Raw genomic sequence first — 54,373 nt, 5'->3', positions numbered from 1 at the left:
CGTTCCTTCGTCGGCGCACGCGGCCTCGCTGCTATGAGCCGGCGCAGTCTTCATGAGCGCTGGCGCGGCCTGAGCGCTAGGCTTGTTCGAGTTCGTTGGTTTCGACTCGTCGCGCGGCAGGGCCTCGCGCTCCACTTCGGCGTATGCCTTCGCCTCGGCTGCCAGGTCTAGGTTGCTTTCGATCCATCGGTAGAAGGAAGCTCGCGAGCACGAGATCAGCGCGGTTCCCTTGAGGAATTCATAGGTGGCCTGGCGCGAGTAGCCGTCGAGGTGAAAGCGCAGCATCGTCGGCACGAACCGCGCCAGGTTCGACACCCTGTCGGGCGCGCGTCGCGCCTTGAACTCGTCTTCGAGCTTGCGCAGCTCTGCGTCGTTGGGAAACTTCATCGGTGCAACCTCCAGGTCTCGCTGCGTCTCGCGCCATCGCGCGGCTGCGACGACGCTTGCGACATCCACGAGGCGCGCAGTATGTCGCAAGAGCGAGGCACTGTTCTTGATGAATTTCACGAAGTCTCCTGAGATCTTTCGTGCGTTCACGCGATCTCAGTTCGACTCGTTGCGTTTCGCGGCGTCGCTTGCGTGCTCGCAGCGTCTCAGCCATTCTCATGAAATCCCCCGCAATCCCGGCGCAGCCGGATGTCGGCACCGTTCACGCGATCAGCGAGGCACGTTGGGTATGTTTACAGCGGCGACGCCTCTGCAAAATACCCGTGCCAAAGGCTCTGCCTTTGAAACCGATTCGGCTACGCCTCTGAGATCTCGCGTGCATACTCGCGCCGCAATTTGATTGGCGACCTTCGATTCGCCGCGAACAAGATGAGTGAGGAGTCCATGCACCTGCATTGCAACGCCGATCATGGCGCGGCTGCGGCGCGTCGAGACGCTGGCGCGTGAACTCGGAGCCGCCGAAGACGAAGGTTGCGTCGTTCCGACTCAGCGCAGAAGCGCATGCGAAGTTGACCGCGCGCGCCAGGGAAGCGGGAATTTCGGGCCGCGCGTGGTTCGAGCGGGCGATCCTCGACAACCAGACCGAGATCGTCGCCAGGCCGCAGCAGCACCCCGAGCTCAAGGCCTTGCTGTTCCAGGCGGCGAAGGCCGGCAACAACCTGAACCAGCTCGCTCATCGCTTCAACGCGTTGCGGCTGGAGGGCCGCATGTCGCAGCAGGACTGCGCGCGGGCGCTGGCGACGCTCGATGAGATCTACGGCGCGTTCAGAGAGGCGGTCGCCCGTGCTGATTCGCGTTAACGCTGCATCCGAGGGGATCAAGGCGTACCTCGAAACCGGGCGCAAGAAGGGCAGGGAGTTCGAGCGAGATCTGATCGACGAGAGGATCCCGCTCGCCGGTGACATCGAGTTGCTCGACGCCATCATCGACGCCATCGAGACGAAGCGGCATGGCGACGCGCGTTACCTCCACATCACGCTGGGCTTCGCCGAGCAGTTCACGTCGGCCGAGGCGTGCGGGCCGGGCCAGATCAACGCGCAGCGTCTGCACGAGATCGTGGAGGCGTACCGTGAGTTGCTGATGGCGGCCTACGACTCAAGCGAGTACATGCTTTATGCCGAGGCCCACATCCCGAAGGTCACGCATGAACTTAACGCGAGCTCCGGAGACTACGAGGCGAGGTTGCCGCACGTGCACATCGTCATCCCAACGCGGAACCTGGAGTCGGATCGCTATCTGAATCCGTTCGGCTACGGCGAAGCGACGCAGTGGGCTGCTCAGGCCATCCAGGAGCAGATCAACCAGCGCTTCGGCTTGCGCAGTCCGCTGGACTCACGGCGTGGATCGGAAGGCTTGCAGCACCCGCTGAGCCGGCACGTTGCGGGTTTTGATGGCCAGAGTCCCAAGCAGATCCGTGCCTACCTGGCTTCGCTCGTGGCGAGCCGGCAGGTGGACAGCTTCGACGGCCTCGTGGAGGCGGCGCGTGCCATCGGGGCAGTCACCGTGAGGCGGGGCAAAGACGACGACTACATCAACGTCAAGCCGGGATGGGCTGACAAAGGCATCAATCTCAAGGAGTTCGGCCGCGCGGTGTTTGCGGGCGCCGCCGAGGCGCTGCGCCAGGACGGGTCGGCTCGAGATTGGGACGCCGATGTCGCACGGTGGGTCGAGCAGGGCGCCTTCGAGGCGCGCTATGTCGCCTCGCCGCGCATGCGCAAGGCCTACAAGGCTATGACCCCCGAGGCGCGCGCGGCATTCATCGATACGCGGCGGGCCGAGACCCGAGCCCGGCTTGCCGCCTATGACACGCCGATCGAGAACCAACTTGTCGACGCCGCAGGGGCGGCCATCGTTCAAGCGGTCTCGCGCGTGGAGGAGGGCGGGACGCCGACTCCGCGCTCCGTTGGCCTGGCCAATCGGCTGGCCCGATTAATCAAGGACCTCAAACATGGAAGACCTCAACCGACTCACAAACCTGCTCGACGAAATCGCGGAGCAGCAGCTGCAGATCGCCCTGACCTTCGAGAACATTCTGTCCGAGATGGAAACACCGTCCGAAGACGGCTTGGTCAAGACGCTCGAGAAGCTGCTGGCGCCCCTGAAGGCCAGCTCGGACCAGATCAAGGACCATCTCGGAATCGAAGCGACGCAGAGCTGAAGGCTCGGGCCGACCCGCGACGGGTGCTCGACGCCGCCCAGCGCCGGTTCGGCATCGACCCGGCGGTGTACGGCATCGCCCCAGGCAAGGATGGCACCCCCCGGATCCTCCATGAGGGCCGGCAGTACAACCTGGGCGATTTTTTCACGAAGCACCTGCAGCGGCTCTGGGCCGAGGCGCGTGCGATCCTCGTGGAGTGTCAGCCACAGGATGCGGGCGCCGGCGACGCTTCTCAATCACATCATGACCCCTCCGACCCCGGAACAGATCTCGGCCGCGATAGCCAACGCGCGGGCCTGCTACGCCGCGCAGCAGCGGCTGTTGCGCGTGGCCGACAAGCTATTGCTGACCCTGCGACGATCGCAAGGTACTTCCGCCGCCGAAATCTTGGCGCAGCTCTTGAAGCCGCTTTGCGCGGACTACGCCAAGATCGCGCGCCAGACCAAGAACCGCTGAGCGCCGAGGAGCGCGTCGCCCGATCTGCCGCTGCGATCGCTCGCGCGAGGCTGCTGGCGCGCGATCCGCAGAGATTGCGTGGTGCGCTCCGTCGACGAGAGATCGGACAAGCGCTTGCGATCGCACTGCGCCGACTGACGGCGAACCCGCCGCGCCGGTCGCAGACCGTCATCCAGACCATCGCAGCGTCGATGCACCGCAAGGATGTCGCGCACGATCGGTTGAAGTCGGAGACGAACCCTGCGGTTGTCCTGGCCGCGGCGCAGCGCCTCTACGGGATCGACGTAGCGCAGTACACCATTGGGACCGGACGGGACGGGCTGCCGCGGATTCTGCATGGGGGCAAGCAGTACAACCTCGGGGACTTCTTCACCAAGCATCTGCGGCGCCCGTGGGCAGAGGCCGAGCAAGTGCTTCGTGACTGCTATCACGCGAGCTTGGCCGGCGCGTTGCCACCGCCTGACCAGGTGCTGTGGCGCCAGTTCAACCGATGGCGCAGCCGCGCCTTCGAAGAACTGGCTGCGAAGCGGGCGGAGGAGGGCGCCGGATTCCGCGCGCGCGTGCTGGCGGCGCGCGACCTGTACAAGCGGCGCAAGGCCGCCGCTCAGCCGCTGGCCGGGCGTCAGCGGGCGGCGGCCGTGGCTCGGGCCCGCGCGGAGCGCTTCGTCACTGAGCAGACGATTTCAGGGGATCGCTCGCAGACGAAGGCTGCGAGCCGGGTTCCGCCGCGCAACGCGCACTACCGGGAGTTTCTGCGATCGCTAGCCAGCGAGGGCGATACCTCGGCACTTGCCGAACTGCGCCGGATGGCGCCGCACGAGGCGGAACTCGACGCCAAGGTCACGGGAGCGGTAAGTCAGCCCGTGTTTCCACTGCCAAGCTACACGGTAGATGCGCGCGGTGCAGTGACCTACCGATCGGACGCCATGCCACTCGTGCGCGATTCGGCGCAGGGCGTCGCGGTGCTCAAGGCCGATGTCAAGGCCTACGACGCAGCGATCCGCGTTGCAATCGCACGCTACGGACGCTCGCTGACTTTTTCTGGCGACGACATCTTCGTGGCGCAGATGACCGCTGCGGCGCGCCGAACCGGGCTCGAGCTCACGCTTCGGGATGCATCGAAGCCCCAGGCCGTGCCGATGGTCCTGCGGCAGCGCGAACGCTTCGACCGATAGTCCTCGGGCGCTAGCCCATGTCCGGCGAGCGAGATTCGCGCAAAACTAGTTAACTCTGTAGATGGTCAATCCGGGGCAACGCTGATGCAATCGAGGATTCGCAGCAGAGAGCTTTTCCTTTAGGCGTCAGCCCGAGACCATGACCACGACAGCAGTACCCGTAGAAGCAACCGCAACAGCAACCACAGCAGCGACCGTCGCCGCATCCCCCGCGCCAATCCAGTCCATGCAGTTCACGCGTGCCCAGGTCACGGCTGCGGTCAGCGCGGCTGGCAACCACCCGAACGCCACGGATTCCGATATCCGCCGGCTCGTTACCCTGCAGTTCCACATGATCGCCCACCGGCTCGACACGATCGACACAGAAACGCTGGGCGACGACCCGACCGGCAAGCTCTTGGATTTCTTCGTGCCCAGAAGCTGAAGCGGTCGACGATCGATCGTCCTGATCTTTTTCGGCGCAGCGGCAGCAACGGAACAATTTTTTCCTCCGGGATCGAAGCGCCGCCGCATCATGCGGCGGCGAGCCAGTGTTGCTAACGCTGTGATAAAGGTTGCTATGCGGTAAGCTACAGGCTTCCTGTCGATGCATCCTTGGGCGGAGCGGAAGTCTCACCTCTTCATCGGCAGGAAGACCCTCAACTACTTGCCGCGCGATGAAAGCAATCCTGGCCGAGAAGCTGCTGACTCAAGAGGAGTTCGACGGTGCGACGACCTACCTGAGGATTCGAGTCGACTCCGGCCTCACTCTCGCGCTGGCGCATGGCTTCCACGTTCAGGGATTGCCGCTAAGGGCTATCGCGGAGCAGAACGACTGCACTCGGCAGAACGTGGTGCACGCACTCCAGCGCTTTGCGGTGGCGTACGAACGCTACATTGAGGTGCAGGCGCATCTCGCCAAGAGCGTGCCGGTGAAAAAGGGCAGACCATCATTGCCGCCTGCCGTCAAGACCAAGAAGCCCGCCGCCAAGAACGCCAGCAAGCCTCCGGCTCCCGTGAAGAAGAGCGCCTTGAAGCCTGCCGGCAAGAAGGTCGTGGCTCCTGCATCGAAGAAAGCCGCGGCAAAGAAGCCGGCTGCGCGCGCAAGGGCAGCTTCACGCTAACTGTGCGATCGCCAAGCGGCGCCGGGCGTCAGCTCGGACCGGCCGTCTGCGCAAATTCTTCCTGAGCAACCTTTCGAGGGTCCTCGTCCTTTCGCGTCTGATACAGGAGCGACGCCCATTTGGCGAGATGCTCTTGGCTCTCGACGATGCCACCGAGGATTTTCCATTCTTCGCAGAACGTCCACCTCCACATGAATCCTGGTGGAGTGCGGAACCCTTCAAAGGGAGAGGTCATCGTTACGGTCTAGGTCGAAGGGGTGAAGGACGGCGGCGCCCGAGCGCTGCGTCAGGTTCCCCGCGCTTCCAGATGGGCAGCGGTGTCGGCTGCCCCCATGCTCCGGGCGAGTTCCAGCGCGGTCAGCCCTTCCGAGCTTTTCGCGTTGATGTCGACGCCTTGCTCCAGCAACAGGTCCAGGATCTCGAGCCGGTTGAACATAGCCGCGAACATCAACGGCGTCTTGCCGCCCGGCGGCGCGAAGTCGGGCTTGGCGCCGTGGGATAGCAACAACTGGACGATCGGCAGGTAGCCTTTGAAGGTAGAGGCACCCAATGGCGTCTGCGCCATGTCGTTGAACCGGTCGGGCTCCGCGCTCGCTTCGAGCAACGCCTTCGTTGCCTCGACGTGGCCATGGTAGGCCGCCAGCATCAGCAGCGTATCGCCTTTGTGGTTGCTCATGTTGGGCGGCAGGCCCTTCTGTAGCAGGCGAGTCAGCGTCTGGGCGTCACCGTTGCGCGCGAGCTGGAAGACTTCCTGTGCGAACGCGATGAAATCTTCATTTGGTGTGGGGTCGGAAGCTGGGGCGTTCATCATTTTCTCTGGGAGCTGCAAATCGTGATTAGGGACGTGGTCGCGCCCTGTAGTGCTCTGACAGCGGGCATCGCACGAGGAACAAGCCAACGTTGAATCGTGCAGCATGCCGGACGGCCGCCCACCCGGGATTAGCGGAAGTCCGCATACGGCGTAGGCGGGCGCGCCCCGACGAACACCGAAGGCGTCCACCAGGTTGCGCGACCTCGCGACTGGCCCGCCTCGCTCGACTGGGAGCGGAAGCGCGTCGCCGCCCGTCACTGCTCCAACTCCGCCGATCAAATGGCACTGCGCGCAGCCACTACGATCCGGAGATGGATGCTTCGCAATCAAGAGAGCCAAACACGCCGGAAAGCTCCGCCTTGCGGATCTGGAACGACTTCATCGAGCGCCACCGCGTTGTGGATGAGGCTGTGCCGCTGTTCACAACGGACGAAAGCGGGGTGGTCGGCAGCAGATTCGTCGGCAGGCAGTCGCCGCGTCGAATCCTCCAGCGCTCAGACGCCATGAACGCGTTGATCCGGCGCGAGGTCGAGAAACTCGTCGAGGATTGATCGTCTCCGGCGCGACGCCTCGATGGCCTGATCTACATCGCGGGCATCAAGCGCGGCTCGACGGATCTGGTCCGCAACTCGGACCGCTTTCCGAGCACCAGCACGACCGTCGGACTAGGCAGGAGCTTCGCCTGGAACCAGTGGGCCCGCGTCAACGGTGTCGTGGACGACGAGTTCAAAGTGATTCGTTCGGAACGTGGACGGTTCACCGCGACGGCGCATGCGCTGCGCGGATCGGACAACGCACTCGATGGCCGGGCCTCCTCCGCCCGCCCACGCGGGCTTGTCATCCCGATCGAGGCGGCTTGAGAAGGGCCGGTGCCTCCTCAGTAGCCGGTGGCGACGGGGCGCACGCCGCCGACCAGCGCGGACCGTCGACGATGCGCCTGATTTCGCAGAGTTCATCCGTGGTCGCGGACCGCGACGCCATCGAGCCGCCACTCTCGTCGCGCTGGCCGCGCTGAGGTGGCGGTGCATGTCACTGGCTTCGCATCCTTCGGTGCTGCACGCTTCGCTTGCCAGTGAGCTCCGGGTGACGGGGTTGGCTTGCTTTTCCCTTCATCCTTGCACACCGTTCTCGCGGTCAAGGTCGGCGCTGCATATGCGTACGCATGCGCTTGCGGCCTGCCGGCCGTCTGCGAACCCTGACAGCTGCGCTGCGGCGTGCCGGTTCCGGTCTCGGGCAATCCCGCCCGAATCACCGGAAACAGCCATGTCGCACGATCTCCTCTCTTCTCTCCACGCATTCGCTTCGTCCGCAACGTCCTCGCTGCTCATTCAGGAAGTTGCAGGCCAGTATCGACCGGCCGCAGACCGGGAAATCCTGCAGGCGGCGCAGCGTCTGCTGGCAAGCCAGGTGCGGGGAACCTACGTGCTGGAATCGCCGGCAGTCGTGAAAGACTTTCTGCGCACCCGCATGGGAACACTGCCGCACGAGATCTTCGCCATCGTGCATCTCGATTCGCAGCATCGCGTGCTCGAGTACGTGGAGATGTTCCGAGGCACCGTCAACGAGGCCTCCGTGTATCCGCGCGAGGTTCTCAAGGACGTCCTTGGCAGGAACAGCGCAGCGGTGATGCTCGTTCACAACCACCCCTCGGGCAGCACGGTTCCCAGCCGCGCCGATGAGGCGCTCACTCAAAAGCTCAAGAGCGCCCTGGCACTCGTGGACGTGCGCGTAGTGGATCACTTCATCGTTGCCGGCGACAAGATTGCCAGCATGGCCGAGCTGGGCCTGATGTAAGCGAAGGGCCTTGCGGCCCTTCTTTGAGTTTCTAGTCTGCGCGCTCTGCGCGAGCCGAGGGGTCAGGGAGCCTGGCCTTCTCGCTTCACGAGCTCACGGTGGAACGGCGCGTTCACTTCTTCTTGGCCAGATAGTCCCTCACGGCGGCGGCTTCGTTGCCAGCCGCGGCCACGGCCTCGCGAAGCTGGGTCTCGGTCACACCGAGTGACTGGCACCAGTCTCGGACTTCGTAGTCCTCGCTAAGGCTGATGCGCGTCCGATCCTGTCCGCCGACCTTGGTCTTGTCGTCTGCCATGGCATCTCCTTTGGAATTGGGAGCGCTGAATCTGCGCCGCGATAGCCTCGGTAGGCGTAGGTGACTTTCAATCAACGGATGAGGCGTCCGGCTGACAGCGCTTCAAACGTCAATGAGCCAGGCGGGCCTGGGCGCGCCAGTCCCAGGGCGCGACCGGTCCCGGATCGGCCCACAGGCCTCGCCGACCTTTCCGAGCCTGCGCCTCGAGTGCGATCAGGCGTTGGTCGACAAGGTAGCGACGATAGGCCCAGGCCATCCCAGCCCCGACCATCGCGCGGTTGACGCTTCGGCCATCGACCACGACGGTGCCGATCGTGCGTCCGTAGCGATCCGTGCCGTCGTCCAGCACCCGAACAGTTTGGCCGAACACGTAGCCGCTCAGTGCCTGGCGGGCCCGCGTCCCGAACGGCTGCCTCTTCTCGGGTGCGTCGATCTCCGCGAGCCGCACGCGGCGCGGCTGCAGGTCGACGAGCACGTCGATGGTGTCGCCGTCGAGGACGCCGACGACCTTGCCGCTGAAATCGGCGTTCGCCACCAGGCTCACGGCGGCCAGCGCCGCTGCCACCAGCGCACGGACGTGCGCTGCATATCGCTTCATGTGTTCCTTCCCTTGCAAAGGCGACCGCGAAGGTAGCACAGCGTGATGGCATCAGCAGCGGCAGCGGGGCACCTGTTCACCGCGGCCAATACCGCGGGACTCGTCTCAAGCTTGCAGCGTTTCTGAAGTGTCGCGTCCTGCGGCGCGAGGTGGCGCTCGGCGCGCGCCGGCTTCTGTGGGCATGCGACGGGGCTGCTGGCGTGTTCCCGTATTCCTGGGTTCATCGCTTCTTGCCGGTGACTTTGCTCCGGTCATGTCCGGGGCCGGCGCCGGCGCTCGAGCGCCTGCATCGCGCCTGCAAGGGTCTGCTGCGCCAGGTCCTCACCCGTTCGGTGCTCGCCTTCGGCTGTGCGCCGCGTGCGGCTTCCGGGCCTGCCCTGGCTCCCCGGCCATGCCCTGCGCGGCAGCGCACCGGGCGACGAACTCAGGAAGTACGGCGGCAGCAACACCGGGGCTGTCGCATGGCCCTCAGAGCCAATTTTTGAAGGGCTCTGAATCTTGGAACCCGGTCAGTCGGATTGGAGAGATTTCATGGCTTTTGAAGCTGCGGTGGGTGTGGGGGAGGTGGGTGTCGTGGTCGGTGCGGTGGTGACGCCGGCTGTCGATCAAGTGGTGGACAAGGAGGTGGATGTTGCGGTGGACGTGGCCGGTGAGGCCGTGCCGGTCGAGAAGGGTGAGCGTCGGGTCATCGCTTTGAACCGTCTGTTCCTGTCGGCGCGCAACGTCCGCAAGAGGCGGGACCCGGCGACGATCCCGGCCCTGGCCGCGATGATCGAGGCGCAGGGGCTGTTGTATCCGTTGTGCGTCGTACGGGAGAAGCGCAAGGGGGTCAAAGGGGAGTCGTTCGGGGTGGTGGCGGGTGGCCGCCGACTCGCTGCGATGATGTGGCTGGTGGAGCAAGGGAGGCTGGCCAAGGACGCGCCGGTCGAATGCCTGTTCTTCGGGATGGAGCGGGCCACGGCCGTGAGCCTGGTGGAGAACGTGTCGCAGGAGCCGATGCATCCGGCTGACCAATTGGAGGCGTTCAAGAAGCATGTGGACGAGGGGATGACCGTCGGCCAGATCGCCGTCGCTTTCGGTGTCTCGGTTCTGACGGTCAAGCGTAGGTTGAAGCTTGCGAATCTTGCGCCGATGTTCATCGCGCTGTTCCGCGAGGACCGGATCGAGCAGGGCCAACTGCAGGCACTCGCGCTGAGCGACGATCAGTCCCAGCAGGTCGCGGTGTGGGAATCGTTGTCGCCGTACCAGCGCAGCCCCCACTACATCAAGCAGGCGCTGACCGCCGAGGAAATCCGGTCGGACCTGCCGTTGGTGCGGTTCGTGGGGATCGATGCCTACCGTGAAGCAGGAGGCACGGTCCGGGCCGACTTCTTTGCCGAGGGCAGCGAAAGCTTCCTTCAGGACGGGGTGCTGCTGAACCGGCTTGCCCAGGAAAAACTCGAATCGCATGCTGCCGCCAAGCGCGAGGCGGGGTGGAAGTGGACCGAGTGGCGCTTGAGCTTTCCGTACGCGGAGAAGTCCAGGTTCGCCCATCTTCACTGCGAAGCGGCCGAGCCGAGCAAAGCTGAGGCAGCCGCGATTGCGGCGGTGGAGGCCGAACTTGCGAGCCTGCGGTCCCGCATGGACGACCTCGACGCGCTGAACGAGTACGACGAGGACACCGGAGAGGACCGGGAGTGGACCGACGCGCAACGCGCCGAGTCCGAGTCGCTGGAGCATCGGTGGGATGAACTGGACGGCCAGCGCGACGCTCTGTTGGCCGCGCTGCGGGTCTGGACCCCGGAGCAGAAGGCCATGGCGGGGGTCGTGGTCTACATCGGGGACGGTGGGGCGTTGGTGGCTGCGGAGGGCTTGGTTCGCGCCGAGGATCGCAAGGAGATGGCTGCGGGTTCCAAGGAAGCGAGCGGGGCTGGTCCAGGCGCCCCCTCCTTCGAGTCCATGCCGAAGGAGCGCGCCGAGTTCAGTTCGACGCTGTGCCAGAACCTGACGGCTCATCGGACGGCTGCCGTGGCGGCTGCGCTCACGCAAAGCCCGAAGGTGGCCCTGGCTGCACTGCTGCACACGGTCATCGCCCAGGAGCGCGAGCCCTGGCAGCGGTCGCCGATCGGCGTGCGGTTCAACAGCAACGCCAGCGACATCGCCAGGTGCGCGGCCGAGTTCGACCAGGCCCCTGCCGCACACACCTTGGAACAGGCCGAGACCTGGGCCGACCATCTTCCTGGCGACGCCGCCCGGTTGTTCGATCGGTTGAAGTCGATGGATGTGCCGCAGTTGCTGGACCTGCTGGCCCGATGCGTGGCGCGCTCGTACAGCGTTCAGGGGCCTGCGCCCGAACGCTCCAACGGTCGCGGCTTTGATGCGGCCTTGGGCATCGAGCAGGCGCTGGGCCTGGATATGGGCGATTGGTGGTCCCCGACTTCCGGGCGTTACCTGGAGCATGTGTCGAAGGCCAAGATGATCGAGGCCGTGACGCAGGCTTGCGGCGCCGAGGCGGCTCGCCCCCTGGAAAAGATGAAGAAGGCCGAGGCCGTGAAGTCTGCCGAAGCGCTGTTGGAGGGCAAGCGGTGGCTGCCATCGACTCTGAGGCCTTACGCGGACCACGCTGAGGCTGAGGCGGCGGACAACGGCGCCCAAGATTGATCGATTGGACCCTGGCGCGCGGCGCTGCGGTCCAGCCCCTGACCAGAGCGCCTGGGGCCCGCTGAGCCTGCGGAGGGATGAGGAGGCTGGGAATGAGGTCGATCGCGTGGCGATCGGCTCCAGCGTCCAAGCTATATAGCATCTTATATAGCAACCTATAATGCAACTGTTGTCCGCTGGATGCGGAATGAACTTTGAAGGAGTGAAATGTCTACTGCTTTTGTGAATGAGGTCCGATTAATCGGAAACCTGGGCGCGTCGCCGGAGTACCGCTTGACTGGCACCGGGACGCCGGTCGCGTCGATGCAGGTGGCAACCACGTACCGCAGCGGTACTGACAAGGAACACACCGAGTGGCACCGTGTCGTGCTTTGGAAGAGCCTGGCAGAGCGGGCGAACAAGTTCCTGCGCAAGGGCTCGCCGGTCTACATCGCCGGCCGGCTCCAGACGCGGCAGTACACCGACAAGGATGGTGTCGAGCGGTGGACCACGGAAGTGGTCGCCGAGCAGATGCAGATGCTCGGCCCCAAGAAGCCCAACACCTTTGAAGGCGACGAAGGGGAGGGGGCTTCACCGGCATCAGATCAGCGCGAGCGCGAGTCGTCCCAGTCCTTTGCTCCTGAGGAGGACGACATCCCTTTCTGAGTAGCGCAGCAGCTGCCGAAGTGGGCTGGCTGGTCGATGAGCGTGATGAGTTGGCGCGGGCCACTCGGAAGGCCGTCGGCATGCTCAGCGGCGTTCAGTGGCTGCTGCGCTTCGCCCGACACGACCCGGCCGAGCCGCGCTTCAGTGACGAGGACGTGGCGAACATGATCGAACTCGTCCGAGGAGTTTTGGGAACGCCGGCGGCGCCTGACCAGCCTGCCACGGCTGCTGGCCAGATCGCTGCGAGTCCTTCCATTGAAGGCGCGCTCGTGGCCCCGTGACCAACTCCTGTCAGAGATCAAAGTGGAACCCATCTTTCGCAAGGAATTCGCACCGATCGACCGCGCGGAGGTGCAAGACCAAACCATCCGGGCGGTCGAATCGGATCCTGAACCCTTCATTGCTGCCTACCGGGCGGCGCCTTTCAATTTCGGCGGGCGCTATGTGTCCGCGGATGCATTCAAGGACACTTTCGACGACTTCAAGCGGTCGCAGGAGGCGCGCAACCGGTACAACGCGCCGGTACACAACGCGGCTGCGGTGCTTGCGTCTGAACAGTTCCGGCGCGCGCTGCGCGACGACAGCGATCCGCGCCGGGACACCGCCATCTTCCTGACGGGGATCCCGGGTGCCGGCAAGACCTCAGCCGTCATTGGCGCGGGGTTCCCCGCGAATGCGCGCGTGATCTTTGAGGGACAGCTGAACCGGCCCGAGCCGACGATCCAGAAAATACGGGCGGCATTGGACGCCGGATTGAAGCCGGCGATCGTCGCGGTCCACGTGACGCCGGAACTCGCGCTTCAGCGCACGTTCCAACGCTTCGACGAATACGGTCGAGGAGCGAGCATCCACGTCATGGCCGACATCCAGGGCGGCTTGCCAGCCGGCCTTCGAACCATCAATGAACGCTTCGGTGATGCTGTCGAACTGACCATCCTTGACAACCGATTCCCCGGGCAGCATAAGGCTCTGCACGGGTGGCACCATCTCACACAACTCGAACATGAAGGAAACCATGAGCGCATCGCACAACGCCTCCGAGCAGAACTCGAAAGACATCGCGAGGAAGGACGGATCTCCGATGCCTGCTACCGCCAGGCCAACGGCGACGCCCCCATCGCCCGTTCGATCGTCTTCGATCGAGGAATGGATCGAGACGGTGGTCGACAAGACCAACGAAATGGCGACCAACGAAGTCGCACGGCGGGAAGTCGCGAAGAAGCTGACCTAGCGAGGTCAGCGCGTCCTCCGCGAGCCCTCGCATTCGAGCGAATGGACCAGACCGAGGCACTCCGTCGGCATCCGGAGCTCAAGGGCGCCTACCGCGAACTGGTGCAGGCGCAGCAGCTGCTCGCCGCTCGTTCCAGTGAAGCGCGTGCAGTTCAACTTGCGCTGGCCAGGGAGTCCATCCAGCATCGGTTGGACGCAGGGAAGATCCCGCCCCTGTCACCGGCATTGCCGCTCCCGACGCCGATGTCGTTGAATCGGCAGCATCCGCAGCGTGACAGATAACGCAGCGCGCTGACACATGCATCGGTGCGCGATGCGTCAGCGCATTGGTCGCCTACGCGAGAAAATCATCGAGGCGCTTGCCAGATGCCAGCGCGGCCTTGAGCCATGCCGGCCGGGGACCGCGGCCAATCCACGCGTTTCCGGCGCCGTCGCGATATTGCTTGCTGGCCAAAGCCTTCGCTTTACCCTTTGACCGCGTCGCCCTGCGCGTCGCGCCGTTTGCAGGTCCTTTCGCCGATGCAAACTCATCGAGCGTCCGTCCACTCTGCAGAGCATTGCGCAACCAGAGAGGTCGTGGACCCCGCCCGGACCAGGAATTGCCGTTGCCGTCACTGAACTTGACAACGGTCGAAACGCTTGTATTTCGAGTAGCCTGACCAGTCGCTCGACTCGAGGGTCTGGTCGAAACCAATCCGAGTTGGTCTGCGGTCAAGCCGTAGTGTGCGATCGCGACTTTGATTCGTTCGACCACACCTGCAATTTCTTGACTGCGAAGCGCATCAGCCTGGCGTTGAAGCTTCTCGATCTGTTTCTGAATTTGAATGAGTGTCTGGGCCATTCGGAGTCCATGAAAAGCTGGGGACCAGTAGCTTAATCGCCAATCGTCCATACACGTGCCTTGTAAGGAATTGAGAGAGTTGCCGATTTAAGACTCTAGAAGCCAGATGCGACGTTAGGGAAAGAGGGGGCCGTAATTCGCCAAATAGTTGGGTCCGGCGCAGAATCGGGGTCTCCAACGCGACTGGTCGAAGCACCATGGCCTCACGTGTACGAAGCCGACCTCCAAACGATCCAGACAACGAACCTATGACACTGCTTCAGTTCAGCGAACTGCTGCACATGGAGGCGGTCAATGAATTGGTGATTGTCGAAGTGACGCCGGGGCGGTATCAACTGCATCCCAGGATTGCTTGGAGGAGCGGACTGAGCGTCATGTCAGATTCGCGCGGTGTTCCAATGGTCTTTCCCCGCTGGGAGACGCTCATCAGGTTTTTGAAGACACTCCAGCTTGGCCCGACGTTGATTTATATCAAGCTGCTTGGTTCACACGGGCGAGGCGTCGATGCCGATGTATGAAACGTTGGAACGCTCACTGAGCAGCAGTCAGAATCGTGGCTGTGCTCTCGAGCGTTGTCATGGCTTCGCAAGCTTCTGCGCAAGCCCTGCAAGCCTCGGCGCATTCCTGGCAGTGCCGCATGGCATGCCTCGAGCAGATGTCCGCGCAGGTTTTACAAACCTCGGCGCAGAGGTGGCATATCGGGCTGGCCAGTACGCTGTCGCGGGCCATCAAGCCGCTCGCGAACTGACACATGGCTGCGCAGTCGATGTCGAGCGCGATGCATTCAGCCATGGCCTTCACGTCGCGCTCCCGCAAGCACGACGCAGCACAGTGGTTGCATGCCACTACACAGGCGTTGCAGGCTGCGATGCATTTGGCGAAATCACGGCCCGCCGGGGCGGGCCTGAGCATCAGTTCTGGCCTGGTTGCTTGGCCGGCTGTTGACCTTGACCGGGTTGTTGTCCCTGTCCCGGCTTGTTGCTCGGGTTTTGCTGGTCTTGCTGGCCAGGCGATTGCTGGCCGGGCGGCTGCTGGGTGGGATTGGGTTGCTGAGCGGTCATGTTGTCTCCTGGATCGCGCGAGGCGACAGTGCCTCAAGCGCAAACTAGCTCTCTGTGAGCCCAAACACGTAGGCAATGCCGTCGGCCGAGCGTAGGAACATAGCCGGGTTGACAAGCGCGGTGGTGGCGTCGATCCACAGGCTCCGATAGGACCCCAAGGCGCCCCAGCGGCTTGGTGCGAGCAGTCTGATCGCGTGAGCGCAAATTCCGCGTTGTTTCCGTGTCAGTCACTTGATCGAGATGCGGTCGCAGGCCCTAAGCACTCGACGCATCGAGACGCTGATCAAACGCCCTCGTGGGTCACTGGGGCATGCCGATCGCGTGACGCTACACAACTTCGATGTGCGCCGGCAGTACGCGCTCGTAGCGCTTCATTTCTGCCGGCTCGACGCCCATCCATTGCGCCACTTGTTCCGGCAATGTGCCGCGGCGCAGTTGGCGCAGGGCGAAGGAATGACGTAATCGGAACGAGCCGCCCGCACGTGAATCCATACCCGCATCCTCAAGCACCTGGCGCGCGTTCATGTACTGAGAATCCGCGCGCCACGGTTTTCCAGTCCGCGTCGACGGGAACAAGAAGGCGCCGGCGACACGCGCGTCCTGACGCACCTGAAGCCAGTACTGAAGCAGTTCAGCCGCCCACGGCGCGATCGGCGTCTCGCGTGGCTGCGACGTTCCGTTGCCGGGGACCTGAAGCTTCCAAGGGCGTCCGCGCACGCGGCTGCCGAGCGTGATGGGCGAGTCCACCGTCAGTGCGCGGACGTCCCCAGGCGTCAGGCCCGCGCCGAGCTGCAGACCGACTGAAGCGCGGTTGCGCACTTCCTGCCAACTCATGGCTGCCAATGCCGCACTAATCCGCCCCGCCCGCGGTCGAGCCGCCGACACATGCACGATCAACTGCCGAGCTTCGGCAGCAGTGAGGTAGTCGGGCAGGGGGTCTTGGCGCTCCGCCTCGGCGAACCGCACTTCCGGATGCATGGCTATCCAATCTGAGGCAGCCGTGTTCGGCTCCACGTCCGTCCGCGCAGCATGGTGCCGCATAACCCGGTCGATATGACGCATGAGTCTGAGCACATAGCGAGGGGAGAGCGCGTGGTCCGAGGCCTTGCGGCCATAGCGCGCCGCCTGGTAGGCATGCAGGTCTTCCAAGCCCAAGTTGTCGAGGGTGACCCGTGGCGCCTGGCCCAGGCACCACTCGGAGAAGCTATCCCACATGGACCGGTAGACCTCAGCGGCGCCGGAAGTGCGAAGTGCCCCAGTGCCGCGCTGATCCTCGAGCCAAACGGCGAATGCGCGGTCGAAGGCTTCGGCTTCAGCACCTGACACCTTTTCTTCGAACAGGGGAAGGCTGGCGCGACGCGAGGACATAGCCAAGACTATAAATCAGTTAACGGGAGGCGCTCCTGTTTTGCCTTGCAGGGTCTTGCGTCAGTGAGATCAAGTGCGGCAGGAAGTCGTTGGGGCTTAGATTTTTGAGAACGCCATCCCGTTAACTGATTTTCCATCTCGACTTGGAGCGCTCCGCCTCAGCGTCTTTCCCGATATAGACCTGCACGGCAGCGCTTAGCCTTGCAGTGAAACGCCGGAACAAGACCATGCCCACGACCATTCAGAAAGCCGACATCCTCTCCAAGGCCGGCGTTGCCGCTCCAGCCTTTCCTGGCCAACAGACGCCGCCTCGAGACCCCTCGGCGACGCAGGAGCACGCCGGAGACCCCGCAAGGGCAGAAGCGGTCGTGCAATGGGAGAAGGAGATCAACGAACTGTTCGTCGCCTACGCAGCGTCACGAGCAGCACGGAGCCTTCGTGAAGCGGAGGAAGCGCAGCAACTTAGCCATCTGCGTCATGCCAACTCTCAACTTGGACAGGCTGACATAAAGTCGGATGGCGAGGTGGGCTGACGCCTGGCACTCTTGGCTCGTTCGGAACACCGGGCGCCAATCCACGCCGCACGAGCGCCTGGTTGATCGCGGCGCGGGCCTCGCTCGCACCACACCAGCGCTCAGGTACTGCTGGAAATCATTCCGAGCCTGCCTGCGTCAGGGCTTCTGCACTGTTGGCGCGATGGGCGCGATTGACGCCCCGGCCTCGGGCGGCGCCGGAGGGTGCCAGATCCACACATACGCTGACAGGACGGAAGCCGCGATGACGATTCCGACGACCAACGCGGTGCGCCGACCTCCGCGTCCGAGAGCAGGTTTTCTGTGGCGTCGGTTCATATCCTCGAGCTTTCAAGCGAGGCAGCGATTGTCACGGGCAAAGACCCGGGACGGAGTGCGGAGACGGGACGTTTTCTAGCGTCAACAAGGGCATGCTTGCGCATGGCCGACCGCAAACAACGGATCCAAGATCTCCAGGCGTTGTCGCGCGCTGAGGCGCGTGCAATGAGATCCCAAGGCAAGGAGATGAAGATGGCAGATGACAAGTCGAATGTTGGCGGACAGGATCGCTCTCGCATCAACGTCAATGAGGACTACGAGATCCGCGACTGGTGTAAAGCGCTGGGCGTCACGGAGGATGAGTTGCGCAAGGCCGTTGCCGCTGTGGGCGACCAGGCCGACAAAGTTCGTGAACACCTCGGCAAGAAATAGCGCGCTGCCGCCTGCGCGCACGCGCTGCAGCTGAGGTGGCGCACTGTGGAGCCGCGGGATCTTGAAGAACTGGCCGCGGAGCTGTGGCGCGACGAGCGGCTGCGCGCTTGGCCGCCACGTGCAGCGGCGGTGGCGTGGTTGGGGCCCGTGACGGAACTTTCGTTCGGACGGCTACAGTGCGGCCATGTGCAACAAATACCTCTCGCCCCAGGCCGCGGAGATTGAGCGCTTCTGGCACGTCGGCGCGCGCAACCCACCGCCGTGGCAGCTCGAGATCTTTCCGCGTGCACCCGGCCCTTTCATTCGGCGACGCCGGAAGGTGTCGGGCTACGAGCGTGAGCTCGTGGTGGGCCAGTGGGGCTTGATTCCCTGGTTTGCCAAGGAGCCAAAGCTCAAGTACCCAACGAACAATGCGCGTAGCGAGGAACTGGCAGAGAAGGCCAGCTACAAAGACCCGTGGAAGCATGGCCAGCGCTGCATCATCCCCGCGTCAAGTTTTGACGAACCCTATTGGGGGCCGTTCGAACAACCGTTCTCTCGCTGCGAGTGGTGGCGGTTTCGCCGTGTCGATGGCCAGCCCTGGGGGCTCGCTGGTCTGTGGAACACGTGGACCGACAAGGCCACCGGTGAGCCGCATGAAAGCTACACGATGTTGACTTTGAATGCCGATGGGCATCCGCTCATGGGCCGGATGCACAAGCCCGAGCGCGACCCTGAAACGAAAGAGAAGCTGCCGCTGGAACTGCAGGACAAGCGCTCAGTGATCCCGATCGAGGCCGCGGACTTCGACCTGTGGCTCGAAGGCACGGTCGAGCAGGCTCAGCAGTTGCTCAAGCTCGCGCCGGTCGAGATTTTTGAAGCGGGCCCTGCACCCGCCGACCCGCCGCGAGCACCGACGCCTCGACCTGCGCGGGCCAAGCCGAAGGAGCCGCCCGAGTCCACCGGAGAACAGCCGACGCTGCTGTGAAATGCAGGATCGGCATGCGTCACGTCCCGGTCAGATTCACGCACTACGATGCACCTTGACAGCCCGGCGGCGCTGGTAGAGGGCGCTTCGGCACCGACCTTGCGGTCGAATCCCTCGATGCCTCAGGCTGTCGCGATTTTCTAAGCTCGTTGACGTCACCGGCCATGCCGCGACGTTGCGGCACGCGCCGGCTTGACTTCAGCGTCCCAGGCTCAAACGACCAAGGCCCTGTTCGGTCAACGCGCTGCCCCCACGGGGATCTTCGACGACCAAGCCGTTTGAGCGCAGCCTGTTCGATACCTTGACGGCCAGTGTGGGCCGCTGCGACTTCTGTGCGTCCCGCAGCGCGACCAGCGTGCGCCACTGTTCCTCGTTGAGCTGAATCTTCTTCATAGGCGGCGCGTACTTTACTTCCGTCCAGCCTGAAAAGTCCTGAACGCTTCTGAAAAATCAATCGGCTCGGCCCAGAACGTGGGCTTGCTGAAGGTGATAGGTCGAGGAGTGCTTCGAAAAGGCGGTGCTTCTTGCCTTCAAAGCGACCGCGGACCAGCTGAGCGCTCAACCGTTAAGCTTGCAGCATGCACCCCGACCTTGTCACATCCGACTTGGCGCTCCTGCAGCGAAGCCGGCTGCCACTCGCGATCGAACGTGCGCAAAGCAAGCTCGCGCGCGTCGAAGCGGACACCAGCGCCGCGAAGCTTGTCAAGGCGTCTCAGCGCGCAAAGTCCGTTGCGCAGCGCGTTGTCTGGCTCCAGCGAGCGGCCTCTGCCTGGGCGCGTCCGATCGAAGCGGTGTCCGCCTGTCGTCAGGGATGCAGCCACTGCTGCCACATCCCGGTCACGATCTCGCACGTGGAAGCGCGTCTGTTGGCACACGCCAGCGGCCGGGTACCCCAGGAGCCCACACGAAGCGTTCGAATCAACGACGACGTCTCTGCGCAGCGCCTGGTCGACATGGAAAGGCAACTGCAGGGCGCGCCGCTTTCACCCTGTCCTTTCCTTCGCGCAGGACAGTGCTCGGTTTACGACGCGCGTCCCATTGCTTGTCGGACGCTGGTCAATTTGGATGACGATGACCTGCTGTGTCGCCATGCAGGAGATTCGACGGCCAAGGTCCCCTACGCCGACGCGAGGCATCTGAAAATGTTTGCGTTGATGGCGCAGGCCGGGTCTTCATACGCAGACATCCGCGAGTTCTTCCCAGGTTCGGCGCGCGCACCTGCACCCATACCTTTGACCAAACCTACCACCGCCACGATTGGGTGATTAAAGTACCAAGGCGCAGTGCTGTTGACATCGCTTTTGGCCGGATGCGTTCAGGATCATTGCTGCGTCAGGGGCCGCGCAGCAGCGCTGATGCGGGATCCCGAGCAACTTTGTCGTCTCCTCGCCGAGTACCTGGCAAGATTGAGCAGCAGGCAACCACCGGCGACCTAGAGCTGGAGGTGCTTGATGTGCACCCGCGCAAGGAAGTCCGCAGGTCGCCGCTGCCCGACGCCGCGCAGCTGATCGACATCATCGACAGGCTGTATGGCGGAATGCGCGGCCGCCATATCGATTCGCACCCCGACGGTAGCAATCGCTCAGCTTATTTCGACCTGAAGACCCTGTCCACGACACCGAGGGCTCATGCCGCTGCACCTACAGCGCGCTCTGACAATGGCTCACATGCCCGCATGCGGTGGTCGAGCAGGCTTCGATGTCCACACTGCATGCACTCAATAAGGACATCACATGGACGACATCCAAAAATCCCCCGAACAGGTTGCCGATGAGGCGAAGCAAGTCGGCGAGGACGCGGTCAACAAGGCCAAGGGCCTGGCATCCGACGCCAAGCAAGTGGTAAATGACGCCGTCACCACGGGTCGCGCGTACGCGCAGGATGCCGTCAACGAGGCCGGGAAGAAGATCCGCGGCGTGAAGGCTCAGGCCACCCAAACCGCGGACTACCTGAGCGAAGCAATCCACCAGGATCCGGTCAAGGCGGTGCTAGTCACTGCGGTGATCAGTTCCGTGCTGACAGCCCTTGTGCTTTCTTCTTTGCGGAGCGACCGCCACTACTTCTAGATCGAGCCGTCAATGCATCCGATCTACAAGACCGTACTGCGGCGGCCAGATCTGCTGTTCACGCATGTCGCGAATTATGCAGAGCTGGTGAAAGCCGAGGCTGGGTCTTTTGGGACGTCAATAGTTGTCAGGGCCGCAAGTGCGGCAGTGGCGGTCGTCGCGCTTGTGCTGGCTCTCGCACTCACAGCCATGGCTCTCATGCTGGGCTTCGTACACGGCAGGTTCGAATGGGTCCTGGTGATCGTGCCCGGCGTGGCCTGGTTGATCGTCCCTCTGGGGGCCGCAATCGCGATGAGGTCGACCGTGAAGGAGAAGGTCGAAGAGGTCAAGCATGAAGTCGAGACGGACCTGAGAGTTCTGCGACTTGTGAGAGAGGCGAATGATGAAGCTTATTGAGCCCCTCAGCGCAAAGACCAAGCTCCTCGAGTCGCGAGCAGCCCTGCTTGAAGCGATGGGGTACCGTGAGCAGTCCTCTGCCACCGGTGGCACCGCTCGCGTTTTGAAATTGCAGCAGTCCGAGGGCACTTCAAAACTCGCCGCCATCGCTACAGGGCTGCGTCGCAGCGCAGTTGGACGATGGTGGAAGCGGCATCCGCTCAGTGGCGCGGTTGAACTTATGCACCCGCTGCTTGAAGGCTACGCGCACAGACATCCGGCAAAACTGATTGCTTACGGAGCAGGGGCTGGAGCGCTGCTATGGGTCCTGAAGCCTTGGCGCCTGCTGTCGACTGCAACCTTTGTTGCGCTCTTGTTCAGAGCTTCGAATGTCTCAGCTCTGATATCAGAGCACGTTATGCGAATACCGAACGAACGTTCGGGCGAATGACTTGACTCTTACTCGCTTGGCTATTTGTAGCTCGCGCTGCCGGTATCGCCCGACGCAAATTCCGTATCAGACTGAAAGGATTTCGCCATGACTACCGAGAACACCGAGGGTGTGAGCCCCGACCGCATCGATGTGAGCAACGACGCCTCACTGCGCGAGTGGGCGAAGAAGCTCGACACAACGCACCAGCAACTCAAGGACGCAGTAAGGACAGTCGGCGATCGCGCCACCGACGTCGAGATGCACCTCAAGGGGTCACGCAGTACAACAAACGACGACCGTATCGACGAAACACGTAGTTTGTAGTTGCCCGAGGGCAGCCCGGAGTGCAGGAGGCAGTCTCTCAGGTACGTGGCCGCTGAAGCGGCTGTGATTCGGACCAGCAGCGCAGGCCTGGACTGCGCGCTTCGGCTGTTCTCTTGCAGTGCAGTGAAAGCGAGTAGAGTGTCTCGATGCCAACACTCGTCACAACCCACACCGTTCGCGACAGCACTGGCCAGCTGCGCGAGCTCCACGTGAGCACCACCAGCTCTGACGCAAACCAGCCCGAGCGAGTGACTTACTCGCTTGATGGCTCGGCCGTCGAGAAGCAGGACGGGCACTACGTCTTGACAGCCACCGGAGAAATACTGAATGAGCCAGACGCCGAATCAAACTAGTGCCGACGACTGCGCACGTTCCACGACGATCGCTTGAGGGGACACCACCCGAAGCAAAAAATCGATGGCACAGATCCCGATGGTCACAGCAGTCCGGTTCGACCAATACGGTGATGTCTCACACGTTCTCATGGGAAGGGCGGACACCGACTCGAATCGTTGGATAACCGAGCCGGCTGAAACGCCGGTAGCCGAACTGGTCAAAAAGCTTGCAGCCTCCGTCGAAGTTGCCACGAGCATGCCAGACGGCACCTTGGGTCCGAAGCTGCGCGTCATGCAGGCGAAAGCGGGAGGCAACACCGAGACTGTCTCGACCGATGATCCAGGGCGGCCGATCGACGACTTCCTTCAGTTCTAAGATTCTTTCGCGCGATCTGCGAAACGCGGATGTCGCTTGGCTTGCCGTCACTGCGTCGGGTCGATATGACACGCCCGACCGGGTGGGCAGCGAAGTGTCAAATAGTTCAATTGCCTTTCGTCCGGAATCGGACGTGCCACGCGACACAGATCTAGCTCCGGGCGTTCTTCGACCGGGGGCTGTGCTTATCTACTGCCGGCCCGCGCGGCAATCCTCGACACGCGATGCTGCGCAGCGAGTCGAGGACTGCGGGGTTTGCTGACTCGATCAGCTTCAGCAGCGATGCCGCCGCCCCGCGGTCGCTTCTCTGAGCAATCCAACGCGTCAGCTCAGACGTCAAAGCGCTGCGCGCCGTAGCCGCACGCCGACTTGCCCGCTCCGCATTCAGAACTTCGAGCAGCAGACCTGCAGCGATCGACCTCAGGTCATCCATGCAGTCGCCGATCAGCTGAAACTGCGCCGTGAGGGCTTTCTGCAGCTCAACCTGTTGCTCGAGCGCTCGAAGATCCGCCTTCTCAGTTTGCCGCTCTTCGAGGGATAGCTCCAACCTCCTCACGATCTCGGCATTCAGCGTTCGATGGTTGGTAGCGGCGAACGATTTGAGCCGCTCGCGCATGCCGTCGGGGAGCCTTACGATGTACTTGTCTTCGGTCTGAGGTGTTCTGGCTCTCGACATATTCAACCGAGCCGCGTCGGGCCCGCGCATTTGCCCGAGCAACAACTCAAACCGACACAAGCCTTCGTTGCTGAAAAACTCTAGCACCAAGAACGCGCAACGAATGTGTCTTTTGACGTGAATCAAGTAGGCCGGCACGTTGCTCGAGGTGACCCGGCCGGGCGATGACGAGTCGAAGAACAGTGCGACGAAAGAAGGCTTGAAGACCGACGACGAGAGGACAGCTAGTGGCACCAGCAAATCGAAAGCTAGCGTTCAATATCCTGTCGATGACTGACTTGCGACGCCAATGACTCTGCTATGCCACGACGTATCGACTCCCGACGCTGCGGCGGATTTATGGAACAGGTGAAGGTGCTGTTGCGCAGGTTGCGCCGCTCGGCGTTGGCCACGCCAGGGCTGGGTGTGCTGCTGCTCGCAATACGAAACTACATCGTGCACCAGAGTGCCAACCAGGCCGGCAGTCTGGCCTTCTCGTCGGTACTGGCCATGTTCCCGTTGCTGATCCTGGTATCGGCCGCGGCCGGGTATGTCGGGCAGACCGGCGATGCGGCTGCGCTCGTCGAGCGCGTGATGGAGTACGCGCCAGAAGTCGTGCGAGACGCGATGCGGCCGGTGGTGCGTGAAGTGCTGGCGCAACGCAACCAGGCGCTGTTGACGATCGGCGTGCTAACTACGGTCTGGACGGCGTCTTCCGGGATGCAGGCCGTGCGCTCGGCGCTCAACCGAGCCTACGGCATCGAGCGGGGCCTGCCGTTCTGGAAAGCGCGAATCAAGGTGACGCTGTTCACGGGCATCGTGGGGGTGGGAGTCGTCGTGGCATTCAGCTCGGTGATCATCATGCCGCTGATCTGGCAGGTGCTCGAGACGCAGATCGAAGGGGGAAGCGAACGCATGTGGATGCACATCGGCGTGCGCTACGGCGCGGCGTTCTTGGGCTTGGGCTTGGGCTTGGGCATTCTGTATGCATTGCAGTACGGCTGGCTACCGGACATTCGCCAGCGCCTCTACACGGTCTTGCCCGGTGCGATTGTCGGCGCCGCTCTTTGGGTAGCCGCCGCGGCAACGCTGTCGTACACGCTGCACAGCGCCGGAAAGCTCGCGTTGCTGTACGGAAGCTTCGCGGGCGTTGTCGCGACGCTCGTGTTTCTCTACATCAGCGCGACAACCCTGATCTTTGGTGCCGAGATCAACGGGGTTCTGCGCGAGAAGCTGTCACGGTCTGCCGACCGGCCGCCGGCCCAGCCGAAATCCGGCCCTGACGATGGGCGCGCGTGAAGATCGTCTCGCCGTCGGCACCGCGCCGCCGAACCTCGCAGAACCTGGTAATCCAGTCCGGCCGAAAATGCGATGTCCGCGCCCAGCGTGGATACACCCGGCGTCGCACAGCGCATACAGGCCGCAAGAAGGAAGACTGGTGTGGCCTATTGATGGGCGTCTGGTCCCTCGGCGCAGTTATAGTCGACGTCCCAATTCACGGAGACAACCACATGAAGAAGATTCTGATCGCCGCGTTGAGCGGCCTGTGCGTTCTTGCAGCAAGCGCCCAGGTGGGCACCGCTGTCAAGGAATCGGGCAAGGCGACGGCCGAGACGGCAAAGCAGGGTGTCGAGAACGCCCAAGGCGCGGTGACGCGAGAGCCGAACAGTACTGTCCACAAGGCGAAGGCCAAGGTGCATAAAGCCAAGGCCCAACGGGCTGGCCGCAACGCAAAGTCCGCCGCGAAGAAAGCCGTGAGCTAACGGAATCGGCGAGATTAACGGGAACATGGGGCTGCCAAGTGCAGCCCTTTTTTTTCCCCTGCCACAGCGGCTTCCAAGCAGCGGTAGAGCCCCACGTGCCTCATGCGAAGCCCTTGGGTCAGGTCGACCCTATCGCACCGTGTGCGAGCTCCCGCTTGCAAACCGATTAGCCACTTGGTGCCCCGAGGCGCCTACCCTGTGCGTCCTCCATGCAAACAAGCAGCGTGGAAGGGTGCGGCCGCCACCGGCGCAACGGATTACATCAACACGCGAATCGTTCGGGCTATGAACGAAGGATGGCCTACGAAGATACGGGCCACTCGCTTGCGCAGGAAGCTGGTCAGATGCGACCCGGAAGGGGCGCACGGTCACCGCTCAAACTGCTGCTTGCCGGCGCACTACAGGGCGACTCTCTCAACACTTCCCAATCCAATCGAGCGATTAAGCGATGAAACTGTTTCAATGCCCGCGCTGCGGCAGCCGCGTCTTCTTCGAGAATCTGAGCTGCGAATCATGCAAGGCGACGCTGGGCTATTCCACCGACGAGCAGCGCATGCTGGCCTTCGAAGTCTCCGCGGACGGTGCATGGGGACGCCTTGGTGATGAAGGGCCGAGCTATCGGCCGTGCGTGAACACCCTTGAGGGTGTCTGCAACTGGCTGGTGCCATCAGACAGCACGCACCACCACTGCGTTTCCTGCCGAACCACTCATACCATTCCAGCTCTGTCCAATCCGCTCAACCGCGCATTCTGGGCCCGCTTGGAGCAGGCGAAGCGCAGGCTCTTCGTCACGTTGCTGGATCTTGGCCTTCCGGTGCCCAACAAGCTCGAAGACCCGGCCAATGGACTGTCCTTCGAGTTCCTCGAGGAGACGAGCACGGAGATGCGAGTCTTGACCGGGCATGACGAGGGCGTCATCACGCTCAACATCGGCGAAGCCGACGACGCACACCGGGAGCAGGTGCGCCAGGCGATGCACGAGCCCTACCGTACGCTGTTGGGTCACTTTCGCCACGAGATCGGCCACTACTATTGGGACCGCCTCGTGCGAGGCACGCCTTGGATCGACGAATGCCGTGCACTGTTCGGTGACGACACCAAAGACTATGCACAGGCGCTCAGAGAACACTATGCCAACCCGCCCGCGGACTGGCCCCTACGCTATATCAGCGTCTACGCCAGTTCGCATCCGTGGGAGGACTGGGCCGAAACCTGGGCTCACTACCTGCACGTGGCGGACGGCTTGGACACCGCAGCTGCCTGGGGGCTGCAGCTCGCGCATGCCTTGCCGGGAGGTCCGCCGTTGACGGCTGCCCCGTTGGATCTCGACGCCGAGCATTTTGGGTCGGCGGTTGTCGAGCAATGGCTGCCGGTCTCGCAGTTCGTCAACGCCATGGATCGAAGCCTAGGCGCAAACGACAGCTACCCATTCATCGTGATCGAGCCAGTCGTCGCGAAGCTCGACTTTGTTCACCGGGTTGTTCGTGCCGCACGGCGCGGGGAGGTGGCAATGAATTACCAACCGCAGGCTGAACCTGCACCTGCGCCGATCCTGGCGCAGGAAAGTCCGTCGGTCGGCGGTGCATGATGTCGTTGCAAAGCGGTTCCTGCGGAAGGCCGCACTACTGCGGCGTACCGGTCCGACCCTTGGGGTTCGTCGGCACATCGGGCCTTTCGCCTGTTGCACCCATTTGTGGCTTGAGTTCAGCCGAGCTGGGCTTGACATCAGCTCGCGTCAGCGCGCCCGTGGGCTGAGGTGCGTTGGGCTGATTGTTGGTCATCGTGGATGGCTCCCCCTTTGGCACGACGGTATTCGCCGGGCTGCGATTTTCGACACGGGCATCGCTCTTCACGGACTCGCGCGATGTGGGGTTGCTGCCGTCTGGACGCTGCGTCGGGTTGGCCACGCCTGCAGGCGTCTTCGTGCTCGCCTGGCCTCCTTTTGCGGGATCTGGCGCTGCCGGCACCGCCGTCGTCTGAGCGAGCGCAGTGCCAGATATCGAGATCATGCTCGCGAGCGCAATGGAAGTGAAAGTCCGTCTCATGGTGTCTCCTGGGGGGGTTCAACCCCACAACGAGGCTGACGAAGAAATCCTCGGTCTTGGCATGTGCAACTTTGTGGGCCGCACTCACGCCCTTGTGTAGGAAGGTGGTCGATTCGTAGGACAGCGGTGGAGGGCAAGACTTCACCGCCTCACCGAGCTTTCCTTCCGCGTGACCTGCACTCATTGGCGCGGAGAAGGTGGGGCGCCAGTTCCGAGCAGCAGCCTCGGCGCGCGCTCCGACACCAGAGTTCGCGCTGCGACGACCACCACTTGGCCAGGGCAACTCGACGATTCGTCTAGTCCAGGCCGGGGGGCCGGCTTTTCATCCAACCGCCTTCAATGGCATTAAGGAGCAATCATGGCCGACGATAAGGAAGTGGTTAACGTGCTGAACGACTTGTTGGAGAACGCGCGTGACGGCGAGTACGGCTTCAAGACCTGCGCCGAGCAGGTCGAGGCTTCAAATCTGAAAACCTTGTTTTCGGACCGTTCGAGAGGTTGCGCGGAGGCTGCTCGAGAACTCGAAGCGCTCATTGTGCAGCACGGCGGCGAGCCCGCCTCAGGCGGGACTGCCGCCGGGGCGCTGCACCGCGGCTGGGTTCAGATCAAGGGCGCGGTAGGCGCCGATAGTGAACTCTCGATTCTGGAGTCATGCGAGCGCGGCGAGGACTCCGGTATTGCGCGCTATCGCAAGGCGCTGAAGGAAGAGCTTCCCGAGAGCGTCCGAACCGTGGTCGAGCGTCAAGCAGCCGGTGCGCAGAAGAATCACGACCAGATCCGGGACTTGCGCAACGCGGCCCGGCAGCAGAGCTGAGCGGACCGGAACCCAATAGGCCCCGTCGGGGCCTTTTTTCTTGGGCTTCTTCGTCGCCCGGACGATTCGAACGCAGTGGCAAAGTAAGTCGATCTTCGACGACAAGCATCTGCGGCGACATCAAAAATGCGCTGCCAGCTCCGCTGCCACGAGGACGATCATGCTCACCACGCGTGTGAGACGTGGCTCGCAACGCCTTAGGACAGAAGTGTGCAATCTTGGATCGCCTGTACCGCGTGTGCGGCAAGGCGTGCGCCTACAACGGGCGACATCGCCACGTTCGACCCTCACACCATTATTCGCAACTCGCTCTCTCAAAAATTCTCGCCTCCGCCGCACGCATACAGAACAACTCGAGACAACGTCGCATGGCCAACCGTCCTTCAGCATCCCCACTACAACGAGAGCCGGAGGCAGCAGACGGAACCATTGTTTGGTATGCAGCGGCCGACGGCGCGGTCGTTGAGAAAAACCCACAGTGGCAAGCTTTCACCGGCCAGACCCAGACCGATTACATGGGACTCGGCTGGCTCGACGCAGTCCACGGCGACGATCAAGAGTTCCTCAAAGCCAGTTGGCTCGAGGCAGTACGCCACGCCAAACCGCTGAGCCTGCGCTACCGGCTCCGACGCCACGACGGCGAGTACCGTCATGTCGTCGCGCAGGGCGCACCGGTCGTCGTTGACGGCAAGGTGGTCCGGTGGGTTGGATTCGTTGTCGATGCCACCGATAGCCTGCAAGCGTCCGAGGCATTGAGAGTCAGCGAGGAGCGCTTCCGGGTGCTCGACGAGATCGGGGGAGCCACTCGGCACTTGCACGAGGCCGATAGCGTCATGGCCGTCACGACCCGGTTGCTTGGCCAGTATCTAGGCGCCACACGCTGCGCGTACGCCGACGTGGATAGCGACAGCGATCGCTTCACGATCCGCAGCGATTACGCCGTCGACGGGGTCGCAAGTAGCGCGGGCGTCTACTCGCTCGACCTCTTTGGGCCGAAAGCAACCTCGAATCTGCGGCGCGGCCGCCATTTGGTCGTTCATGACGTCGACCAGGAACTCGGGTTCGAGGGTGGAGCGGCGATGTTCAACGCCATCGGCATCAAGTCCATCATCTGCGCGGGGCTCGTCAAGGACGGCCAACTGGTCGCGATGATGGCAGTGCATCAGGCGCAGCCGCGCCATTGGACCAACGACGAGGTGCATCTGGTCTCCGAGGTCGTCGACCGCTGCTGGGCCCATATCGAGCGGGTTCGCGATGCAGCAGCGCTCAGGGAACAAGATGCGCGCAAGGACGAGTTCATCGCGACGCTTGCGCATGAACTGCGCAACCCCCTCGCGCCGATCAAGTACGCGGTTGCCATTGCCTCGCGCGAGGATGTCTCCCCGACCCGGACCGTGCGGATGCTGGGCGTCATCGACCGCCAAGTCAGCCTGATGTCGCGGCTCATCGACGACCTCCTCGATGTTTCTCGAATCAATCGGGGTTTGATTGAACTCCAGCCAGAGGATTCCCAGCTCGACGCGATCGTCGCCCGCGCCCTTGAAGCCACTCAAGTCTTGATGGACGCCCGCAATCATCACGTCTCCGTGCATGTGCCCCCTGGGATAGTGGTTCATGTGGATCCGGCTCGCATGGTCCAGGTCATCGGCAACTTGCTGACGAACGCAGGCAAGTACACGCCGCCCGGGGGACGCGTGGAGCTTGAGGTCCTCGTTGAAAACGATCAGTTGACCATCTCTGTGAGGGACAACGGGTTGGGGATACCGCATTCCGAATTGGGCCGGTTGTTCCAGATGTTTTCGCAACTGCCTCATACCCGCGCCAGCGCCCAAGGCGGGCTGGGTCTTGGCTTGGCCTTGGTACGAAAGCTCGTCGAACTTCATGGCGGCACGGTGCGCGCCGAGAGTGCAGGGCTGGATCAAGGCAGCACTTTCACCGTCACATTGCCGTTGAGCGCCACAGAGCCCAGCGCCCCCAACAATCCTGTGCTGCCTGCCGAAACAATGGACGACGGGGCGCTGGACCGAACGTCAAAGAGTGACGGTTCGCCGCGCGTGCTCGTCGTGGAAGACAACCCGGATGGGCGCGAGACGCTCGTCACGCTGTTGCAGGGTTCAGGCTACGAGGTGAGCAGTGCGGACAACGGACATGACGCAATCGCTGCAGCGCTCGCGCATCAGCCGCACCTTGTCCTGCTCGATCTCGGCCTTCCCGGGCTCGACGGCTATGAGGTTGCCAAGGCGCTCAGGGCGCAAGGCACGACAAGCCGTTTGGCCATCATCGCCTTGACCGGCTGGGGTTCGGCGCGCGACCTGGAACGCACGCGCGAAGCGGGTTTCGATCTGCACCTGACGAAGCCGGTTGAACCGTCCGAGCTGCTGCAGCTGGTGCAGGCAGCGCTGCGCCGACTCAGCTGAGCCAAAGCGCGACCCGGCGACGTGCCGAGAGCGCCTGCGCATCCCATCTGGGCTCGCAGCGCGGAGACCTGCTAGACAGGCGTCCAGACAAAGCGGGGGCACGGGGACGGGCCCGAGTATGTCTTTTGACAACGACGGCCCGCCCACGGTATTGCCAAATCGGTGCCCTCACAGGTAACCGAGCCGCAGGAAGCCTCGTCGATCAAGCTGCGCTGGCTTGGGATTTCAGCGGCGCGAGGACGGCGCTTCGCGGGCCAGGCGACTTGAATTACTCACTCTGCGGTAAGCTGCCCGCACCCGCACCTCGGCCCCCGAAAGACCCAGCAAACGTGTTGCTACCTCCGCGCGAAGGCTCCAAAGACCCACGCATTGCGGGTCTCGATGATGGCACCGACCCGTTCGTTGCTGCGGTGCGCGCGACTCGCATGCCGATGGTCATCACCGACCCGCGCCTGCCGGACAACCCCATCGTCTTCGTCAATGACGCGTTCTGCCGACTCTCCGGGTACGAGCGCAACGAGATCCTGGGGCGCAACTGCCGCTTTTTGCAGGGCCCTGGAACTGACCGCGACACCGTCCGCAAGATCCGTGAGGCCGTCGAGGCCAAGCAGGCGGTACAACTCGATCTGCGCAACTACCGCAAGAACGGCGAGCCTTTCTGGAACCGTCTGTTGCTCGGACCCGTGAGCGGTGCTAATGGAGAGGTCGCGTACTTCTTCGCAAGCCAGGTCGACGTGACGCTGGAGCGCGAGCGCCTGCAAGGGCTCGAAAGCTCAAACGCTGCCTTGACCGCGGAATTGGCAGACCGGGTACGCGCTGTCGAAGCAGGTGAATCAAGGTTGCTCGCTGCCACAGCGGCAGCGGAACTGGGCATCTGGCATCTGGATCTCGCTTCGCGAGAGCTTGTCGCGTCTGACCATTGCAAGCTGAACTTCGGTCGAGATCCACGCGCGCCATTTCCGTACGAGGAACTGCTTGAAGCCGTGCATCCGGATGACCAGGAACGCATGCGCGAAGCCGTTGCCGAGACAGTTACCACCGGCAATGACTACCGCATCGAATATCGGATCGTCCGCCCTGATCGGCAGTTGGCCTGGGTCCGCATTCATGCCCGCCTGGAGCGGGGCGCTGGGGGGGAGCCTGTGCGGCTGTCCGGGGTGTCGCAGGACATCACCCACGAGATGCTGGCCCGGCGTCGCGCCGAGCTTTTGGAGTCATTGGAAGCGAACGTTTACGGCAGTCTGGACGACCCCGCCGAGATCGCGTATCGCGCTGCGGAGGCGCTGGGGCGCGTGCTTGATGTGGACCGTGCCGGATACGGGACTATTGATAAGCGAGCAGAGACGATCACGATCGAACGTGACTGGAATGCGTCAGGTATCCATTCGCTCGCAGGCTCGCTGCGGTTCCGTGACTACGGCAACTACATCGAGGATCTCAAGCGCGGCGAGACCGTGGTGTTCGCCGATGCACGCGTGGATCCTCGCACTCGTGATTCAGCCGATGCCCTGATTGCGATCAGCGCGCAGTCCGCTGTCAACATGCCCGTCAGCGAGGAGGGCAACTTCGTTTCGTTGCTCTATCTGACCCACGCGAGCGCGCGTCCCTGGACGCCTGAGGAGCTTGCGCTCATCCGCGACGTGGCGCACCGGACGCGGCAAGCGGTCGAGCGCCGCCGGGCCGAGCAGCGCCTGCGCGAGTTGGCGGCTTCGCTGGAACAGCAGGTGCGGCAGCGCACGGCCGAGTTGATGACGGCCGAGGCCGCGCTGCGCCAGTCGCAGAAGATGGAGGCAGTCGGACAGTTGACAGGCGGCTTGGCGCACGACTTCAACAACCTGCTCGCCGCAATCTCGGGAAGCCTCGAGCTTCTGAAGCGCCGCCTGCACGATAATCCTGCCGTCGGACACTACGTCGACATCGGCCAGACCGCCACCAAGCGTGCCGCTGCGCTCACGCATCGGCTGCTCGCATTCTCCCGTCAGCAGACGCTCCAACCCAGCGTCGTCGATGTCAATGTCTTGCTTGGCGAGTTCCAGGAACTGATCCGTCGCACGATCGGCCCCCAGGTCACCCTCGAAGTCGTCTGCGACACCGACGTCTGGCCCGTGCATGCTGACGCTGGTCAACTCGAGAACGCGGTGCTGAACCTTTGCATCAACGCCCGCGACGCGATGCCGGACGGTGGGCGACTTGTGATCGAAGCGGCCAACGTCTCGATCGACGCGCGCGACGCCAGCGTGCAACAGATGCTGCCAGGCGACTACGTGTCCGTCTGTGTGAGCGACAACGGCGACGGCATGACGGCGGACATTATCGCAAGGGCTTTCGATCCGTTCTTCACGACCAAACCGCTCGGCGTCGGAACGGGCCTCGGCTTGTCGATGGTGTACGGCTTTGCCCGGCAGTCCGGCGGCAATGCGCGAATCCAGTCCGACGTCGGCGCGGGAACGACCGTGTGCATGTACCTTCCACGCCATGAGGGCGAAATCGACGTCATGGAACGCGTTGAAGGAAGGCCCGTTGAAGTGCTCGATCCAAGCCGCTCCGGAGAGACTGTTCTGGTCGTCGACGACGAATCTTCAGTGCGGCAATTGATGGCGGCCGCGCTGCGCGAAATCGGCTACCGCGTGTTGGAAGCAGTGGACGGGCCTTCGGCGATTCGGTCGCTGCAAGCGGATCGATCCGTGGACCTGCTGGTCACTGATGTTGGATTGCCCGGTGGCATGAATGGAAGACAGGTAGCCGACGCCGCTCGCCTCCTGATACCGACGCTTCGAGTTCTATTCGTGACGGGCTACGCCGAGACCGCGGCCCTGAGCCAGGGTCACTTGCCGCCAGGCATGGAGGTGTTGGCCAAGCCTTTCGAACTCACGACTTTGGGGCTTCGCGCCCAGACACTCATCAGGTCGAGGCTGGAAGATCCTGACTGGCCGTTGACGCCTTAGTTGGAAAATAGCGCCGACAGCGACCTGAGGTGACCTAGTGCGCCACGGCACATCCTGTAAGTTGCCAGCGGACGGTCTCGTTTCAGGCAACCGACCAGACGGGCCTGTGTGCAAAGACCGAAGTGTTGCGGCCGTCGAGCGAGGCCGATTACCAAGGGCGCCATGTCGCCTAGTCAGTGCGGTAACGAAGAACTCAGACCAAGTAATACTTTTGTTTGCCGTGAACTTCTGCACGTCTGACAGCGCCGAATATGCCAAAAGACATAGAGACGATGGTGGCCCAGCGGAACAATCCAGCCATGAAAGACCATCACGAGACCGACTACAACACAGGTTGGTGGGCAGAGCGACCGGAGCGCGAAATCCGTGCTTCGTCGTTCTCTCCTATCGCTGGGCCGTTCAAACGAAGGCGTGGTGAGTGCATCTGGCTCAATGCTGCGTTGGTGGTCGCGCTCTTCGTCACGCTGTGTTGGTCAATTGTGCGCTTGGCAAGCTGGTGACGAAATGCCAGCGACGCGCGAGGAAATCGAAAAAGTTACTGGCGATTTCCGTGAATCCTATCCTGCAATAGCCCGAGCCTTGGCAGAAATGATGGTCCGCGGAAATGCCCTCCTAGAGGAACACGAACTGCTCGAAAGCCGAGTAGGAGATCGCTTCGAGGCCTTCGTGTTTGACATGCTCGCTGAATACGGTATCGCGCCAGCGCGGTTTGCGGAAACGTTGAGAGCCTTTGAGCGAATGCGCGAAACGCTGGATCACTTGGAGGCCTTTCCGTAGTCAAGCCAAATGCCATTGGCGCCAGGGGCACCCGAGCCTTGTTCGTGCAATCGATGGCGCGCGCAATGGCCGACCTGCTGGTGCGCCGCAACGTGATCGTGGAGGACCATGAATTGCTCGATGGCAAGAGTGCTCCAAACGCACAGGATCTCGAAGGAAGTCTTTGCCGAAACGCTGATCGCACTCAGCCGTCTACGTGAGACGATTGATCATCTTGAGCAGTTGCCGCCTATCTCGATTGCGCGGACGCGCCGCGCGCAGTCCTTGTCTAACTTACGGGCTTAACAAAAGGCCCTCCGTCAACATTCGTTCGTCCGGAGGGCCTTCGCAGGGTTGGAGTGCCGCAGGGGGTTTTGCCGCGCCTGTACAGTTAAATTGCGCTGCAGACAGAACCCACCATTGCAGAGTTCTTCGAATCTTTGCGTCGGACTGTTCCGGCTCAGCCATCACCCGGCGCTTTAGCCGCCTGCAGGCCGCGCCGGATGGCGGCGAAAAAAATCCCACCTAAGTGGGACTTCTTTGGGACATCAGCCTTTGGCAGGTTGACCGGGTTGCTGAGCCGGCTGCTGACTTTGGCCAGGCTGCCCTTGCCCTGGGTTCTGTTGGTCTTGCTGTCCGGGGTTCATCGGCTTACCGGGGGTTTGATTCTGATCGTTCTGCTGGTTGGCCATCGTGGTCTCCTTTTCGCGCGAACGACGCGACAAACTGGCTTCCGGAGGTTGCGAAGCAATTGGCGCCGATCGAGCGCGGCCCTTTTGTCGTTGATGGCGAGATCTGCGTACTCGACGATCTCGGCCGGAGTAACTTTGACAAGCTCGAGGATCGGGCGCGGCGGCGGCGCTGGTCTCAGGGCGCAGAGCCGGTCACCTTTGCGGTCTTCTATCTGGTTGTGGAAAACGGGATAGACATCGCTGAGTCGGCTCTGCAGCCACGTGAGGCGGCCGTGGCGAGCTTCATGAAGACGCTCAAGGTCGAGGACATCTACATCGGAGGCTACGAGACCTTCGCCGATGTTGCAGCCCGGCTGCCGAGGGTTCATCGAAGACGTCTACAACGCGAAACGCCTGTACTCGGCGCTTGGCTACCGGTCACCCGACGAGTTCGAAGATCAATCGCTCCAGTAAGCGGCTTAGATCTGCCCCTCGGTGATCCAGCCCGAGGGGTTCACTTCACCAGGGGATCAGTTCCTGATGTCGCTTGACAGGTGTTGGTGCCCGCCTCACCAAAGCAACGATAGGAGGCCTAATTTAAAGGCGCGGGTTCCTACGAACTTATAGGCGCCAAGCGCGTCGGCGGACGGTGCACAAAGAATAGATTGGCCAGACCAATTTATTGAGCACTTCATGACTGCAACTTTCCGTTTGTGTGGCCCATGGCCGGGTCTTGCCATCGCTCTCTGCCTCTCCAGCACCGCAGTCCAGGCCCAGCTGCCACCGGGCGACGGTCCGAACAACGTGGCGACGGTGATGCTGGAACCCTCCCCCGTCAAATTCGACGAGGCCTTGCTGGCCCAGCTCAAGTTGCCCGCCGGCTTCAAGGTCAACGTGTTCGCCAAGGACATGCAGCACGTGCGGTGGATGCAGGTCGCACCCAACGGCGACGTGTACGTGAGCCGCCCGAAGCAGGCCGACGTGCTGCTGCTGCGCGACCAGGACCGCGACGGCAAGATGGACTCGCAGAAGGTCGTGGCGCAGAACATCAAGAACGTGCACGGCCTGCTGCTGCGCGAGAACAAGCTCTTCATGGCGACCGACAAGAAGGTGCTGGTCGCCGACGTGCAAGGCGACGGCACGTTGGCCGGCACCCGCGTGCTGGTCGACGACCTGCCCGATGGATCGCAGCACCCCTACCGCACGCTCGCGATGGGCCCCGACGGCTTTCTGTACGTGACCGTCGGCTCCCAGTGCAACAACTGCGTGGAGACCAACCCCGAGGCCGCCACCGTGCTGCGCATGCGCCCCGACGGCAGCGCGCGCAGCGTGTATGCGCGCGGCCTGCGCAACACGCTGGGCTTCGCCTTCAACCCGGTGGGCGGCATGCTCTACGGCTTCGACCATGGCTCGGACGATCGCGGCGACGACGTGCCGCCGGAAGAGCTCAACGCCATCCGGCCCAACAAGCACTACGGCTGGCCCTTCTGCTGGGGCGACCGGCAGGTCGACATGAAGCAGCAGAACGACCCGGAGAACTCGACCCGCGCCGACTTCTGCCCGACCACTGAAGCGCCCGAACTCATGACCACGGCGCATTCGGCGCCGATCGGGCTGGTCTTCTACACGGGCAACCAATTCCCGGCCGACTACCGCAACAGCGCCTTCGTCGCGATGCGGGGTTCGTGGAACCGCGGCCAGCCCAGCGGATACAAGGTGGTGCGCGTGCGCTTCGATGCGGCCGGCAAGCCACAGTCGATCGAAGACTTCGTCACCGGCTGGCTGCTGGCCACGCCGCCGCCCCACCTGCAGCAACCGGGCGCCGGCCCGATGGCCGAGCAGGCCAAGGCGCGGCGGCCGGCCCAGTTCGGGCGGCTGGCCGGGCTCGCGGTGGCAGCGGACGGTTCGCTGCTGATCGCCGAAGACCAGAACGGCGTCATCTACCGCGTGAGCTACGGCCGCTGAGGACCACCGACATGAAACTGCACTTCGTCCTCTCCTCCATCGCCGTGGCACTGCTCGCAGCCTGCGCCGGTACGCACCAACAACCGGCCACCGAAGCCGGCACCGGGCCATCCGCCGCGTCGGCTGCACCCGTGGCGAGCGCCCGCCTGCTGACACCTTCCGGCCAGCCGGCCGGCACCGTGAGCTTCGCGCCCGCCGCGCATGGCGTCGAGCTGGTCGCCGATGCCCGCGGCCTGGCGCCCGGGGTCCACGGCTTCCACGTGCATGCGCAAGGCGCCTGCGCCGCCGGACCCGACGCCGCGACCGGGCGCATCGTCGACTTCGGCGCGGCCGGCGGCCACTTCGATCCGGGCAACTCGCGCAACCACGGCCGGCCCGGCGACGACAAGGCCCAGTCCCATGCCGGGGAGCTGCCGGCGTTGCAGGCCGGTGCCGACGGCACGGCGCGACTGCGCTACGTCAACCACAACCTTTCGCTCGACCGGGCCGCCACGTCGGTCATCGGCAGAACGGTGGTCGTGCATGCCGACCCCGACGACTACGCGAGCGACCCGGCCGGCAACTCGGGTGCACGCGTCCTGTGCGGCGTGATCGAGATGAACGCGCCCACCGTCGTGAAGGGGCGCGCCACGCTCGAGGGCTCCCACGTGTTCCCCGAAGGCATTGCCATCGACCCGCGCTCGGGCGCTGCGTTCGTGGGTTCGAGTTCGAACGGCGACCTGTTCCGCATCGCACCCGGTGCAGCCAAGGGCGAGCTGGTGCAGGCCGGCGGCGCGGTCGGGCGGCAAGGCGCCTTCGGGATGAAGTTCGACGCGATGGGGCGGCTGTGGGTCGCAGGTGGTCCGACCGGCACGCTGAGCGCGGTCGATGTCGGCAACGGCACCACGCTGGCCGTCGTCAAGGCGCCGCAGGACAAGCCGGCCTTCTTGAACGACCTGGTCATCGCGCAAGACGGCACCGCCTACGTGACCGACTCGGTCCAGCCGGTGATCTACCGCATGCGAACGACCGCGGGCGCGCCGGCATCGCTGGAGCCTTGGCTCGACCTGGCGCAGACGCCGATCCGCTATGTGCCCGCCCAGGTCAACCTGAACGGCATCGTCGCGTCCGCGAACGGCCGGCAGCTGCTGTCCATTCAACTGGCCACCGGGCAGCTCTGGCGCATCGACACGCAGACGAAGGCGGTGACGCAGGTGCGCATCGAAGGCGGTGAGCTGCAGGACGGCGACGGACTGGTGCTCACCGGCGCCAACGAGCTGGTCGTGGTCCGCAACGCACATCACGAGCTGGTGAAGCTGCGCCTGGCCGCCGATTGGAGCAGCGGGCGCGTCGAGCAGCGGCTCACGGACTCGCGGCTGCGCTATCCGACGACGGCGGCAGTGTCGAGCGCAGGCTTGATGGTGGTCAACGGCCAACTCGACCGCCAGAAGAATCCGCCCGTGCTGCTGCCCTTCGACGTCGTGACGATGGAGCTTCCCAGGTAAGCCGGCAGTGGACATGCCGTGCGCGCAGGGCGGCACGGCTACCTACAGCGCCATGCCGCACGCGCCGACGAATCGGACGTCGACCCCTTGCGTACCCCCTATATCTACAACCCCAGGACTCATTCAATGAACCGAATCAAGCCAAGCACTCTCGCCGCGTCCATCGCATTGCTCTCGACCACGCTGGTCGGCCTGCCCGCTCAAGCCGCGGACGACCCTGCCAAGCCCAACCCCGTGGCCGAAGCCGTCGCCAAGACCATGGGCAAGCTGCGCGCGGACGAGGACATGCTCGCCGTGCTCAACGCACAGGCCGGCCTGAAGCCGAAGCCGATCGAGAAGCTCGACGTGGCGACCGCGCGCAAGCAGCCCACGGTGACCGATGGCGTCAACGCCGTGCTCAAGCAGCAAGGCAAGAGCACCAAGCCCGAAGACCTGGTGCCCGGCGTGACCAGCATGGACGCCACCGTCGACGGCGCCGCCGGCAAGCTGCCGGCCACCGTGTACACGCCTGAAGGCGCAGGCCCCTTCCCCGTGGTCGTGTACTTCCACGGCGGCGGCTGGGTCATCGCCGACCGCAAGGTCTACGACGGCGGCGCACGTGGCATCGCCAAGCAGGCGAACGCGGTCGTGGTGTCGGTCGACTATCGCCAGGCACCCGAAGCCAAATTCCCCGCGGCCTGGGACGATGCGCTCGCCTCGTACAAATGGACACTCGCCAACGCAGCCAAGCTGAAGGGCGACGCGAAGAAGGTGGCGCTGGCAGGCGAGAGCGCGGGCGGCAACCTGGCACTGGCAACGGCCATCGCGGCCCGTGATGCGGGCGTGCAGCAGCCGGCCCACGTGCTGGCCGTCTATCCCGTTACGCAGACCAGCCTGAATACCGAGTCGTACCTCGAGAACGCGGTGGCCAAGCCGCTCAATCGCCCGATGGTCAAGTGGTTCGTCGACAAGACGACCCGCTCGCCGGCCGACCTCAAGGATAAGCGCCTACAGCTCATCGACGCCAAGCTCGAAGGCATGGCGCCGGGCGTGACCATCATCAATGCCCGCATCGACCCGCTGCGCAGCGACGGCTCGAAGTTGGAAGACGCCCTGAAGAAGGCGAACGTGCCCGTCGAGCGCCGCGACTACGAAGGCGTGACGCACGAGTTCTTCGGCACCGCAGCCGTGGTGCAGAAGGCCAAGGATGCCCAGGCCTTCGCGGGTCAGCGTCTCAAGAACGCGTTTGGGGGCTAGCCTGCTCTCATCGAGCGGGCGGTAGCGTCGCGCTTTGCGTTGCTGCCGCCCAGCTTCTTGAGCCCTGGACGCCCGTCGGGCCAGCCACGGGCGCACACACGAGCAGGCGGGGCGCTAGAAGAGCCGCACGCGCCAAACAGCCGCTGCAAAGGCGGCCAACCCCAAGGCGGCCCACATTATTCGGAAGAGCATGTTTCGCGTGAACCGACCGCCTGCCCATTCGACCTTCGTGCGTTCTGGTTGGCGTTGGTAGTGTGCAGGCATCCTGTGCGCGCACCCCTTGCAGCGGCGCGCCGAGCCCGGGTTGATGGTGCTGCAAACCTCGCAGATCTCCGCCGTAGGATCTCCAACATGAATCCGGACAAGGTCAATCAAACTTCCAAACGCGGTGCGCCCCTGAAAAACCTTTGTGCCTGAAGCTGAAGCCATGGCTATTCCCTTTCGAATCAAGTCCTTCAACGCGTGGAGTCATGGCGAGGTGGTATCGCTTCTGTAACTTTCTCGCTCGAATGTTCGAGGTTGCCCCGAGGACTCTTTTTTTCGTGTGCTGCTGCGGTGTCTCATTCGGCTTTGAGTCGAGCATGGGCGGCGCAGCGAGGCGCCTTTGCTTGCGCTCTTCGAAGACATAGGACGAGGAAACCCGTTCTGCTGCGCTGGCTCCTACAGGTATCGCCCGTCGGCACGACTACCGTCGCCGCCAAATGACTGACGAGGGCATTCCGATGGGCTATCCAGATGTGCCTCATAAGGGCAAAGCAGGGGAGCCGGGCACTGATCCCGGACATGAAGATGAGCTGGGCCAGAAGCTGCACGAGATCGCCCGCCAGCACGGCTTCACGCTGGAGGCTGTGGCCGTCATGTGGGCTGCACTCCAGCAGGGCGGGGGCATGGCGCAGTTCAGCCACCCCGAGTTTGGCGGCCGGGGCCAATGGATGAGCAACGGCATGATGATGCTCGGCGACATGTTCAACCGCAGCTTGGCTACAAGGGTCAGTGCGCTCTGTGAGGCACTGGCGCCGCTGGCTCTCGGGCACACCGAGCTTCGTGCCGCCATCGGCAGCGCCGGCAGTGCCGGCACGTGGTGGCCCAGCGCGTTTGGAAGGCCCGCCACTGCGGGCTCGCAGAACGACACACGCTATGCTTGGTTTGCAGACCAAAAAGCGCTTCTCATACACCGTGCCGGCCACGTGGAGGCGTATGACACGGCGGACCATCAGATACGCGGTGCCGCCCAGCAGCAAGGCGGCAGCCCGGGAACCTTGTCGTTCTCAAGCCAGCATGGGCCGGTCGACGTTGCGACGCTCGAGCGGATTGCCCTTCCGCATGAGCCGACTTCTGGTGCCTCCAATCGCGAACCGATGCACGACGTGCCTTTCGAGCGGCTGCCAGTGAGCAAGGTGGCAGCTTTTGAAGGAGCATCCCAGCCATCAACTGGGCCGAAGGATCGTCGGCTTGCCTTGGCGCAGGAGATTCTGGACACGCTCGAACGCCTGGCGGAGTTGCAAATCAAAGGTGTCCTGACTGAAGAAGAGTTCAGGGCGAAGAAGACCGAACTGCTAGCCCGCCTTTGATCAAGGAGCATGCGATGGAACCGATGAAGCCGATGAAACCCATGGAGCCCATGAAGCCCATGGCTCCGATGAAGCCAATGATTGCTTCGGACAGCAGTTGGTGGCCGCGCGGCTTAGATGGTCCCTCGAGCACCGGCGAGCAGGACGGCCTGCGCTATGCCTTTTTCCCTGATCAGAAGCGTCTTGCAGTGGCGCGGGGCGAAAAGGTGGAGCTCTATGACACCGGGACCCGACAGATCAACGGGATTTCTCAGGCCAGCGGCAGCAAAGCCGGCGATGTGAGATTCACGGATCAGGCCGGGGAGGTCGAACTGGCTTCGCTCAAGCGCGTGGATGCGGATTAGAAGTCGAGCCCAGTTCGCCCCTGCCTTGGCGCAGGAACGGTCGCCGCTGGCGGCGACGGCCTGAGGAGCAAACCATGAGCAAGAACGTCGGTGACCACGTCTTGGACCGCCTCGCCCTATGGGGCGTGCAGCGCATCTACGGCTACCCCGGTGACGGCATCAACGGCATCATGGGCGCGTTCGGGCGCGCCGACGATCGCGTGCGCTTCATTCAGGCGCGCCACGAGGAACTCGCTGCCTTCATGGCTTGCGCGCACGCCAAGTTTACCGGCGAGGTGGGTGTCTGCCTCGCGACCTCGGGCCCCGGTGCAATCCACCTGCTCAACGGACTTTACGACGCCAAACTCGATCACCAACCGGTGCTTGCCATCGTAGGCCAGCAGCAGCAAGCGGCGCTCGGCGGTGACTACCAGCAGGAAGTCGACCTGCTGTCGCTGTTCAAGGATGTGGCGCACGAATTCGTGCATATGGCCACCTCACCGACGCAAGTGCGCCATCTGATCGACCGCGCGATGCGCATCGCGCGGGATCGCCGTGCGGTCACCTGCGTGATCTTTCCCAACGACGTCCAGGAGATGCCAGCCGAGCTTCTGCCGCCACATGAGCACGGAACGGTTCACAGCGGCGTTGGCCTCACAGCGAGCGCATTGGTGCCGCCGCCGGAGGCACTCGAGAGAGCGGCCGAGATCCTCAACAGCGGCCAGCGCGTCGCGATCCTGGTGGGCGCCGGTGCGCTTAGGGCTGGCGAGGAGATCATCGCAGTCGCGGACCGCCTGGGCGCTGGCGTCGCCAAGGCACTGCTCGGAAAGGCCGTCGTGCCAGACACGCTGCCGTTCGTGACCGGCGCAATTGGGATCCTGGGCACCAAGCCCAGCTCGCGAATGATGGAGGAGTGCGACACGCTGCTGATGGTCGGGTCTTCGTTCCCCTATGCCGAGTTCCTACCCAAGGAGGGCAGCGCGCGCGGTGTCCAGATCGACATCGACCCGCGCATGCTCAGCCTGCGCTATCCAATGGAGCTATCTCTTGCGGGTGACAGCCGCGCCACGCTGAGCGCGCTGCTCCCCCTGCTCGACAACAAGATCGATCGAAGCTGGCGCCAGCGCATCGAGTCTGACGTCGCACGCTGGTGGAAGGTACTGGAGACCCGGGCCATGGTGGAGGCCGACCCGATCAATCCGCAGCGCGTGTTCTGGGAGCTGTCACCGCGCCTTCCTGGCGACGTCATCCTGACCTGCGACTCCGGATCAAGCGCTGCGTGGTATGCACGTGATATCCAGATGCGCGCGGGCATGGTCGGATCGCTGTCAGGTGGGCTCGCGACCATGGGCTCTGCGGTGCCTTATGCGATTGCAGCCAAGTTCGCGCATCCCGATCGTCCAGTCGTGGCGCTCGCCGGCGATGGCGCGATGCAGATGAACGGGCTCAACGGACTCATCACGATCGCCAAGTATTGGCGCGAGTGGCGGGACCCGCGTTTGGTCGTGATGGTGCTGAACAATCGCGACCTCAACTTCGTTTCGTGGGAGCAGCGCGCCACCGCCGGCGATCCGCAGTACGAGCCATCCCAGCTCTTACCCGACATGAACTACGCTGCCTTCGCTGCGCTGTTGGGCCTCGAGGGCATTCGCGTGGAGAACCCTGCCGAGATTGGACCTGCCTGGGACCGAGCACTCGCCGCCAAGGGCCCCGTGGTGCTCGACATGGTGACGGACCCGAACGTACCGCCCACGCCTCCCGACATCTCGCTGGCACAAGCTCGCGCCTATTTGAGCGCCATGCTGCACGGCGATCCGCAGGCCCTCAACGTGGTCAAGGCCTCGGCGAAGGAATGGTGGGCGACAACGTTTCCCACTGAGGACGGCCGCTAGGGATTTTGAAGACGATTTCGCGTTGACGGGCCCATCCGCCTGAGCCGCAAGTCCCGGCGAAAGAATCGATTCAGCCGCTGTTCGCGACATGTGCCTACATGCGGAAGCAGTCCTTCGAGACAGCTTCACCGGTTCACGGATGCGAGCGTCAGCAACGCAACGGCGGCGCAAAAAGACGTCAAATCTCAAGCCGAGAGAAGTCTGGATCTTCAACGAGGGGCGCTATGCAAAAGCGAATCGACAATGCAAGCCAAGCGCCCGAGGCTGGCATTGGGCAGGACGCAGTGAACGACGCGCCCTCTACGTTGCTTTACAGCCCCCCCAGACGCTGGCGCGCACGAGCTTCGCACTGGTCTGCGGCACCCTCCTGATCGTGATGTGGCTGGGACTGTTGCCGGGCTTGTTGTGTCTGTGCATGGGCTTCCTTGGAACGCGCTGGTTGTCCCGGATGATTCGGCATGCGCTTGGCGCGCTGAGTGGTTGGCCCCGTGGGTCCGATGGCCAGCCGCGTGGCGCAGCGACCGTGGCCGCAACACTGGGGTTGCTGGCGCCCGTCGTCGTCGCGGCAGTGCCATGGCGCCCATGCACGCTTCGTCAAGAACCGTTGGCGTCGTCGGCGGGATCTGTCGTTCAAGACTCAAGCCTGGGACTCAACGAATGGCACACAAGAGGTCAGACCTTGCCAGCCATTTCCCTGCGCAGTCTGTACATCGGCTCGCCAGGATCGCACGCCAACTGCGCCACTTCGACCAGCGTCCGCAGACGCGGCAGCATCGCGTTGATGAGCAACGCCTCGTCAATCAACTTGAGTTGTGCAGCGGCCTTGTTCATCAAGTCCACCAGGCTGCTCGCATCGATACTTCCTTTCCTGACGATTGGAGTCGTCGCGCACTTCTTTCGCTTGTGGCGATTGCAAGCCGCGCGCGGCGACATGCAAGTCACACTCCACACTTTACGCCATGTTGAGGCCCTCGCGTCAGGGCGTCATTCCTTCCGGTACGCGCTGCGCACCGGCAAGTGGGATACCGTCGTTGAAGTTTGCGGCCTTCGAAGTATATGCAGGCGAAGCAACTACAACCATCTGCACAGCGTCGTGTAGCGCGGTGCCACGCGGTCGATGCAACAGCCCTCACTTGATCGGAGCGATGATGCCGATCATCAGTTGCGTGCTCAGGGCTGCTATCTGCTGCACGAGCCCCCATTGTTTCGTCATAAGCGCCAAGAACTGCGCATCGGTCGGAACCGCTCTGCCTGAAAGCGCAAGCTGCGACATCGCCTGAGCGATGTCTTGCTGCTCCGCGAAGATTCTCTTCATTGAATCCGCGTACTCAGTCAATATCATAAGCGTCTCCATCTGGGCGGGTTAAATCTTAGCCGCATGCAGCGAGTCGACGGGTGAGTAGGCACATGACACGGAAAGTGCTTTGAAGTGATTCTTGGAAGTTCGGTGACGGCTTCAGAGCCTTCGTGCTGGGCGTGCTGCCTGACCATCGGATCTCGAAGGAAGTCTTCGCCGAAACGCTGATTGAACTCAGCTGTCTACGGTAGACGATTGAATCATCTTGAGCAGTTGCCGCCTTAGTCTTGGCTGCCCCAACGCGCCGCACGCAGTCATTGCCCCACAACTTTGGCCGCCTGCAGGCCGCGCCGGATGGCGGCGAAAAAAATCCCACCGAAGTGGGACTTGTGTGGGACATCACCCTTTGGCAGGTTGACCGGGTTGCTGAGCCGGCTGCTGACCTTGGCCTGGTTGCCCTTGCCCAGGGTTCTGTTGGTCTTGCTGGCCGGGGTTCATCGGCTTGCCGGGGGTTTGATTCTGATCGTTCTGCTGGTTGGCCATCGTGGTCTCCTGTTCCTTTTCGCGCGAAGCAAGATTGCTTCAAGTGCAAAGTAGACTTGCCGTGGCGAGAGAACGTAGGGACTCTCACCACATCCGCGTAGGACCGCCCACCGCGCGGAAATTCAACAGCAAAGATCAAGCCTGAATGCGACGGCAATACTGTCACTTCTTCATTGCGAGATAGTCGCGGACCGCGGCAACCTCATTGCCTGCTGCTCCAACTGCTTCACGAAGTTCCCTTTTTCGGTGACACCGAGCGACTCGCACCAATCCCGGACTTCGTAATCTTCGCTGAGGCTATGCGCGCGCGGTCTTGGCCGCCTACGTTGCTCTTGTCGTCCGCCATCGATATGTCCTTTCAGATCGGCGTTGCCCAAGGGACGATGCCCGCTCCGACGCTGCCGGACGCACTTGCTTGCGAAGGCGGATCAGGGGTGTTTGTACTTTTCGTGCAAATCGGTGCGCTTTGGGTCAAAAAGTCCTTATCCGACAAGCACTTGCGAATCCGGTGTTTCGCCGAACTTCGTAATTCTTGTGGAGAACGGTGCGCTTCGGCGTGGAGACGGAGGAGGGCGCTTGTGCCGATTCGCGCGTCCACGCTATCAGCGCAACAATGCTGCGTGCCTCGTGGCGGTGCGCCGCTGAACAAGCGCGTCGGCGTACTTTTCGACGTTGAACTTCATCGTGCCGCGAAAGTTGATGTGCGAGAAGTGCGCCGGCCCGATGCGGCGCAGCCAGTCGTCCTCGATCCCGGCTCCCTCGCGTTTCAGCCTCTCGACGACCTCATGCATCCGGCCGGTGTTCCAAGCCAGCACGATGTTCGTCAGCAGCGCGTGGGAGCCTGAGATCGCCAGCATCTCGTCGCGCCGCCGGCCGCGCTCCGGCGCAACCTTGCCGCTGTACACCGCGCGCTGGAGCTGATGTACCGATTCGCCCCGGTTCAGTAGCGTGTGGATCTCCCGCCGGAAGTCCTCGATGGCGATGTAGTCGCACAGGAAGACAACAGTGCGCAGCAGCCGTCCCAGATGTTCGGCTGCCCGGTGCAAGGGATCACCTTGCGCAGCCGATCCGAAGCGCTGCAAGGCCAGAGTAGCCGAGACGCGGCCGCATCGAATGGACGCCGCCAGGCGAAGCAGTTCGTCCCACCCGCGCTCGATGGCGTTCAGCGAGACGCTCCTCACAGTGACTGCCTCGAGGCCTTCTGGGATCCTGAAGCCGCGCGGCAGGTGCAGCTTTCGCTCCGCCAAGTCTCGCAGGCGCGGACACAAATCAAAACCCAGCAGCTTGGCGATGGCCATCGCCGGATTTGTGTACCCATGGGTATCTACCGCCACCAACGATAGCCGCATGAGGTCCTCGCCGCGGTTGTTTGACTCGACGCCTTCGATAGCAACCCCGGCCTGCCGTTCGTTGAGCACGATGGGCTGGTCATAGACGATGCCCCATCTATCGCGTACATGGGTGTACAGGCCGGCAGCGTAGGTGCGCCGCCGCGGATCGACCCGGGCGTTCCACAGGTGGCGTGACGCGTCCAGCGACATCATGTCGGCCGACGCTTTGTCGCCGTCGCCCCACAGAGCAGCGATCGGGATCTGGCTCTGGAATTGTGCGACACGCTCATTGGCGCGCCGAAGCCGGCCACTGCCTTCGAGGGCCCGCATCGCCACGGAGACCTGGCTGGGCTCCAGCCCCGGGATCATCGATGCGACCCCCTTGGCGTCGATGTCGGTGCCGTGTGCCAGCAAAGCTCCATACAGCGCAACGAGTTCATCCGCGGTCTGCGCGCGGTGCCCGAGCAAGGCATCGCTGAAGTTGGTCGCCGCATCCAGTTGCATCAACAGGTCGGGGAACTGGACGTTGCCGATGAGCTTGTAGACGGTCTCGCGCGTGCGAACGGGTTCGCTCAACTCAGGCAGGGCGGTGATGGGGGGCAGGCGCAGCATGCCGTCCGCGCTGATCTCGATCTTGCCCCGGCCCAGCGCATCACGAACCGCTGCAGTGCCCGCGAGCAAGTTGGCCAATAGTGGCTCCAGGAATTCCTCGGATGACTTGGGCATCCCTAGGAGTTCGACATGCTGTTCACGTTGCGATTCCCATTGGGCCGGAGGAATCAGCATCTGGTCGCGCTCGCGATAGCTCAGCGAGTGGTCGATCCAGACGCTGCCGCGACGAAGGCTCTTTCTCAGCGACATCATCGTGCAGGCTTCCAAAGCACCAAAGCCCGAGCGCAGGTCAGGATCGTGCACGAGGCCATGCCAAGCGGCGCCAACTTCCGGAAGCTGCACGCCTTCAGGAAGGTCGGCACTAACTTGTTCCTGCAACGCCGTCCACACCTTCCACTGCTCGAATCCGCGGTCGCCTTTGCGGCCGCCGAACGCCAGATCCTTGAGCGATGTCAGACAGGCATGCACCCGCTGAACGTCCTGAGCCAGTGCCTTGCGAACTTGCGAAACGAAGCTGCCGGTGGTCGCGCCGCAAAACTCGGCGAGCAGCTGCCGGGCCTGCAGTACGCGATCCTTCCAGCTCATGGCCTCATCGTGAAGAATGGCGCTGGCCTGCGCCGCTTGCCTCAGCAGACCTATCGAGGCGCGTGAGCGGCTTGCCTGGGCGCGATCGGCAGCTTCGCGAAACAGCTGCTGGCTGCGTCGGCTCGATTGAAGCAGCGCGACGTCTGTGAGTTCAAGAAGCGTGACCCGCAGAAAGCACACCAACTCGATCATCTGGCGCGATGGCTTGATCTCGCGCATCTTTGCCGGCCGCCGCGACTGCACCTGCCTGGCGTAGGCCTGCTGCTTGACCAGCGTCATGCCGCTCAGGTCCCACGTGTCTGCTCCGAGCGCCTTGAGAAAGCGCACCTTCTCCAGCGTTTCGGCCAAGCTTGCCGGTCCATGTCGCCGTGAGGGCGTCTTCAGCCACTCCAGGTGGGTGGAATTTGTCTCGCGCCGGATGCCGTAGGCGAGGGTACTCAGTTTGCGCGCCGTCGCGGCGGGAACGGCGGCAATGACATGGGCGAGAACGCTCGTCTCGATGGCGGCCAACGCGTCGCGGGCCCAGTCCTTGAGGCGGCGCGGCCCGGGAATCACGATCCGGCGGGTGTACAGCCACTGGCATGCCGACCGGACCAGATCGTCGGGATGAGTAGCCTCCTGGGCGTGAATGCGAAGTGCATCCATCAATTGGATCTCGTCATCTGGCTCAAGATCACGAAGACCGAGGTATGCCTTGACCCAGGCCTGATGCCTGAATAGCGTCTGGGTTCGTCCGTAGATCGAACGCAGCGTTGCAATGGATGGCGGGGAGATGCCTAGTAGCTGAGCCGTGCGCCGTAGCAAGTTTCGGGGCAAGACGTTGAAGCCGTCGAGCGGCCGACCGGCGGCGCGCATGAACAGCACCATCAAGGCGGCGGGCAGGCGGTGGCCGACTCGAAATTGCTGCGTGATCGCGTCAACGTCCGCCGATCCCAGCTCGAAGAACTGCTCGCGGTCAAACTCACTCAGTCGGGACGGCAGGGCCTCCAGGCCGACGAATCGCAGGGCAAAGCTGGGCATGGCGGGCTTCCAAGACGCGGGGCTGCCAATGTACCGGCTCGGTCCCGGGCAGGGCGTGGCTCATCGGCACCTGCGCGGTCGACGGGAAACCCGAATGCCGCTGGGCTTGCGAACTAAGCGCACCGATTTGCACGAAAAGTACGACAACCCCAATCGCGCGGCGCCCGGCGATGAATTCCCGAAGGAACTGGATCAGCTCTTCGGTCAGCAGGCCATAGATGCCATGGCGCACGCCAAACAGCATCCTTTGCGCAGACGTGGTCGCCGCCATCGCACTGGCTGGCACGACCTCCAGCACGCCGTGCGCATCGAGCAGCAGCGGCGCCAGATCGCGCGTACTTCTGGCATCAAGGGGAAAGAGTCCATCGGCGGCGCGGGCATCTTCAGTCGTTCCTCCGATCGGCTTGTTCTGGTCGGCTTCAACGCAACTGGGCAGGCCAGACTGCACTAGGTGCCATAGCGATCGTCACGCGTGACGACGCTCGACCGTAGCTTGTCGAGCACCTGGCCATAGTCGTCGTGCAGCTGAGGCCAATCGGGCGCGGGGGTCAGACACTCAGGATTGAGCCGGCCTTGGGCCACGCTCAAGCGCACAGTGGGGTGAGCGTGCCCGACCTTGGCCAGCCAGCCGGCGCAATGCAGCTCCGAGCCAACCTTCGACTGATGGCAAGCAAAAAGAGGAGCACCAAAGTCGGGTCCGAATCCGCGACGGTCGGGACAGGTCGACACCAGAGCTTCGGCCATCTCCATATCGAAACGCGGAATGTCGTCAGCACGCTGCTCTACGCGCCAGGGACAGCTGGGGCACGGCTGAGAGAGAGGTCTCGGTGTCGTCATCAAATATCATTGTCGCGCAAGCTGGTGATGTTCTTCGTCCGACCTGGGGCCGCTGTGCGACGCTGCCGGGAGCCCGCAATCGCGGGCATCGCCTCCACGTTGACAGGGTCTGACAGACCCGAATCAGGCAATCCCCGGCAACTGAGTCACCTCGCCAATCGAAAGCGACAATGCTTTGGTGCTTGCCCTCAAGGACAACGGATCTCGATGGAGCCGACGGCCGGCATCCGAGTGATGCTTGTCCAATCGATGGCTTCCAACACGCGCGTCAGGTTCTTTGCGCACCATTCGCTCAATCGATCGCGCGATTTCCATGCGTAGCCATCGACCTCGAAGGTCTGCAGACCGGTGATGCGATTCGCAAAGGTCGAGTGGCATCGACAGGCGCCGATTTCAAACACGTCGGCGGCGACCCGCATGCCAAACAGGTGGAGGTTCTTGGCAGGAAGATATGCAAAGACGCCAAGATCGACAAGCGTGTCGGGGTCGATCACGAGCGATGTTTCTTCCCAGGTCTCTCGCACCGCCGTCTGCCGCGCTGACTCATCGACCTCCTGCCAACCCTTGGGCAAATCCCAGCGCGCGGTGCCGGTGGCGTGGCACACGAACAGCTCGCACGATGCATTCATCATCACGATGCCACAAGAGACGATCCTGGTCATCGTCCGACGGTATCGCATTGGGCCGCCAATTGTCACTGCGCGCTCGATCAGAGCCGCCAATCGCTGCTTTGGCATGAATCGTTCAGTGGGTGAGCGCCCGGCAGCCACGGGACCCGCCTAGGCAACGCTCAGTCGTCGAGCGCCGCCAGCAGTGCCGGCAGCCCGACGGCCGCCCGGACCTGCCAGTCCAAGCCGACGCCATCGGACAACGTCGAGGCATCGGGATTCAGGACCGCGACGTGACATCCTCTCCGCCGCGCGGCGTCGGGAAGCGACGCTGCCGAGTACACGAGACCCGATGTGCCGATCACCAACAGCAGGTCCGCCCGCTCGACCTCGCGCTGCGCCTCGCGCCAGACCGCCTTGGGCAGGCCCTCGCCGAACCAGACCACGCCCGGCCGGATCAGGCCATCGCAGGCCGGGCATCGTGGCGGCGGCAGGCGCATCGCGGTTTGACGATTTTCGTCGCTCGCCGCTTCCGACAGGCCTTTGAACTCGCAACCGCAATCGAAGCAGCGCGGCGAGAACAGGCTGCCATGAAGGTGCAACACCGCCTGGGCGCCAGCCCGCTCGTGCAAGTCGTCGACGTTCTGCGTCACGATCGTCAGCGACTTCGTCTGCGGCCGCGCTGCCAGTGCGGTCAACGCGAGGTGTCCCGCATTCGGGACTGCGCGAGACACGCCGTGCCGCCTCGACTCGTACCAGGCCCAGACCATGTCGGGATCGCGCTGAAATGCCTCGGCCGTCGCCAGTGTCTGCGGATCGAAACGCGCCCAGAGCCCCGTGCCCCGATCGCGGAAGGTCGGAATGCCGCTTTCGGCGGACATGCCGGCGCCGGTCAGAACCACGATGCGGCGCGCGGCGCGGCAGCGTGCGACCAGCGTCTCAGATGGGGTGGTGTGCGTGCTCATGGCCCGATCTTCTCAGGGTGGTGCGAGCCCTCCCACATCCGGTGCCCATGAAGCGTGAGGGTGCGTCCTGGATGAACCCCGGTGAGCAGGCGCGTGAGCCCGTGAGAAGTTTCGGTGCCATCCGCCCGTGAACGACGATCTTCATTTCGCCACCTGTGCTCAAGTGCATGAAGTTCGGGGCCAGAGCCGAACGCAGGCGCCCGATAAGGCGAACGTCCTTGCGAAGGCGGTGAGGGTTACTGCGAGGCACTGGCCTGCCAACTAGGCGGCCGTGCTCCGGCAGACAGGCAGCCGCCCGACAGACCGCGCGATGACTGCCGCTTCAAGGCTGACTGCCGAAACGACTATCGTCCCTGGTTCAAACGGCTCAGACCCTGCTCGGTCAAGGCGCTTCCTCCGCGCAGATCCTCGACCACCAAGCCATTCGAGCGCAGTCTGCTTGAAACCTTGATGGCCACCGTCGGGCGCTGTGATTTCTGTGCATCCCGCAGCGCCACCAGCGTGCGCCACTGTTCCTCGTTGAGCTGAATCTTTTTCATGAGCGCCGGCGACTTTACGCGAGCGCACCCATGAGAATTCATCCAATCCACCACAAGGCAAGGCTGCAGAGCAAGCCATGACCGATGCGTTTGCGATGAATGCGACAGAACTCGGTGAGTCGGCTGCAAGTTGCGCGGCTTCGGGCATTCAGCGCTAGCTCGTGCCTTGCTCGATGGAGGTTTGAAAGTTCACCGGTGCGCAACAGCGTGCAGACCGACGGCGGAGTTCCGTTCATAGACGGGAAGGGCGAGAGTGCTTCTGTGACCCGGAGCTCCGGCACGTTGAACTGATCGATGTTCCGCTCATGGCACTGGTGTCCAGCAATGTGATGAGTGGCAGGAACGTTCCGCCGTGCTCTGAGCCGAGAGCACGAAGGCGGCCGATGCAATCCACTGCTTGCGGTTCGGCAAGTTCTGCTGAGGATCACGATCCCCGCGCCCGTCTTGACTGCGGCGGCCAGTACACCTCCGGTCGCCTCAACGTGGTCGCGCAACGTCAAGAGCAACAGATCCGAACGCAGCCACGACGTTGCGTTTGAAATTGAGCACGCGGACTGTCATGGGCTATGACCAGTGCGCTACGGATCTCTGCCAAAGAAATCCGCATGGCGGATCATCTTCTCTGCCAGAACGCTCGGCCCTTGCCATGAATGATGATCTGGTCCTCGTCGGCAAACCCTTCGATGACGCTTTTTCCAGCGTTGTGCTCACATGATTCCTTTCGCGTTTGGTGTCCTGCGGGGACGGACCCATGCAGACCTCGGAGCCGCGGCTGCACTCGAGCACACGCTGGGACATGTATTCAACGACAAAGAATTCGCTCTGACCTGGGCTCGTCTTCTGCCTGCGGACCAGGAGGTGTTGAAGGCGCTTGCCAACGACGTCAACGATCTGCACTCGGCAAAAGGCCTGCTGCGAATCGGCATGGCGCTCGGTCTCGAGAAGTCGGTCTCCAAGAACACGCCGGCACAGGCGCTCAAGCGTCTGCAAGTCCAAGAACTCATCACACGGCTCGAGATCGGGGAGTACCGTTTTCAGGACGATGCATTCGCGGAATGGGTGAAAAACCGCGGGCTCGATGGATAGGCCCGCGAAGCCTTGACCATCCTCGCCTGTCCGGTGGTCGAGCTGTACACAGCAAACGCTCATGCGCGCAGGGCAGCGTCTGTTTCTTAAGCCGACGGCCATCCGTGGACGAATCCCGAGAATTTCCTGCCCCTGAGCAGCCTGCCCGAGAGCGCCTCCACACCCCTCGTCGGTTCCCCGATGATTGGCGCTCCTCGTCACGCATGTCTTGCCTTGTTTCGTCGGCACAAAAGAGGGATCTTGCGACTCGAGTGACAGTTTGTCCTGCGGGGGCCACGGATGAAGTGCGCGCCACAGGCCGAGGCTGCGGCGAGTACTGGGCGTCAACTCCATGGAGCGCGGCTTCGCGAAATTGGTCTTCGGGTCATCGGAGCGATCAATCGAAAGCCACGCGGTTCGCGATGAGCACACCGTTGACAACTTGCGAGCCCTCGACGCTGACCTTGACGCCGCTGCGCAGACTGGCCGCCGTGCCGTTCACAAACACCACGCTCGCGCCGCTGGCATCGATTGGCTGCCCACGAACCCGGAAGCTCGCCGGCGAGTTGAAATTGCCGACCGTGCCGCTCAGCGCGAAGGACACTGGCCCCCCCGTACCCGGCACATGCCTGATCTTGAGCTTCGAGGCCTGAAGCACGCCGTTCGACATCACGCCGGCGACCTCGACCTTGACGCCATTGCCCACGGAACCGGACGGCCCGCCATTGATCCGGGCCGACGAAGCATTGATCGGTACGTTCAAAACGCGCAGCGACCCCAGTGCACTGAAGTTCGTCACGATGCCGGCGAGCTGAAGCTGCGTCCCGTCTGTCCCAGGCACTGGGTACCACCACTGCACCTGCGTGGCCTGCAGCCGCCCACCCAACAAGGCGCTCGCGCGCACACGGACCAAGGTGCCGTCCGCGAGCGGCCGCCCATCCAGGCCGCCTGCCAGCGTCGCCCCAGCGTAGTCCACCGCACTGGCACCGAGATTGAACGTGCGTCGAACCGGGTCAAGCCCCTGGACGGTGCCCGTCAGGATAGGCGTGGAGGCACCGCGCGTCTCCACGCGCGTGGCCCGCAACGTGCCGGGCGCGCCCGGCAGGCCCCAGACCTGAACCGTGTTGCTGGGCACGAGCGCCGCGAGGCCGCTCAGATCACCCCAGACCGTCGCTTCATCTGTCGTGATTGTTGTGCCGAGCACAACGAAACTGCCTTGCGCCAGGTTGATCGATGACAGAGGCCCGCGCACATCGGCGGCCGAATCGATGCGACGCGCAATGCCGCTCGTGAAGTCGGTGTCGACTGGCCCGATGACCCTCGCACTCATCCCGAGTTGCAGCGCGGGTGTGTCTTCGATGTTCACATCGGCAGCACCCGTTTCATACCGCAGCCCGTTCACGATGATGCTGCCAGCGCCATCGACTGCGCCCACACCGGACGCATCCGCCGTGCTCACTCCGGTGCCGCCGGAGCCTACCCCTCCGTCGCCTGACGAAGCGGTCGTACTGCCGCCGCTCGATGTGCCTCCCGCGCTCGCAGATCCGCTAGCACCCGTGCTGCCCGAGGCGGCGGCGCCTGCGCCGGCCGCACCTCCTGCGCCAGCGCTCCCGACGCCTCCGGGCCCGCCGCCCCCGCCCGTCAGCAATCCGATCTCCCCGTCGGCATTGGCACTCGCCGCATTTCCGGCTGATGTGTTGCCCGCTTGTATCG

59 protein-coding genes (1 of these 59 cut by a window edge) are annotated in these 54,373 nt (G+C 63.3%); 38 read left to right on the top strand and 21 right to left on the bottom strand.

What is annotated here, in order from left to right; genetic code table 11:
* Positions 1-507, bottom strand: partial view of a hypothetical protein gene (locus B0W80_RS10770; RefSeq protein ID WP_076999131.1) — the 5' portion only. The gene continues 258 nt to the left of window position 1, outside the view; 507 of the gene's 765 nt are visible here — the first part of the coding sequence; its start codon is at positions 505-507; the stop codon falls past the left edge of the window.
* A gap of 383 nt (positions 508-890) precedes the next feature.
* Here B0W80_RS10770 and mobC point away from each other — a divergent pair, with 383 nt between their 5' ends.
* From mobC to B0W80_RS10750, 4 genes are all read left to right on the top strand, one after another.
* Positions 891-1,247 carry a plasmid mobilization relaxosome protein MobC gene (mobC, locus tag B0W80_RS10765; protein ID WP_076999130.1) on the top strand — a complete coding sequence of 119 codons (357 nt, stop codon included), beginning with the start codon at positions 891-893 and terminating at the stop codon, positions 1,245-1,247.
* A complete protein-coding gene (locus B0W80_RS10760) occupies positions 1,231-4,236 on the top strand; it encodes an LPD7 domain-containing protein (RefSeq protein ID WP_076999129.1) in 3,006 nt (1,001 codons plus the stop codon). The genes mobC and B0W80_RS10760 overlap by 17 nt, the downstream gene beginning before the upstream one ends.
* Positions 4,237-4,375: 139 nt before the next feature.
* Positions 4,376-4,660 carry a hypothetical protein gene (locus tag B0W80_RS10755; protein ID WP_143684566.1) on the top strand — a complete coding sequence of 95 codons (285 nt, stop codon included), beginning with the start codon at positions 4,376-4,378 and terminating at the stop codon, positions 4,658-4,660.
* A 232-nt stretch (positions 4,661-4,892) separates the two neighbouring features.
* The gene (locus B0W80_RS10750) at positions 4,893-5,339 is read left to right on the top strand and encodes a hypothetical protein (RefSeq protein ID WP_076999127.1); all 447 of its coding nucleotides are present in this window, start codon (positions 4,893-4,895) and stop codon (positions 5,337-5,339) included.
* 286 nt (positions 5,340-5,625) lie between these two features.
* Here the strand turns inward: B0W80_RS10750 and B0W80_RS10745 are convergent, their stop codons facing one another.
* Entirely contained in the window at positions 5,626-6,147 is a 522-nt protein-coding gene (locus tag B0W80_RS10745; protein ID WP_076999126.1) for an ankyrin repeat domain-containing protein, read from the bottom strand.
* Between the two features lie 314 nt (positions 6,148-6,461).
* Here B0W80_RS10745 and B0W80_RS10740 point away from each other — a divergent pair, with 314 nt between their 5' ends.
* Positions 6,462-6,701, top strand: coding sequence for a hypothetical protein (locus B0W80_RS10740; protein WP_143684565.1), 240 nt, complete (start codon positions 6,462-6,464; stop codon positions 6,699-6,701).
* Positions 6,702-7,413: 712 nt separating this feature from the next.
* Positions 7,414-7,944, top strand: a complete 531-nt coding sequence (gene radC, locus B0W80_RS10735) for a DNA repair protein RadC (RefSeq protein WP_076999124.1) — start codon at positions 7,414-7,416, stop codon at positions 7,942-7,944.
* 112 nt (positions 7,945-8,056) lie between these two features.
* Here radC and B0W80_RS10730 read toward each other — a convergent pair whose 3' ends face one another.
* On the bottom strand, positions 8,057-8,239 hold the full coding sequence (locus B0W80_RS10730) for a DUF3606 domain-containing protein (RefSeq protein WP_076999123.1): 183 nt from the start codon (positions 8,237-8,239) through the stop codon (positions 8,057-8,059).
* Between the two features lie 109 nt (positions 8,240-8,348).
* Positions 8,349-8,837: a thermonuclease family protein gene (locus B0W80_RS10725; RefSeq protein WP_076999122.1), complete on the bottom strand. Its 489-nt coding sequence runs from the start codon at positions 8,835-8,837 to the stop codon at positions 8,349-8,351.
* 531 nt (positions 8,838-9,368) lie between these two features.
* Here B0W80_RS10725 and B0W80_RS10720 point away from each other — a divergent pair.
* From B0W80_RS10720 to B0W80_RS10705, 4 genes are all read left to right on the top strand, one after another.
* Positions 9,369-11,477 carry a ParB/RepB/Spo0J family partition protein gene (locus tag B0W80_RS10720; protein WP_076999121.1) on the top strand — a complete coding sequence of 703 codons (2,109 nt, stop codon included), beginning with the start codon at positions 9,369-9,371 and terminating at the stop codon, positions 11,475-11,477.
* Between the two features lie 207 nt (positions 11,478-11,684).
* On the top strand, positions 11,685-12,122 hold the full coding sequence (locus B0W80_RS10715; protein ID WP_076999120.1) for a single-stranded DNA-binding protein: 438 nt from the start codon (positions 11,685-11,687) through the stop codon (positions 12,120-12,122).
* 20 nt (positions 12,123-12,142) lie between these two features.
* The gene (locus B0W80_RS10710; protein WP_076999119.1) at positions 12,143-12,403 is read left to right on the top strand and encodes a hypothetical protein; all 261 of its coding nucleotides are present in this window, start codon (positions 12,143-12,145) and stop codon (positions 12,401-12,403) included.
* Positions 12,404-12,425: 22 nt separating this feature from the next.
* Positions 12,426-13,634 carry a zeta toxin family protein gene (locus B0W80_RS10705; RefSeq protein WP_143684564.1) on the top strand — a complete coding sequence of 403 codons (1,209 nt, stop codon included), beginning with the start codon at positions 12,426-12,428 and terminating at the stop codon, positions 13,632-13,634.
* A gap of 52 nt (positions 13,635-13,686) precedes the next feature.
* Here the strand turns inward: B0W80_RS10705 and B0W80_RS36175 are convergent, their stop codons facing one another.
* The gene (locus B0W80_RS36175; protein WP_076999117.1) at positions 13,687-14,193 is read right to left on the bottom strand and encodes an H-NS family nucleoid-associated regulatory protein; all 507 of its coding nucleotides are present in this window, start codon (positions 14,191-14,193) and stop codon (positions 13,687-13,689) included.
* 248 nt (positions 14,194-14,441) lie between these two features.
* Here B0W80_RS36175 and B0W80_RS10695 point away from each other — a divergent pair, with 248 nt between their 5' ends.
* A complete protein-coding gene (locus B0W80_RS10695) occupies positions 14,442-14,711 on the top strand; it encodes a hypothetical protein (protein WP_076999116.1) in 270 nt (89 codons plus the stop codon).
* 13 nt (positions 14,712-14,724) lie between these two features.
* Here the strand turns inward: B0W80_RS10695 and B0W80_RS36410 are convergent, their stop codons facing one another.
* The 3 genes from B0W80_RS36410 to B0W80_RS10685 form a co-directional block, all read right to left on the bottom strand.
* Complete coding sequence (locus tag B0W80_RS36410) at positions 14,725-14,832, bottom strand: four-helix bundle copper-binding protein (RefSeq protein ID WP_306171848.1); 108 nt, start codon at positions 14,830-14,832, stop codon at positions 14,725-14,727.
* A 272-nt stretch (positions 14,833-15,104) separates the two neighbouring features.
* Positions 15,105-15,254, bottom strand: a complete 150-nt coding sequence (locus B0W80_RS35425) for a hypothetical protein (RefSeq protein ID WP_179106880.1) — start codon at positions 15,252-15,254, stop codon at positions 15,105-15,107.
* A gap of 327 nt (positions 15,255-15,581) precedes the next feature.
* Entirely contained in the window at positions 15,582-16,622 is a 1,041-nt protein-coding gene (locus B0W80_RS10685) for a site-specific integrase (protein ID WP_076999114.1), read from the bottom strand.
* Between the two features lie 227 nt (positions 16,623-16,849).
* Here B0W80_RS10685 and B0W80_RS10680 point away from each other — a divergent pair, with 227 nt between their 5' ends.
* The 3 genes from B0W80_RS10680 to B0W80_RS10670 all read left to right on the top strand — a co-directional run bounded on the left by B0W80_RS10680 (position 16,850) and on the right by B0W80_RS10670 (position 18,812).
* Complete coding sequence (locus tag B0W80_RS10680) at positions 16,850-17,155, top strand: hypothetical protein (RefSeq protein WP_076999113.1); 306 nt, start codon at positions 16,850-16,852, stop codon at positions 17,153-17,155.
* Positions 17,156-17,665: 510 nt separating this feature from the next.
* Complete coding sequence (locus tag B0W80_RS10675; protein WP_076999177.1) at positions 17,666-17,845, top strand: DUF3606 domain-containing protein; 180 nt, start codon at positions 17,666-17,668, stop codon at positions 17,843-17,845.
* A 184-nt stretch (positions 17,846-18,029) separates the two neighbouring features.
* Positions 18,030-18,812 (top strand): SOS response-associated peptidase, encoded by a 783-nt coding sequence (locus tag B0W80_RS10670; protein WP_076999112.1) that lies wholly within the window; start codon positions 18,030-18,032, stop codon positions 18,810-18,812.
* Between the two features lie 198 nt (positions 18,813-19,010).
* On the opposite strand, the gene B0W80_RS10665 is transcribed toward B0W80_RS10670, so the two are convergent.
* The gene (locus tag B0W80_RS10665; RefSeq protein WP_076999111.1) at positions 19,011-19,205 is read right to left on the bottom strand and encodes a hypothetical protein; all 195 of its coding nucleotides are present in this window, start codon (positions 19,203-19,205) and stop codon (positions 19,011-19,013) included.
* Positions 19,206-19,390: 185 nt separating this feature from the next.
* Between B0W80_RS10665 and B0W80_RS10660 the strand changes: the two genes are divergently transcribed.
* The 6 genes from B0W80_RS10660 to B0W80_RS10635 all read left to right on the top strand — a co-directional run bounded on the left by B0W80_RS10660 (position 19,391) and on the right by B0W80_RS10635 (position 22,721).
* Entirely contained in the window at positions 19,391-20,077 is a 687-nt protein-coding gene (locus tag B0W80_RS10660) for a YkgJ family cysteine cluster protein (protein ID WP_076999110.1), read from the top strand.
* 468 nt (positions 20,078-20,545) lie between these two features.
* Positions 20,546-20,878 carry a hypothetical protein gene (locus B0W80_RS10655; RefSeq protein ID WP_076999109.1) on the top strand — a complete coding sequence of 111 codons (333 nt, stop codon included), beginning with the start codon at positions 20,546-20,548 and terminating at the stop codon, positions 20,876-20,878.
* 12 nt (positions 20,879-20,890) lie between these two features.
* Positions 20,891-21,274, top strand: coding sequence for a phage holin family protein (locus tag B0W80_RS10650; RefSeq protein WP_076999108.1), 384 nt, complete (start codon positions 20,891-20,893; stop codon positions 21,272-21,274).
* A complete protein-coding gene (locus B0W80_RS34850; protein ID WP_143684563.1) occupies positions 21,261-21,704 on the top strand; it encodes a hypothetical protein in 444 nt (147 codons plus the stop codon). Before B0W80_RS10650 ends, B0W80_RS34850 begins: the two co-directional genes overlap by 14 nt.
* Before the next feature lie 87 nt (positions 21,705-21,791).
* Positions 21,792-22,010, top strand: coding sequence for a DUF3606 domain-containing protein (locus tag B0W80_RS10645; RefSeq protein WP_076999107.1), 219 nt, complete (start codon positions 21,792-21,794; stop codon positions 22,008-22,010).
* Between the two features lie 417 nt (positions 22,011-22,427).
* Positions 22,428-22,721 (top strand): hypothetical protein, encoded by a 294-nt coding sequence (locus B0W80_RS10635; protein ID WP_076999105.1) that lies wholly within the window; start codon positions 22,428-22,430, stop codon positions 22,719-22,721.
* A 151-nt stretch (positions 22,722-22,872) separates the two neighbouring features.
* Here the strand turns inward: B0W80_RS10635 and B0W80_RS10630 are convergent, their stop codons facing one another.
* Entirely contained in the window at positions 22,873-23,631 is a 759-nt protein-coding gene (locus tag B0W80_RS10630; RefSeq protein WP_218668886.1) for an Arc family DNA-binding protein, read from the bottom strand.
* A gap of 105 nt (positions 23,632-23,736) precedes the next feature.
* On the opposite strand from B0W80_RS10630, the gene B0W80_RS10625 reads away from it, so the two are divergent.
* The 3 genes from B0W80_RS10625 (at position 23,737) to B0W80_RS10615 (ending at position 26,727) form a co-directional block, all read left to right on the top strand.
* Entirely contained in the window at positions 23,737-24,675 is a 939-nt protein-coding gene (locus tag B0W80_RS10625; RefSeq protein ID WP_076999103.1) for a YihY/virulence factor BrkB family protein, read from the top strand.
* 212 nt (positions 24,676-24,887) lie between these two features.
* Positions 24,888-25,139, top strand: a complete 252-nt coding sequence (locus B0W80_RS10620; protein ID WP_143684562.1) for a hypothetical protein — start codon at positions 24,888-24,890, stop codon at positions 25,137-25,139.
* 448 nt (positions 25,140-25,587) lie between these two features.
* Positions 25,588-26,727: a putative zinc-binding metallopeptidase gene (locus tag B0W80_RS10615; protein ID WP_076999101.1), complete on the top strand. Its 1,140-nt coding sequence runs from the start codon at positions 25,588-25,590 to the stop codon at positions 26,725-26,727.
* Positions 26,728-26,761: 34 nt separating this feature from the next.
* On the opposite strand, the gene B0W80_RS10610 is transcribed toward B0W80_RS10615, so the two are convergent.
* The gene (locus B0W80_RS10610) at positions 26,762-27,184 is read right to left on the bottom strand and encodes a serine/threonine protein kinase (RefSeq protein ID WP_076999100.1); all 423 of its coding nucleotides are present in this window, start codon (positions 27,182-27,184) and stop codon (positions 26,762-26,764) included.
* A 358-nt stretch (positions 27,185-27,542) separates the two neighbouring features.
* Here B0W80_RS10610 and B0W80_RS10605 point away from each other — a divergent pair, with 358 nt between their 5' ends.
* The 6 genes from B0W80_RS10605 (at position 27,543) to B0W80_RS36165 (ending at position 34,337) form a co-directional block, all read left to right on the top strand.
* On the top strand, positions 27,543-27,998 hold the full coding sequence (locus B0W80_RS10605) for a PA2169 family four-helix-bundle protein (RefSeq protein WP_076999099.1): 456 nt from the start codon (positions 27,543-27,545) through the stop codon (positions 27,996-27,998).
* A 368-nt stretch (positions 27,999-28,366) separates the two neighbouring features.
* Complete coding sequence (locus tag B0W80_RS10600) at positions 28,367-30,415, top strand: ATP-binding protein (protein ID WP_076999098.1); 2,049 nt, start codon at positions 28,367-28,369, stop codon at positions 30,413-30,415.
* A gap of 329 nt (positions 30,416-30,744) precedes the next feature.
* A complete protein-coding gene (locus B0W80_RS10595) occupies positions 30,745-33,360 on the top strand; it encodes a PAS domain-containing protein (RefSeq protein WP_143684561.1) in 2,616 nt (871 codons plus the stop codon).
* A 299-nt stretch (positions 33,361-33,659) separates the two neighbouring features.
* Positions 33,660-33,860 carry a hypothetical protein gene (locus B0W80_RS34845; protein ID WP_143684560.1) on the top strand — a complete coding sequence of 67 codons (201 nt, stop codon included), beginning with the start codon at positions 33,660-33,662 and terminating at the stop codon, positions 33,858-33,860.
* 4 nt (positions 33,861-33,864) lie between these two features.
* Positions 33,865-34,137 (top strand): hypothetical protein, encoded by a 273-nt coding sequence (locus B0W80_RS34840; RefSeq protein WP_143684559.1) that lies wholly within the window; start codon positions 33,865-33,867, stop codon positions 34,135-34,137.
* A 65-nt stretch (positions 34,138-34,202) separates the two neighbouring features.
* Positions 34,203-34,337 (top strand): hypothetical protein, encoded by a 135-nt coding sequence (locus B0W80_RS36165; protein ID WP_256856541.1) that lies wholly within the window; start codon positions 34,203-34,205, stop codon positions 34,335-34,337.
* Between the two features lie 327 nt (positions 34,338-34,664).
* On the opposite strand, the gene B0W80_RS35420 is transcribed toward B0W80_RS36165, so the two are convergent.
* Complete coding sequence (locus B0W80_RS35420) at positions 34,665-34,808, bottom strand: hypothetical protein (protein WP_179106877.1); 144 nt, start codon at positions 34,806-34,808, stop codon at positions 34,665-34,667.
* A gap of 59 nt (positions 34,809-34,867) precedes the next feature.
* On the opposite strand from B0W80_RS35420, the gene B0W80_RS34835 reads away from it, so the two are divergent.
* The 7 genes from B0W80_RS34835 to B0W80_RS10560 all read left to right on the top strand — a co-directional run bounded on the left by B0W80_RS34835 (position 34,868) and on the right by B0W80_RS10560 (position 43,258).
* Positions 34,868-35,338, top strand: coding sequence for a hypothetical protein (locus tag B0W80_RS34835; RefSeq protein WP_143684558.1), 471 nt, complete (start codon positions 34,868-34,870; stop codon positions 35,336-35,338).
* A gap of 265 nt (positions 35,339-35,603) precedes the next feature.
* Complete coding sequence (locus B0W80_RS10585; protein ID WP_256856540.1) at positions 35,604-36,752, top strand: sorbosone dehydrogenase family protein; 1,149 nt, start codon at positions 35,604-35,606, stop codon at positions 36,750-36,752.
* A gap of 11 nt (positions 36,753-36,763) precedes the next feature.
* Positions 36,764-38,236, top strand: a complete 1,473-nt coding sequence (locus B0W80_RS10580) for a superoxide dismutase family protein (RefSeq protein WP_076999095.1) — start codon at positions 36,764-36,766, stop codon at positions 38,234-38,236.
* Positions 38,237-38,362: 126 nt separating this feature from the next.
* Entirely contained in the window at positions 38,363-39,472 is a 1,110-nt protein-coding gene (locus B0W80_RS10575) for an alpha/beta hydrolase (protein ID WP_083745298.1), read from the top strand.
* Between the two features lie 701 nt (positions 39,473-40,173).
* Complete coding sequence (locus B0W80_RS10570; protein ID WP_218668885.1) at positions 40,174-41,043, top strand: SHOCT domain-containing protein; 870 nt, start codon at positions 40,174-40,176, stop codon at positions 41,041-41,043.
* Between the two features lie 14 nt (positions 41,044-41,057).
* Entirely contained in the window at positions 41,058-41,387 is a 330-nt protein-coding gene (locus tag B0W80_RS10565; protein WP_076999094.1) for a hypothetical protein, read from the top strand.
* Positions 41,388-41,461: 74 nt separating this feature from the next.
* On the top strand, positions 41,462-43,258 hold the full coding sequence (locus tag B0W80_RS10560; RefSeq protein WP_076999093.1) for a thiamine pyrophosphate-requiring protein: 1,797 nt from the start codon (positions 41,462-41,464) through the stop codon (positions 43,256-43,258).
* Positions 43,259-43,930: 672 nt separating this feature from the next.
* Here the strand turns inward: B0W80_RS10560 and B0W80_RS35920 are convergent.
* From B0W80_RS35920 to B0W80_RS10550, 4 genes are all read right to left on the bottom strand, one after another.
* On the bottom strand, positions 43,931-44,089 hold the full coding sequence (locus B0W80_RS35920; RefSeq protein ID WP_218668884.1) for a hypothetical protein: 159 nt from the start codon (positions 44,087-44,089) through the stop codon (positions 43,931-43,933).
* Between the two features lie 298 nt (positions 44,090-44,387).
* On the bottom strand, positions 44,388-44,573 hold the full coding sequence (locus B0W80_RS10555) for a hypothetical protein (RefSeq protein WP_143684556.1): 186 nt from the start codon (positions 44,571-44,573) through the stop codon (positions 44,388-44,390).
* A gap of 381 nt (positions 44,574-44,954) precedes the next feature.
* Entirely contained in the window at positions 44,955-45,098 is a 144-nt protein-coding gene (locus tag B0W80_RS35415; RefSeq protein WP_179106875.1) for a hypothetical protein, read from the bottom strand.
* A 602-nt stretch (positions 45,099-45,700) separates the two neighbouring features.
* Positions 45,701-48,646, bottom strand: a complete 2,946-nt coding sequence (locus tag B0W80_RS10550) for a Tn3 family transposase (RefSeq protein ID WP_076999091.1) — start codon at positions 48,644-48,646, stop codon at positions 45,701-45,703.
* Between B0W80_RS10550 and B0W80_RS10545 the strand changes: the two genes are divergently transcribed.
* Complete coding sequence (locus tag B0W80_RS10545; RefSeq protein ID WP_076999090.1) at positions 48,645-49,097, top strand: hypothetical protein; 453 nt, start codon at positions 48,645-48,647, stop codon at positions 49,095-49,097. The genes B0W80_RS10550 and B0W80_RS10545 overlap by 2 nt on opposite strands.
* Here B0W80_RS10545 and B0W80_RS10540 read toward each other — a convergent pair.
* The 4 genes from B0W80_RS10540 to B0W80_RS34820 form a co-directional block, all read right to left on the bottom strand.
* On the bottom strand, positions 49,094-49,483 hold the full coding sequence (locus tag B0W80_RS10540; RefSeq protein ID WP_256856539.1) for a DUF6283 family protein: 390 nt from the start codon (positions 49,481-49,483) through the stop codon (positions 49,094-49,096). The two genes, B0W80_RS10545 and B0W80_RS10540, sit on opposite strands and share 4 nt — an antisense overlap.
* A 188-nt stretch (positions 49,484-49,671) precedes the next feature.
* Entirely contained in the window at positions 49,672-50,145 is a 474-nt protein-coding gene (locus B0W80_RS10535; protein WP_179106876.1) for an NUDIX domain-containing protein, read from the bottom strand.
* Positions 50,146-50,273: 128 nt separating this feature from the next.
* Entirely contained in the window at positions 50,274-51,056 is a 783-nt protein-coding gene (locus B0W80_RS10530) for an NAD-dependent deacylase (protein ID WP_083745296.1), read from the bottom strand.
* 344 nt (positions 51,057-51,400) lie between these two features.
* The gene (locus B0W80_RS34820) at positions 51,401-51,595 is read right to left on the bottom strand and encodes a hypothetical protein (protein WP_143684553.1); all 195 of its coding nucleotides are present in this window, start codon (positions 51,593-51,595) and stop codon (positions 51,401-51,403) included.
* A 711-nt stretch (positions 51,596-52,306) separates the two neighbouring features.
* Between B0W80_RS34820 and B0W80_RS34815 the strand changes: the two genes are divergently transcribed.
* Entirely contained in the window at positions 52,307-52,681 is a 375-nt protein-coding gene (locus B0W80_RS34815; RefSeq protein ID WP_143684552.1) for a hypothetical protein, read from the top strand.
* A gap of 376 nt (positions 52,682-53,057) precedes the next feature.
* Here the strand turns inward: B0W80_RS34815 and B0W80_RS10520 are convergent, their stop codons facing one another.
* Positions 53,058-54,119 carry a DUF5666 domain-containing protein gene (locus B0W80_RS10520; RefSeq protein WP_076999087.1) on the bottom strand — a complete coding sequence of 354 codons (1,062 nt, stop codon included), beginning with the start codon at positions 54,117-54,119 and terminating at the stop codon, positions 53,058-53,060.
* Positions 54,120-54,373: the final 254 nt, after the last annotated feature.

It is taken from the genome of Variovorax sp. KK3 (genome assembly GCF_001984055.1).
Lineage (GTDB): Bacteria > Pseudomonadota > Gammaproteobacteria > Burkholderiales > Burkholderiaceae_C > Variovorax.
This window is presented reverse-complemented; position numbering and strand designations above follow the sequence as displayed.

Bases quoted from the DNA above. Each gene is read 5' to 3' on its own strand.
- B0W80_RS10530 (WP_083745296.1), bottom strand. From the start codon at position 51,056: ATGAGCACGCACACCACCCCATCTGAGACGCTGGTCGCACGCTGCCGC.
- B0W80_RS10680 (WP_076999113.1), top strand. From the start codon at position 16,850: ATGCCCACGACCATTCAGAAAGCCGACATCCTCTCCAAGGCCGGCGTT.
- B0W80_RS35415 (WP_179106875.1), bottom strand. From the start codon at position 45,098: ATGGCCAACCAGCAGAACGATCAGAATCAAACCCCCGGCAAGCCGATG.
- B0W80_RS35425 (WP_179106880.1), bottom strand. From the start codon at position 15,254: ATGACCGCTCAGCAACCCAATCCCACCCAGCAGCCGCCCGGCCAGCAA.
- B0W80_RS10720 (WP_076999121.1), top strand. From the start codon at position 9,369: ATGGCTTTTGAAGCTGCGGTGGGTGTGGGGGAGGTGGGTGTCGTGGTC.
- B0W80_RS35420 (WP_179106877.1), bottom strand. From the start codon at position 34,808: ATGGCCAACCAGCAGAACGATCAGAATCAAACCCCCGGTAAGCCGATG.
- B0W80_RS10755 (WP_143684566.1), top strand. From the start codon at position 4,376: ATGACCACGACAGCAGTACCCGTAGAAGCAACCGCAACAGCAACCACA.
- B0W80_RS36175 (WP_076999117.1), bottom strand. From the start codon at position 14,193: ATGGCCCAGACACTCATTCAAATTCAGAAACAGATCGAGAAGCTTCAA.
- B0W80_RS10750 (WP_076999127.1), top strand. From the start codon at position 4,893: ATGAAAGCAATCCTGGCCGAGAAGCTGCTGACTCAAGAGGAGTTCGAC.
- B0W80_RS10585 (WP_256856540.1), top strand. From the start codon at position 35,604: ATGCTGGAACCCTCCCCCGTCAAATTCGACGAGGCCTTGCTGGCCCAG.
- B0W80_RS10570 (WP_218668885.1), top strand. From the start codon at position 40,174: ATGACTGACGAGGGCATTCCGATGGGCTATCCAGATGTGCCTCATAAG.
- B0W80_RS10675 (WP_076999177.1), top strand. From the start codon at position 17,666: ATGGCAGATGACAAGTCGAATGTTGGCGGACAGGATCGCTCTCGCATC.
- B0W80_RS35920 (WP_218668884.1), bottom strand. From the start codon at position 44,089: ATGAACAAGGCCGCTGCACAACTCAAGTTGATTGACGAGGCGTTGCTC.
- radC (WP_076999124.1), top strand. From the start codon at position 7,414: ATGTCGCACGATCTCCTCTCTTCTCTCCACGCATTCGCTTCGTCCGCA.
- B0W80_RS10670 (WP_076999112.1), top strand. From the start codon at position 18,030: ATGTGCAACAAATACCTCTCGCCCCAGGCCGCGGAGATTGAGCGCTTC.
- B0W80_RS34815 (WP_143684552.1), top strand. From the start codon at position 52,307: ATGATTCCTTTCGCGTTTGGTGTCCTGCGGGGACGGACCCATGCAGAC.
- B0W80_RS10660 (WP_076999110.1), top strand. From the start codon at position 19,391: ATGCACCCCGACCTTGTCACATCCGACTTGGCGCTCCTGCAGCGAAGC.
- B0W80_RS10625 (WP_076999103.1), top strand. From the start codon at position 23,737: ATGGAACAGGTGAAGGTGCTGTTGCGCAGGTTGCGCCGCTCGGCGTTG.
- B0W80_RS10565 (WP_076999094.1), top strand. From the start codon at position 41,058: ATGGAACCGATGAAGCCGATGAAACCCATGGAGCCCATGAAGCCCATG.
- B0W80_RS34840 (WP_143684559.1), top strand. From the start codon at position 33,865: ATGCCAGCGACGCGCGAGGAAATCGAAAAAGTTACTGGCGATTTCCGT.
- B0W80_RS10655 (WP_076999109.1), top strand. From the start codon at position 20,546: ATGGACGACATCCAAAAATCCCCCGAACAGGTTGCCGATGAGGCGAAG.
- B0W80_RS34845 (WP_143684560.1), top strand. From the start codon at position 33,660: ATGAAAGACCATCACGAGACCGACTACAACACAGGTTGGTGGGCAGAG.
- B0W80_RS34820 (WP_143684553.1), bottom strand. From the start codon at position 51,595: ATGAAAAAGATTCAGCTCAACGAGGAACAGTGGCGCACGCTGGTGGCG.
- B0W80_RS10665 (WP_076999111.1), bottom strand. From the start codon at position 19,205: ATGAAGAAGATTCAGCTCAACGAGGAACAGTGGCGCACGCTGGTCGCG.
- B0W80_RS10635 (WP_076999105.1), top strand. From the start codon at position 22,428: ATGGCACAGATCCCGATGGTCACAGCAGTCCGGTTCGACCAATACGGT.
- B0W80_RS36165 (WP_256856541.1), top strand. From the start codon at position 34,203: ATGGCCGACCTGCTGGTGCGCCGCAACGTGATCGTGGAGGACCATGAA.
- B0W80_RS10540 (WP_256856539.1), bottom strand. From the start codon at position 49,483: ATGACGACACCGAGACCTCTCTCTCAGCCGTGCCCCAGCTGTCCCTGG.
- B0W80_RS10580 (WP_076999095.1), top strand. From the start codon at position 36,764: ATGAAACTGCACTTCGTCCTCTCCTCCATCGCCGTGGCACTGCTCGCA.
- B0W80_RS10555 (WP_143684556.1), bottom strand. From the start codon at position 44,573: ATGAAGAGAATCTTCGCGGAGCAGCAAGACATCGCTCAGGCGATGTCG.
- B0W80_RS10610 (WP_076999100.1), bottom strand. From the start codon at position 27,184: ATGAGACGGACTTTCACTTCCATTGCGCTCGCGAGCATGATCTCGATA.
- B0W80_RS10695 (WP_076999116.1), top strand. From the start codon at position 14,442: ATGACACTGCTTCAGTTCAGCGAACTGCTGCACATGGAGGCGGTCAAT.
- B0W80_RS10605 (WP_076999099.1), top strand. From the start codon at position 27,543: ATGGCCGACGATAAGGAAGTGGTTAACGTGCTGAACGACTTGTTGGAG.
- B0W80_RS10725 (WP_076999122.1), bottom strand. From the start codon at position 8,837: ATGAAGCGATATGCAGCGCACGTCCGTGCGCTGGTGGCAGCGGCGCTG.
- B0W80_RS10535 (WP_179106876.1), bottom strand. From the start codon at position 50,145: ATGACCAGGATCGTCTCTTGTGGCATCGTGATGATGAATGCATCGTGC.
- B0W80_RS10715 (WP_076999120.1), top strand. From the start codon at position 11,685: ATGTCTACTGCTTTTGTGAATGAGGTCCGATTAATCGGAAACCTGGGC.
- B0W80_RS10575 (WP_083745298.1), top strand. From the start codon at position 38,363: ATGAACCGAATCAAGCCAAGCACTCTCGCCGCGTCCATCGCATTGCTC.
- B0W80_RS10745 (WP_076999126.1), bottom strand. From the start codon at position 6,147: ATGAACGCCCCAGCTTCCGACCCCACACCAAATGAAGATTTCATCGCG.
- B0W80_RS10600 (WP_076999098.1), top strand. From the start codon at position 28,367: ATGGCCAACCGTCCTTCAGCATCCCCACTACAACGAGAGCCGGAGGCA.
- B0W80_RS10545 (WP_076999090.1), top strand. From the start codon at position 48,645: ATGGCGGGCTTCCAAGACGCGGGGCTGCCAATGTACCGGCTCGGTCCC.
- B0W80_RS10650 (WP_076999108.1), top strand. From the start codon at position 20,891: ATGCATCCGATCTACAAGACCGTACTGCGGCGGCCAGATCTGCTGTTC.
- B0W80_RS36410 (WP_306171848.1), bottom strand. From the start codon at position 14,832: ATGCGGCACTGCCAGGAATGCGCCGAGGCTTGCAGGGCTTGCGCAGAA.
- B0W80_RS34850 (WP_143684563.1), top strand. From the start codon at position 21,261: ATGAAGCTTATTGAGCCCCTCAGCGCAAAGACCAAGCTCCTCGAGTCG.
- B0W80_RS10685 (WP_076999114.1), bottom strand. From the start codon at position 16,622: ATGTCCTCGCGTCGCGCCAGCCTTCCCCTGTTCGAAGAAAAGGTGTCA.
- B0W80_RS10645 (WP_076999107.1), top strand. From the start codon at position 21,792: ATGACTACCGAGAACACCGAGGGTGTGAGCCCCGACCGCATCGATGTG.
- B0W80_RS10550 (WP_076999091.1), bottom strand. From the start codon at position 48,646: ATGCCCAGCTTTGCCCTGCGATTCGTCGGCCTGGAGGCCCTGCCGTCC.
- B0W80_RS10740 (WP_143684565.1), top strand. From the start codon at position 6,462: ATGGATGCTTCGCAATCAAGAGAGCCAAACACGCCGGAAAGCTCCGCC.
- B0W80_RS10620 (WP_143684562.1), top strand. From the start codon at position 24,888: ATGAAGAAGATTCTGATCGCCGCGTTGAGCGGCCTGTGCGTTCTTGCA.
- B0W80_RS10560 (WP_076999093.1), top strand. From the start codon at position 41,462: ATGAGCAAGAACGTCGGTGACCACGTCTTGGACCGCCTCGCCCTATGG.
- B0W80_RS10730 (WP_076999123.1), bottom strand. From the start codon at position 8,239: ATGGCAGACGACAAGACCAAGGTCGGCGGACAGGATCGGACGCGCATC.
- B0W80_RS10615 (WP_076999101.1), top strand. From the start codon at position 25,588: ATGAAACTGTTTCAATGCCCGCGCTGCGGCAGCCGCGTCTTCTTCGAG.